The organism is Candidatus Annandia pinicola, from assembly GCF_020541245.1.
Lineage (GTDB): Bacteria > Pseudomonadota > Gammaproteobacteria > Enterobacterales > Enterobacteriaceae_A > Annandia > Annandia pinicola.
In genome coordinates this window covers 57,672-115,342 of the sequence record NZ_CP045876.1, presented here as the reverse complement: position 1 = coordinate 115,342, position 57,671 = coordinate 57,672, and the positions used below count along the sequence as shown (strand labels likewise).

The following is a 57,671-nucleotide window of genomic DNA, read 5'->3' as shown; positions in this document are numbered from 1 at the left end:
ATTTATTATTATATTAAAATTAAAAATATTAATTTATCTTTATCATCAATAAAATTTATTAATTATTTTTATAAAAATAATATTTCAATTTTAATAAAAATATTAGATTATATATATATATTATATAAAAAAAAATATATTAAAATTAAAGATATTAAAAATATTTTAGAAAACATGAACATATTTACTCACAAATGTTTTATTAAATCTTTAATTTTAAAAGATTTAAATATTTCTATAAATATTTTATATCAATTAAAAATAAAAAATTATAATATTATAGTTATAGTAAAAGAATTAGAATATTATATAATAATTTTAATTAAAATTTTTATAAAAAAAAATAATATTAATTTAGTATATGAAATTTTAAAAAAACATAATATTGAATATTTAGAAAGTTTATTATTAATTAAAATTATAAAAAATTTAAATATTAATAAATTTTACATAATAATAAAATTATTATATAAAATAGAATTTTATTTTTATAATGTTTTTTATAACAATATATGGAATATGATAGAGTATATTTTAACTATTTTATTAAAATAAAAAAATAATATTTTTTTTAATATATATATATATATATATATAAAAAAAAATAATTTTTACAAATAATAAAATAATATTTATAAAATTAATTATATGAACAATATTATTGTTAAAAATTTAGGTAGACGAAATTGGTATAGAGTTTATTGTGATATGAATAAATTTAATAAAAAAAGAAATATTAATACTTGTGATGAAATATGGTTAGTAGAACATTATCCAGTTTTTACCATGGGTAAAAACCATAAAAATAGTAATGAATATAAAAAAAAAATAATGAATATACCAATTATGTATAGTAATCGTGGAGGTAATATTACATATCATGGTTTAGGTCAACAAATTATATACTTTTTAATAGATTTAAACCGTATAAAAATTAAAATAAAAAAATTTATTTATATTATTGTCAATTCAGTTATTAATACTCTTTTATATTTTAATATTAAATCATATTATTTAAAAAAAAATCCTGGTATATATATTAATAAAAAAAAAATATGTTCTTTAGGTTTAAATTTTTATAATGGTTATGTATCTCATGGATTAGCATTAAATATTGATATGGACTTATCTCCATTTAAATATATAAATCCATGCGGATATAAAAATATTAAAATGACACAATTTAAAGAATTAAAAAATAATATTAAAACTAATAAAATAATAAAAATATTAATTAATTTTTTAATATACATGATTTATTTTTAATATAAAAAATTAATAAAAAAAAATGAGAAAAAAAAATTTTTATTCATTGAAAATAAAATTACCTTATGATTTTAAAAAAATAATAAATATAAAATCTATTTTAAGAAAGTATAATTTAAATTCAGTATGTGAAGAAGCCTCTTGTCCTAATTTAACTGAATGTTTTAATAATAATACAGCCACTTTTATGATTTTAGGATCTATATGTACTAGAAAATGTCCTTTTTGTAATATTAAATATGGTAAACCTTTTAAACCATCTTTAGATGAACCAAAAAATCTAGCTAAAGCAATAAAAAAAATTGGTTTAAAATATGTAGTAATAACATCAGTTGATAGAGATGACCTATATGATGGAGGGGCACAACAATTTGTAAATTGTATAAAAGCTATTAAAAAATATAATTATAAAATAAAAGTTGAAATTTTAGTTCCAGATTTTAGAGGAAAAATAAAAAATGCTTTAAAAATATTATCTTCATATACTCCTGATATTTTTAATCATAATATAGAAAGTGTACCTCGTTTATATAAAAAAATTAAACCAGGTTCTAATTATAAAAAATCATTATATTTATTAAAAAAATTTAAAGATATATGTCCTAATATTCCTACTAAATCAGGTATAATGGTAGGATTGGGAGAAACATTTAATGAAATTGTTAATGTTTTACATGATTTATATAAAAATAAAGTAACTATGTTAACTGTAGGACAATATTTACAACCTAGTAAAAATCATTTAAATATACATAAATTTTGGAGTATCGAAGAATTTAATAAAATTAAAAATATAGCTAATAATATTGGTTTTAAAAGTGTTTTTTGTGGTCCTTTAATAAGATCATCTTATCATGCAAATTTACAATCTTTGAAAATTATTTAAATGCACCCTACAGGATTCGAACCTGTGACCTACAGCTTAGAAGGCTATTGCTCTATCCTACTGAGCTAAGGGTGCAAATATATTTATATTAATAAATTAAATAAATATAATAACATTTATTATATTTAATTTAATTAATATTAATGTATATTTTTAAATAAATCAATATTTATTATAATATTTATATTAAAAAAAGTATTATAGGATAAAAATGTTAAAAATATTTAATTCTATTAAAAATAAAAAAGAAAAATTTATATCTATTAAAAAAAAAAATGTAAATATTTATGTATGTGGAGTTACTGTTTATGATTTATGTCATATTGGACATGGTAGAACTTTTGTTTTTTTTGATATAATGATTAGATATTTGATTTATTTTGGTTATAAAATAAATTATGTACGTAATATTACTGATTTTGATGATAAAATTATAAATAAATCTAATAAAAAAAAAATATCAATTAAAAATTTAACTAATAGTATGATATTAAAAATGAAAGAAGATTTTAATAATTTAAATTTACTTAAACCTAATAAAGAACCGCTTGTTACAGATAATATACAAAATATTATTGAATTAATTTTAAAATTATTAAAAAATAAAAATGCTTATATAAACTATAAAGGTGATATATTATTTTCTATTAAAACTTATAATAATTATGGTCATTTTTTTAAAAAAAACAAAATAAATATTTTAAAAAATAGTAATAAAATAGATTTTGTTTTATGGAAAAAATCAAAAATAAATGAACCAGGTTGGTTATCTCCTTGGGGTATAGGTAGACCAGGTTGGCATATTGAATGTTCAACCATATGTAATAAATATTTAGGAAATAAAATTGATATTCATGGAGGAGGACAAGATTTAATTTTTCCTCATCATGAAAACGAAATAGCTCAATCACAATGTATTTTTAAAAATAATAAAATTAACTATTGGGTTCATGTAGGAATGTTAATGATAGATAATGATAAAATGTCTAAATCAAAAAATAATGATTTAAAAATAAGAACTTTATTAAATAATTATAATAATGAAATTATAAGATATTTTTTATTATCCCGTCATTATAGAAAACCATTAATATATAAAATTAATAGTTTAAATAAATATACTAATATTTTAAAATTTATGTATAAATCATTACAAAACACAAATCCTAATATTAAAATTTTATTAGGAAATACATTTAAAAATCGTTTTTTTGAAGCAATAAATGATGATTTTAATATTCCTGAATCTTTTTCTGTATTATTAAGTTTATCTAAAGAAATAAATAATTTAAAAAATAAACAATCTTCTAAGGTTCATAATTTTGCAGCTAGATTACGTCAATTAGCTGGAATATTAGGTTTATTAAAAAATGATCCTAATGATTTTTTAAAAAAAATTAATGGATATTCTTCAAAAATAAACGATAAAAATTTTTTTTATTATAAATATATAGATAAAATAAATAAAATAAGAAATTATTATCGTATTAATAAAAAATGGAAGTTAGCAGACAAAATGAGAAAAAAATTAAATAAATTAAATATTAGAATTGAGGATAATATTAATAATACAAACTTATATAAAAAATAATATTTTATATAATAAATTTATTTTTTTTTTTATATGTAATTAAAGTATTATATATAAGTGCAGAAATAGTCATTGGACCAACACCACCAGGAACGGGGGTAATATATGATGATTTTATTGAAGTACTAAAAAAATTAACATCACCTTTAATATTACCATTAGAAGAATAGTTTATACCTACATCTATAATAATAACTCCATATTTAACTAATTTTCCTGAAATAAAATTTATTTTCCCAACAGATACTATTATTAAATCTGATTTTTTTATATAATAATTTAAGTTTCTAGTAAATCTATGAACAATTGTAATAGTACATCCTGATAATAAAAGTTCCATACTAATAGGTCTACCTACTATATTAGAAGCTCCTATAATTAAAGCATTTAATCCTATTATATTAATTTTATATTTTGATAACAATGTTATAATTCCAAGCGAAGTACAAGGTCTTAATAAAGGTATTCTTTGACAAAGTTTACCAATATTATATGGATTAAAACCATCTACATCTTTTTCTATTGATATTAATTCTAAAATTTTATTTGTATTTATATGTAATGGTAAAGGTAATTGTATAATAATACCATCTATATTATTGTTATTATTTAATTTATTTATTAAATTAAATAACAATTTGTTATTAACTGAATAAGATAAATTATAAGCATAAGAAATTAGTCCTGTTATTTTACATGCAATATGTTTTTTTTTTACATATAATAAGGATGATTTGTTATTACCAATTAATATTACAGCTAAAGATGGTAATCTATATCCAAATTTTTTATATTTTTGATTTTTTTTATAAATATTATAAAGTATATAATTTGATAATGTTTTACCGTCTAATATATTATTTATCATTTTAAAAACAATTTTATAATAATTTTATTAATTTAATAAAATATTTATTTTTTTTTTAATTATAATATTTATAATTTTTTTATAATTAATTATATAAATATTTTAACATGTTTTAATATTTTTGAAATTATTATTTTATTTTTTTTTTTTTTCATAAAATTAAATACATTTAATGATATTTTTTTTGATATTTTAGGAACTGAATTTATTTCTTTTATATCTGCATATATTATTTTACTTATATATTTAAAGTAATTAGCAATATTTAATGATATTATTTTACCCACATTTTCAATTCCTAAAGAATATATAAAATTTGATAGATGTATATTTTTAGATTTATTAATAGAAATTAAAATATTGTATAATAAAGATTTATTGATAGTATTTAATCTAGATAAAATTTTATAATTTAATTTAAATATATCTGATATATTTTTAATATATTTTTTTTTTATTAACTCAAAAACTATATTTCTTTTAATAACAGTTATATTAAATCCATTTTTAGAAATAAAATTTATTATTTTTTCTTGTAGTTGTATTCTACAATTTAAATTTGAATTACATTTATATAAATATTTATTTTTTATATATTTTAATTTAGAATTACAAATAGGACATAATGTTGGAAAAATAATTTTTTTTGCTTCTTTAGTTCTTTTAGATAATATTACTTTTATAATTTGAGGTATAACATCTCCTGAATATTTTACTATAACACTATCCCCTATATATAAATTTAACATTTCTATATTTTTTTTATTATGTAAAGTAATTTTACTAATTTTACTTCCTAAAATATTAATTGGTTTAATATATGCTATAGGTATTAAAATACCATATCTACTTATATTAAAAACTATATTAATTACTTTAGTAATTTTTTCTTGAGACTTAAATTTATAAGCAATAGCCCATTTTGGATATTTATTGTTACAACCAATTTTATTTTGTATTTTTTTAGAATCTATTTTTATTACTATACCATCATTATCGAATCCAAAATATTTTCTATTAATATTTGCATAAAAAAAAAATTTTTTAATTTCTTTTATTTTATATGTTTTTTTTATATAATTATGTATTGGAATACCCCACTTATTAACTTTTTTTAAACATTCAAAATGACTTTCATTAAATAATTTTTGTTTTGAAAAATTAACATTATAACACAAAAATGTTAAATTTCTATTTGATGTAATTTTAGAATTAATATTTTTTAATGTACCTGATACTATATTTCTAGAATTAGAAAAAAAACTATTATTTTTTTTTTTAATATTTTTAAGATTTTTATAGGTTATAAATATTTCACCACAAATATTTATTTTTTCTGGAATATTATTACCTTTTAAAATTAATGGAATATTTTTTATAGTTAATACGTTAGCTATTATATCATCTCCTAAATAACCATTACCTCTAGTAATTGCTTGTATTAAATTTCCTTTTTTATAAATTAAACTAATTGATATTCCATCTATTTTTAGTTCACAACATAAATAAAACTTTTTTTTTAAATTTTTAAATATTTTTTTATAAAAATTATATATTTCTTCAATGTTAAAAGTATTTTTTAATGATAACATTGGTAATAAATGAGTTTTTTTTTTAAAATTTAATATATTTGAATATTTAAATTTAATTTTATTAAATATATTATTTTTAATTATAGTACATTTTTTTTTTAAAATATTAAATTTATTTAATAATTTATCATATTCATAATCAGGTATTTCAGAATAACTTAAATTTCTATATAAATAATCATAATATATTATTTTTTTTTTTATTTTTAAGACACTGCTTTTAATATAATTCATTTTTTTTATAATTTAATATAATATTTAAATATAATAATATATTATAAGGTATATATAAAATTATGTTGAATATAATTTCTTTAACAAAAAAATTAATTAAATGTCCTTCATTAAGTCCATTAGATTCAGGTTGCCAAATAATTATAAATAATCGTTTAAAAAAAATTGGTTTTAATATTAAATATATAAATATAAATAATACTATTAATACTTGGGCTTATCATGGTATTGGTGGAAAAACTATATTATTTGCTGGACATACAGATGTAGTATCTTCTGGTGATATTAATAATTGGAAAACTTTACCTTTTATACCTTTTATTAAAAAAAAAAAAATGTTAGGTCGTGGTTCAGCAGATATGAAAGGATCTTTAGCAGCTATGATAATAGCTGTTGAAAATTTTATTAAAAAAAACCCTAAACATAAAGGTAGAATATCTTTTATTATAACTTCTGACGAAGAATCTGAAGCTATAAATGGTACTGTAAAAGTAATTGAAATATTAAAAAAAAAAAAAGAAAAAATAGAATATTGTATTATAGGAGAACCATCTAGTGAAAAATATGTTGGAGATACTATTAAAAATGGAAGAAGAGGATCTTTAAATATTAATTTAATAATTTATGGTATACAAGGTCATATAGCTTATCCTAATTTAGCTAAAAACCCTATACATATATCTAATAATTTTATTAAAGATTTAATACTAAAAAAATGGGATTGTGGTAATATCATTTTTGAACCAACTACATTACAAATATCTAATATATACTCTGATAATATTAATAATTTAAGTAACATAATACCTAGTAAAATAAATATAAATTTTAATTTAAGATTTAATAATATAATAAATGTAAAAAATATTATAAAAAAAATTAGAATTATGTTAATTAAAAATAAATTAAAATATTATATAAATTGGAAAATATCTGGAAAATCATTTTATACAAATGAAAATAAATTAATAAATATAGTTAAAAAATCTATATATTTATATAATAAAAAATTTCCTAAAATATCTACTAATGGAGGTACTTCTGATGGAAGATTTATTTATAATATATGTAAACAAATTGTAGAATTAGGTTTAAAAAATAATACAATTCATAAACCTAATGAATATATTAATACATTAGAATTAAAAAAATTAAGTATTATATATCAAAATATTATAGAAAATATTTTGATATAATAATTATTATAAATAATTATTAAAATATATTTTATATATATAAAAATTATATAATACCTGCTTTGCATATAGCTTTTTCAACTATTAATTCAAATTTTTTAGATAATTTTGTCAAAGGTAATCTTAATATATTATTATTAATTAAACCTAATTTAAATGCAGCCCATTTTACAGGAATAGGATTAGATTCTATAAATAAAGCTTTATGTAAATACATTAATTTTTTATTTATCTTACGAGCTTTTATAAAATTATTATTTAAAGCTAAAGAACAAATTTTAGACATTTTTTTTGCTGCGATATTAGCAGTAACTGAAATAACTCCATGACCTCCTAATTGTATAAAATCAAGAAATGTAATATCATCACCACTTAGTATAATAAATTTTTTATTATTTACTAAAGAAGAAATTTTATTTACTCTAGATAAATCTCCAGTGGCTTCTTTTATTCCTATTATATTTTTAAAATTTGATAAACGAGCAATTGTTTCTGGTAATAAATCACAACCAGTTCTTGAAGGTACATTATATAATATTTGTGGTAAATGTGTACTTTCAGAAATTGATTTAAAATGTTGATATAAACCTTCTTGGGTAGGTCTATTATAATATGGTGTAACAGTTAAACATCCCGAAATTCCAGAATTTTCAAGTTTTTTAGTTAAATTAATACTTTCTGAGGTATCATTAGAACCAGTTCCCGCTATTATAGGAATTCTTCCATCTGAAATTTCTAAAGTCATCATAATTAAATTACAATGTTCTTTTTTACTTAACATAGAAGATTCACCTGTGGTACCCACAGATACTATAGCTGAAGTTTTATTTTTAATATGATAATTAATTAGTTTTGTTAAATCTTTTTTACATATAGAACCATTTTTTTTTATGGGTGTTATTAATGCAACAATACTTCCTTTAAACATTATAACCTCTTTTAAATATTATTTATTAAATTAATAATATAAGATATAAAATTAAGTAAATATTTTTTTTTTATTTAAATTTACTTTTATAATTACTTTTTTTATCTTTAATATATGGGTTATTATTTTCTTTAAAAATTATTTTTATAGGTGTTCCAGAAATATTTAATTTATTTCTAAAATAATTAATTAAATATTTTTTATAAATAATATTAATACCGTTCACATTATTACCATGAATAACTATAGTGAAAGGATCATAATTACCAATATGAACATATTTTAGTTTTATTCTATATTTATTATATATAGGAGGTTGATGTTTTTTAATAGATTCATGAAGTATTTTATTTAAATATGAAGTATTAATGTTTTTTTTTTTTATATTAATTATTTTTTTTATTAAACTAAATAAAAAATTTATACCTTTTTTGTATAGAGCAGAAATAAAACAAATTGGTATAAAATTAATATATTTAAATTTATTAATTATATTATTTTTTATTTTTATTTTTTTATCTTCAGATATTTTGTCAGATTTATTAAATGCTATAATGATAGATTTACCATATTTTAATATTTTATATATTAAAGATAAATCTTTTTGTGAAATATTTATTTCTGCATCAATAATTATAATTACAATTTTTGAATTTTTTATTTCTTTAATTGATTTCATTATAGAAAATTTTTCTATAATATTATTAACATTGTTTTTTTTTTTAATACCAGCTGTATCAATAAATACATATAATTTATCATTATATTTAATTGGTATATATGTACTATCTCTAGTAGTACCAGGTTTATTATCAACAATCATTCTTTCAGATTTACACAAACAATTAATTAATGTAGATTTTCCAACATTAGGAGATCCTATAATAGCTATTTTTATAAAATTATCATAATTTATATTATCAACATTAATTTTTAATTTTATATTTTTATTTTTTAATTTTTTAATATAAGGCATTAATTTATTATTTAAAAAATTATTTATTCCATAATTATGAGCTGTAGATATAAAAGATATATTTTTAAATCCTAATTTATAAAATTCATAAGAATTATATTTTAAATTTTTATTATCAACTTTATTTATAATTAAAAATACATCCTTTTTATATAAATTTTTTAAATATTTTGCTAATATATAATCATCTTCAAGTAAACCAGTTATTGAATCAACCATAAAAAATACAGCGTCCGATTCTTTTATAGCAATAAATATTTGTTTTGATATCAAACATTTGATATTTTCTTTTATATTTTTAAATCCAGCAGTATCTATTATAATAAATTTATTATTATTATAATTTACTATTTCATATTTTCTATCTCTAGTAACATTATTAATATTATAAAAAATAGCTTTATTATTAGAATTAGTAATAATATTAAATAAAGTAGATTTACCAACATTAGATCTACCAACAATAGCAATTATAGGTAACATTTTATTTTCAAAGTTAAATAAATTTAAAAAAAAATTTATATATAATAATTAATTTTAATAATATTATATAAATATTTTAAATAAATTTATATTTTTATTTTTGATAAGATTTTAATTATTTGTTTTTTTGTTTTTATAAATTTATCACCATTATTTAAATTTATAATAATTAGTTTATTAGTTTTTATTTTATTTTTTTTTAAAATTATAACAAATGATGATTTCATTTGTTTAGCTTTAACAATTTTTTTTTTTATTTTTTTTTTATGATTAAAATCAAAAAAAACTTTAATTTTAGGTAATATATCTCTTATTATTTCAGCAAATTTAATTAAAATATATTGTTTATTTAAATTATATACAATTATATAAATATCAATATATTTAATAAAATTATTTTTTTTTTGACATTTTGAAAATAACATTAATAATCTTTCTAACCCCATAGCACATCCTATTGCTGGGGTATGATATCCACCTATTTGTTTTACTAAATTATCATATCTACCTCCGGCACAAATTGTAATATCTTTATTTTCAAAAAAATTAGTTTTCCATTCAAAAACCGTTCCATTATAATAATCTAATCCTCTAAATAAGTTATGATTAATTTTATAATTTATTTTAAAAAATTTTAAAAAATATAATAAATTATTAAAATAAGATAAAGATTTATTATTTAAATAATATTTTAAATTAGGAGCTTTTTTAAGAATTTTTAAAATTTTAAAATTTTTAGTATCTAAAATACGTAATGGATTTTTATAAAGTCTATTTCTGCAATCTAAATCTAACTCATTTTTATATTTTTCTAAAAATATTATTAAATCTTTTTTATATTTATATCTTTCTTCTGAAGAACCAATATAATTTATTTCTAATTTCATATATTTATTAATGTTTAATATTTTCCACCATCTTAATGTAATCATTAATAATTCTATTTCTATATTAGATTCTGGTAAACCAAATATTTCTATTCCTAATTGATGAAATTGACGATATCTTCCTTTTTGAGGTCTTTCATAACGAAACATAGGTCCTAAATACCATAAACGTTGTTCTTGATTATATAATATACCATTTTGAAGACTAGCTCTAACACAACTAACCGTTCCTTCTGGTCTTAATGTTAAATTATTACCACTCTTATCATTAAAACTATACATTTCTTTTTCTACTATATCAGTTATATTTCCTATAGATTTTTTAAATAATTTAGTATTTTCTATAATTGGAAATTTTATTTCATTATAACCATAACTACTTAATACCTTTTTAAGTTTATATTCAATTTTTTGCCAAATCAAATTAGTCTTAGGTAAATAATCGTACATTCCACGTATTGATCTTATATTTTTTAACAATTTATTCTCATTATTTATTAATTTTTATAATTTTTATTATTAATTTAAATTAAATATTATTTTTAATTTTATTTATAATATTTCCTGATAATTGCCCACATGCTGCATTTATATCATTTCCATGTAGTTTTCTTATAGTAGTAATTAATCCGTTTTTTTTTAATATTTGAGCAAATTTATATATTTTATTTTTAGGACTACTTTCATATTTTGTATTAGGTATTTTATTAAAAGGAATTAAGTTTATTTTACTTGGTATATTTTTTAATAATTTAATTAATTGATAAGCATTATAAATATTATCATTTATATTATTTAACATTATATATTCTATTGTAAATTTAATTTTATTAGATTTTGATAATTTAATATATTTATTTATTTCTGATAAACAAGATTCTATATTATATTTTATATTTATTGGCATTAAAGAATTTCTTAATTCATTATTAGAAGCATGTAAAGAAAAAGCTAATGGTATATTTATAATTTCATAAATTTTTTTAAAAGCAGGAATAATTCCAGAAGTTGATAAAGTAATTTTATTTTTTTTTATATTTAAACAATAGTTATTTAACATAATTTTTATTGAATTAATTACATTAACTACATTTAATAATGGTTCTCCCATACCCATAATTACTATGTTAGTAATTTTTTTTTTAGGATTTATATTATATAACATTTTAGATATACACCAAATTTGTCCTATAATTTCTGAAACTTTTAAATTTCTTTTAAACCCTTGTTTTCCTGTAGCACAAAATTTACAATTTAGAATACAACCAACTTGAGATGAAATACAAATTGTTTTTCTATTAATTTCAGGTATATAAATTGTTTCAATAATTTGTTTATTAAAATTTAATATATATTTTATAGTTCCATCTTTGGAATATAATATATTTTGTATTACAGGTAATTTAATTTCTAATTTTTTTTTTAATTTTTTTTTTAAATTTATACTTATATTACTCATATTATCAAAATTATCGCAAAAATTATGATATATCCATTTCATTATTTGTTTAAAACGAAATTTTTTTTCACCGATAGATTCAATAATTTCTTTTAATTTTTTTTCATCAAGATTTAAGATATTAATTTTTTTTAAATTTATATCCATTTATTTTTTTTATTTTATTAAATATATTTATAATTAATTTAATTAACATAATTAATATTATATTTTGGTATTTTAATTATTAAATCTTTGTCAGAAATTATAGCTTGACAAGATAATCTACTTTTAAAATTTAAATTCCATGCTTTATCTAACATATCACTTTCTAATTCATTTATTTTATTAAGAGAATTAAAACCTTTTTTAATTATACAATGACATGTTGTACAAGCACAAACTTTTTCACAAGCATGATTAATATTAATACCGTTTTTTAAAGCTATATTTAAAATACTATCTTTTGATCTATGATAAACTATTTTACCTTTAGGTAAAATAGTTTTATGTGGTAAAAAAAATATTTTTATCATAATAATATAATGTTTATTTAAAATTTATAAAATTATTTATATAAATCATAAATTTTTATTTCCTTTTTTATTCCAGTAGATTTTTCTTTTGCTTTTACAAATAATAATCCATTATGATTAATTTTAAAATTTATAAAAATACGAGCTATTCCAGATGGTAATGAAGGTATATCTGTTAAAATAAATTTAGCTAAATGTTTACAATTAGAAATTAAATCACTTTCACCTTGTACAATATTAATTTTCATAGTAGTTTGATTATCTTTAAAGGTTGTAAATTCTTTAGTACATGAAACAGGAATTTTAGTATTACGAGGTATTATTTTTTCTACTACCCCACCTATAGTTTCTATACCTAAAGATAAAGGTATTACATCTAGTAATAAATTTTTTTTATAGTTTTTATTTATAATTTCATTTGCATTAATAGCGGCACCTATAGAAACTACTTTATCTGGATTTATATTGTTTAATATATCACATTTAAAAAATTTTTGTATTTTATTTTTAATTAATGGTATTCTTGTTGAACCACCAACTAGTATTACTTTTTTTATATTTATTATTTTGACATTGATACTTTTTATTGTTTCATAACAAATTAATAAAGTATGTTTTATTAATGGATAAATAATTAATTCTAAATCATTTCTATTAATTTCAATATTTTTTTTATTATAATTTATAATTATTTTATTTTGATAAGTCAACTTTATTTTTATTTTTATAGCTAATATTTTTAGTTCATATTTTATTTTTTTTTTATTAATATTTTTTATATTTAATTTTTTTATTAACCAATATATTATTAATAAATCAATATCATCACCACCTAAATAATTATCTCCACCTGTAGCTAATACTTCAAAAAAACCATTATAATTAATTTTTAAAATAGAAATATCAAATGTTCCACCACCTAAATCATAAACAGCTATTAAACCATTTATTTTTGTATATACACCATATGCTATAGCAGCTGCTGTAGGTTCGTTTAATAATTTTAGTAATTTTAAATTTGAAATGTTTACAGCATTTTTAGTAATATTTCTTTGTTCATGGTTAAAATAAGCCGGTACTGTAACAACTATACCCTTTATATATTTTGTTTTAAAAATATATTTTGCTCTAATTTTTAATATTTTTAAAATATCAATATAAACATTTATAGGGTTTATTAAGCCTATATTAGTATTAATAAAATAATTTTTGTTTATTAATTTTAAAGAATATAAAAAATTATCATATTTTTTTTTTTTAAAATCTATACCAATTATTCTTTTTACAGATTTTAATATATTTTCTTGATATTGATAATATTTATTTAATAATTTCCAACCTACAATAGTTTTATTTTTATTATATAAAACTATTGATGGTAGAAGAAATCTTCCTTTTGTATCGGTTAATATTTTTATTTTATTATCAACAATAGAAGAAACTAAAGAATATGTAGTTCCTAGATCTATACCTAATGTTATATTTTTATTTTTAGATAAAAAAAAACTCATTTATAAAAAAAAATAAATAAATTGTTTAAATTATTTTTTTTTTTAATAAATCAATTTCATTAGCTTTATCTTCAATTCTTTTTAAAAAAATTAATTTATTAAATATTATTATTACATTAAACCATCTTTTTTCTTTAATATTAATATTAATTTTTTTTGAAAAATATAACTTTTGTGAAAATATATAATTATAAAGTGCTTTTAATGACATAATTTCGTCTTTTGTTATTTTTTTTTTTTTTTTTAAATAATCTAAATAATTAAAAATTTCAAATTTTCTCTCCAAATCCTTATATTTATCTAAAATTATAGTTTCATTTATATTAACTTTATTTAAAAATAATAGATAATTTATTCTAGTAAATTTATCGTAAATAATATTGTAAATTCTATTTAAAAAAGTAGTTTTTTTTAATGCTATTTTTTTTTTTTCTAAACTACTTATATTTAAATCAGGATGATTTTTTTTTTGTAATTTTTTAAAATTATGAGATAAAGTTTTTTTATTTATAAAAAATAAAGATTTTAAATTAAAAAATTTGAAATAATTCATATTTTTTCCTTATTAATTTATGTTTAAATTTTTGTTATTTTTTTTTTTTTATAATCTTTTATAGCGGCTTTAATTGCACTTTCTGCTAATATAGAACAATGTATTTTAACCGGAGGTAAATCTAATTCTTTTACAATATATATATTTTTTATATTTTCAGCTTCTTTTAAAGATTTTCCTTTTATTAATTCAGTTACAAAAGAACTTGAAGCAATTGCTGATCCACATCCATAAGTTTTAAATTTAGCATCTTTAATAATATTTTTATTATTAACTTTAATTTGTAATTTCATAACATCTCCACAAGATGGAGAACCAACTAGTCCACTTCCAACATTAGGATCATTATTATCTAATGAACCAACATTTCTAGGATTTTCGTAATGATCAATTACTTTTTTACTATATGACATAAAAATTCCTTTTTTTTTAAGAAACAAACCAATCAAATTTTTCGCTTCTAATTTTAAAATCTTCCCATAATGGAGACATACTTCTTAACTTATCAACCGATTTATTAAATAAATTAATTGTATAATCAATTTCTTCTTCGGTAGTAAATCTTCCTATTGAAAATCTAATTGAACTATGAGCTAATTCTTCCTCACGACCTATCTCTTTAAGAACATAAGATGGTTCTAAACTAGGAGAAGCACATGCTGATCCAGAAGAAACAGCTATATCTTTTAAAGACATAATTAAAGATTCTCCTTCTACAAAATTAACACTAATATTTAAAATATTAGGAATACCAGTTGTAGTATCACTATTTAAATATAATTCTTCTATATTTCTTACACCACTCCATAATTTATCTAATAAACTTCTAATTCTAATATTTTCTAATAACATTTCTTTACTTAATATTTCACAAGCTTTTCCCATTCCCATTATTTGATGAACTGGTAAAGTTCCTGAACGTAAACCATATTCTTGCCCACCACCATGCATTTGTGCTTTAATATGTATTTTAGGATTTTTTCTTATGTATAAAACCCCTATACCTTTAGGTCCATATATTTTATGTCCTGAAAATGATAATAAATCTATAGGTATAATATTTAAATCAATTATTATTTTTCCTATACTTTGAGTTGCATCAACATGAAATATTATATTTTTTTTTTTACATAATTCTGCAATTTCTTTTATATCTTGTATAACACCAATTTCATTATTAACATGCATAATAGATACTAAAATAGTTTTATTAGAAATTTCTTTTTTAATTTTTTCTAAACATATATATCCATACATATCAGGTTTAATATATGTTACCTTAAATCCTTCAGTTTCAAGTTGACGACATGTATCTAATACAGATTTATGTTCGATACTACTAGTTATAATATGATTACCTTTTGACTTATAAAAATTTGCTATACCTTTAATAGCTAAATTATTTGATTCAGTTGCTCCAGATGTAAATATAATTTCTCTATAATGAGCATTAATTAATTTAGCTATTATATTACGTGATTTATCAATAGATTTTTCAGCTTCCCATCCAAATGAATGTGATCTAGATGAAGGATTTCCAAAAGAACTATTTACGTCTAAATATTTTATCATTTCTTTTACAACTCTTTTATCTACTGGTGTAGTTGAAGCATAATCTAAATAAATAGGTAGTTTCATTATTTAATTCCTAATTTAATTTTATAATATAAAATTATTTTATAAAAATTATTTAATTATTAAATTTTGTTTTTTTTTATTATAATTATATACTGGAAATTTTTTACAAATATTAATTACTTTTTTTTTAATATTAATAATTTTATCAAAATTATTAATATTTTGTATTATATCATGAATCCATAATGTTAATATACTAATTTCTTTTTCTTTAAACCCTCTTTTAGTAATAGCAGGTGTTCCGATTCTAATTCCAGAAGTTATATGATGTTTTTTTTTTTCATTAGGGATAATATTTTTATTTACAATAATGTTTGCATATTCTAGTTTTATTTCTATTTTATTACCTGTAATATTATTTTTTCTTAAATCTAATAAAAATAAATGATTTTCAGTTACATTAGATATTATTTTATATCCTAAAGATATAAATATTTTTGACATTAATTTAGAATTTATTATAGTTTGTATTTGATATTCAATAAATTTTAAACTCATAGCTTCTTTAAAAGACATAGCTTTTGAAGCTATTATATGCATTAATGGTCCACCTTGAGTTCCTGGAAAAACAGACTTATTCAATTTTTTATAAAATGATAATTTATTTCCTTTAGATAATATTATACCACCTCTTGGACCTGATAAAGTTTTATGAGTAGTAGAAGTTATAACATGTGCATAATTTATAGGATTGGGGTACAATCCTGATACTATTAAACCTGCAATATGAGATATGTCTACAAATAAATAAGCATTAATATAATCAGCAATAATACGCATTTTTTTCCAATTACATAATCCTGAATATGAAGAAAAACCACTTATTATCATTTTAGGTTTATATTTTAAAGATAATTTTAGAATATTTATATAATCAATACTATTATTATTATTTAATTCATAATGAATAAAATTATATAATTTTCCTGAAAAATTTACTAATGATCCATGAGTTAAATGACCACCATGATCTAGTTTAATACTTAAAATGGTATCACCTGGATTTAATAAAGCATTATATACAGCAAAATTTGCTTGAGATCCTGAATGTGGTTGTACATTAACATAATCAGCTTTAAATATTTTTTTTGCACGATATATTGCTAATTCTTCTATTTTATCTATATATTTACATCCTGCATAATATCTTTTTCCTGGGATAGCCTTCTGCATATTTATTAGTTAACTGTGAACCTTGTATTTCCATAACATATTTTGTAATATAATTTTCAGAAGCTATTAATTCTATATTTTCTTCTTGTCTTTTAATTTCATTTTTTAATATTTTCCATATTTTTTTATCATATTTAAATATATTATTATAATTTATCATAAGTACCTTATAAATTGTATTATAATTATTATATTATAAATATTTTATCTTTTTGATAAAAAAAAATCATTTATTAATTTAGAACATTCTTTAGATAATATATCATCTACTATATTAATAGAATTTTTTATTTTTAATTTGTTTAGTAAATTTGTAAAATTCATATAATTTTTATTTTTAGCTCCAAAAACAACTTTATTAATTCTACTATTTAATATTACTCCAGTACACATAATACATGGTTCTAAAGTTCAATATAAAATAGAATTTTGTAATCTATAATTATTTAAATATTTACTACCTTTTCTAATAGCAATAATTTCAGCATGAGATGTAGGATCTTTAGATGATATTGTACAATTATAACCCTTACCAATTATAATATTGTTTTGTATTAATATTGCACCTATAGGAACTTCGTTTTTTTTTAAAGCCCTTTTTGCTAATAAAATTGCATATTTCATCCAATAATTATGTTTTTTTTTAATCATATCATAGATATCTTAATTTTATAGTTTTAGGATTCTAATATTACTACAGAACATACATAATCATTTTCATATGTTAAAGTAGTATGAATATTATTTATTTTTTTTTTTTTTTTTAAATAGTATGCATATTTTAAAAATTTTATTTTTGGTTTTCCAATTTTATTATTATATACTTCAAAATTATGAAAATTTAATCCATTCCTCATACCAATACCTAATGATTTAGAAGCAGCTTCTTTTATAGAAAAAACTTTAGATAAAAAACGATATGATTTATTATAATTATTTATGTAATTATAAAATTCATTTTTATTTAATATTTTTTTAGCTAATTTATTTCTTTTTTTAATACATATATTTTTTATGCGTAACATCCATACTATATCAATACCTAATCCTAAAATAGTCATTTTTTTAGTTTATTAAAAAAATAATTTATAAAAAAATTATTTTTTATTTATTAAATTTATTTTAATTAAAATTTTTAAAAATATTTTTTTATTAAATATTTTTTCAATAATGTTTCTTGAATTCATACTTATTTTTTTAATTTTAGAACCATTTTTACCTATTAAAATTTTTTTTTGATTTACGTTTTTTACAATTATAATAGATTCTATAAAATACATATTTATATTTTTATTATAATCAAAATTATTTATTTCAATTTTAATATTATAAGGAATTTCTTTATTTAAATTTTTAATAACATTTTCACGAATAGTTTCATTAATAATAGATCTTGGTGATTCACTTGTAAAATAATATGATGGAAAATAATGTGATGATTTTAATAAGTTTTTTAATATAATTTTATATAAATAATTTATATTAGTTCCATTTTTAGATGATATTGGAATAATAGATAAAAAATTTATCTTTTTTTTTAAATATTTTATATAATTAAAAATTAATGATTTTTTATTAATTTTATCTATTTTATTTATTAAAAAAATTACAGGAATATTAAATAATTTAATTTTATTTAAAATAATTTCATCAAATAAATTCCATTTTATACCGTCTAATACAAATAATATAATATTTATATTATATAATGATATTTCATTTTGATAATTTATTTTGTATTTATTTTTTTTTTTATTAAAAAAATATAATCCTGGTGTATCAATATAAACAGTTTGATAATTATTATCAGTAATTACTCCTAAAATATTTTTCTGAGTAGTATTTATTTTATGTGAAATAATAGATATTTTTTTTGATAATATTTTATTAAATAACGTTGATTTTCCTGAATTAGTTTTTCCTAAAATAGCTATAAAACCAAAATAAGTTTTTTTTAACATTATTTTTTTAAAGCTTTTATTATCTTTAAAGCCCCATAAGCAGAAATTTGTTCAGCATTTTTCTTATTATAACTTATTCCAGTAGTTATCATACTTTTACCCTTACCGAATTTACATTCAATATAAAATTCATATTTATCAGGAATAAAATAAGATATATATTTTGGTGGTTTTAAATAATGTTTTTGAAGATATTCTTGTAAACGACTTTTAGAGTCTTTATTTTTTTCTGAAGGTTTAATATTATAAAGATAATTTTTGTACCATAATAATATTATTCTTTCTACTGATTCAATATCGCTATCTAAATAAATACTACCAATTAATGCTTCTATTGAATTAGATAAAAAAGATTCACGTCTACCAAAAAAAAAAACTTCATTTCTTCCTAAATATAAAAATTTTTGTAAACCAATGTTTCTAGCAATACTAGATAAAGTACTTTTTTGTATTAAAACTGATTTCATCCTGCTTAAGTTTCCTTCGTTAGTAAAAGGGAATAAACTAAATAATGCATTAGATATTGATAATCCTAAAATAGAATCTCCCAAAAATTCAAGTTTTTCATTATTTATATTACTGTAACTTTTATGTATTAATGATAATTTTAAAAAACTTCTATTATTAAAACTATAACCTATTATATTTTGCAATCTTATCTCCAAAGATCTTATAGTATAAATAAAAAAATAAAATATTTTTAATAAAAATGTTATTCTTATATTACATTTTTTAAAGTAAAATAATATAAAAAAATTTATAACTATTTTTTTTAATAATTTAACGTTGTGTTTATAATAAATTAATTTATATTAATTTAATAAATTAATATAATTTTAGATAATATAATAATTATAAAAAAAATAAAATTTTTTATTTTTTTATATTTAGTAATGTTAAAAATATTTTTTTAGGTAAAAATACATTTCCTATTAACTTCATTTTTTTTTTTCCTATTTTTTGTTTTTCTAATAGTTTTTTTTTACGACTTATGTCTCCACCATAACATTTGGAAATAACATTTTTTCTTAATTTTTTTATATTATTACGTGCAATTATTTTATTATTAATTGATGCTTGAATAATAATATCAAATTGTTGTCTATGAATAATATTTTTTAATTTTTTTACTAAAATATTTCCATAATTTCTTGAAAATTTTTTATGAATTATAACTGATAAAGCATCTATTTTTTTATAATTTATTAATATTTCTAAACATACTAAATCAGATTTTTTAAAATATTTAAATTTATAATCTAAAGATGCATAACCTTTTGAAATAGATTTTAATTTATCAAAGAAATTTAAAATTACTTCCATCATAGGTATTTCATAAATTATTTCTATTTTTTCACCATGATATAAAATATTATTTTGTATTCCTCTTTTTTTTATACATAAATTTATTATAGGACCTAAATAAATTAAGGGTGAAAATATATGACATTCAACTATAGGTTCAAATATAGAATCTATATTTTTTATAGATAATAATTTATGTGAACTATCAATTTTAATTATTTTATTTTTTGTTTTTACTTTGTATATAACATTAGGAGTAGTCATAATAATATCTAAATTATATTCTCTTTCCAATCTTTCTTTTATAATATCCATATGTAATAAACCTAAAAAACCACATCTAAAACCAAAACCTAATACAGAAGAGTATTCTTTTTCATATAAAAAAGATGAATCATTTAAACTTAATTTTTTTAATGCTTGTTTAAAATTTATATAATTTTTATTATCTACAGGAAATAAACCTGCATATACTTGTGGTTTTGTTTTTTTAAAACCTGGTAATGATTTATTTATAGGTTTATCAAATTTAGTAATAGTATCTCCTACAGGAGCATCACCAATGATTTTAATACCACATATTATCCAACCAATATCACCACATTTTAGTTTATTTTTATTTATTATTTTTGGTGTAAATATACCTAAACTTTCTACATGATATATACTACAATTACTCATAAATTTAATTTTATCACCTTTATTAATATTACCATTTTTAATACATATTAATGAAACAACTCCTTTATATTGATCAAACCACGAATCAATAACCAATGCTGCTAAATTATTATTTGTTTTTCCTTTTGGTGAAGGTATTTTTTTTATAATATTTTCTAATAAAATATCTACTCCATATCCAGTTTTAGCAGAACATTTTATAATATTTTTTTTTTTTATGTTTAATATATTTTTTATATTTTCTAATATTTTTTCTGTTTCAATTAAAGGTAAATCAATTTTATTTAATACAGGTATAATAGTTAAATTCATATCAATAGCAGTATAATAATTTGCTAGAGTTTGAGCTTCTATTCCTTGACCAGCATCTATTAATAATATAGCTCCTTCACAAGCAGACAATGAACGAGATACTTCATATGAAAAATCAACATGTCCAGGTGTATCTATTAAATTTAATTTATAAATAATTTTAGATTTCGATAAATAATTTAAAGTAACATTTCTTGCTTTTATTGTTATACCTCTTTCTCTTTCTAAATCCATAGAATCTAACATTTGTGTAATTGGAGTATTTCTATTAGTTAATCCATTACAAATTTGAATAAATCTATCTGATAATGTGGATTTTCCATGATCAATATGTGCAATAATGGAAAAATTTCTAGTATTTTTCATATAATTATAAAAAAAATATTTTTATTATATATATATAGATATATAATAAATAATTATTAAATTAATTTAAAATTTAATAATTATATATTAATATAAACTAGGATTATTAAAAAAATGCAATGACAAAAAATTTTTAAAAAAGAAAAAAAAAAAAAATATTTTAATAAAATAATAAATTTTATATATAAAGAACGTTATAATGGAAAAATTATTTATCCTTTACAAAAAAATATATTTAATGCTTTTAAATTTACTAATTTTAATAAAATTAAAATAGTAATTTTAGGGCAAGATCCATATATAAAATATAACCAAGCAGATGGATTAGCTTTTTCTTTATCTAATAATATTAATATTACTCCTTCATTAAAAAATATATATATAGAAATTAAATCAAATTTTAAAGAATTTAATATTCCTAAAAATGGTTGTTTAATTAATTGGGCTAAACAAGGTGTATTATTATTAAATACTATTTTAACTGTAGAAAAAAACAAAAAATTTTCTCATAAAAATATAGGTTGGGAAATATTTACTGATAAAGTTATAAAATTAATAAATATATATAAAAAAAATGTAGTTTTTTTTTTATGGGGGGAGCATGCAAAGAAAAAAATAAATTTAATAAACTCAAAAAAACATTTAATATTAATTTCTTCACATCCTTCACCATTATCAGCTAATTATGGATTTTTTGGATGTAAACATTTTGTTAAATCAAATATTTTTTTAGTTAATAATAATATTAAACCTATTAAATGGTAATTTTTTTTATTTTTTATCAATAAATTTAGATACAATAACCATAGCTGGTCTTAATAATCTTTTATTAATAGAATATCCTTTTTGCATTACTTTAATAATTTTATCATTTTTAATTTCATTTGATTCTTGAATTGATATAGCTTGATGTAACTTAGGATCAAAATTATCATTTACATTACCTATGATATCAACACCAAATTTTGAAATAGTATCTAAAAAAGATTTTAAAGTAAGTTTTATTCCTTCAATAATTGCATCATTTATTTTATTATTTTTTGCTATTTCTACAGATTTTTCTAAGTTGTCTATAGTAGGTAATAATTCATACATAAAATCTTCTAAAGCAAATTTATGTATTTTTTCTATTTCTTTTTGATTTCTACGTCTCATATTTTCTACTTCTGCTTTAGCTCTTAAATTAATATCATTAGAAGTAGAAGTTAGTAATATTATTTTTTTTTTTAATTTTTTTATTTTTTTTTTTAAAAATAATTCTGTATTTTCTGTTTCTTGATTATTATTTTTATTTTTTAAACATTCATTTTCATTTTCTATTTTTTTTTTTTTTTTATCTTTTTTTTTATTATCTTTTTCGTTTTCTATTTTTTTTTTATTTTTTTCTTCAATATTGTTATTCATAAATATCCTTATTATGATTAATAATTATAATATTTTATTAATAAATATATTATTAATTTTAAAAAAAATATATATATTTAAAAAAAAATAGAGATTAAATGCAAAAATATTTTTATAATATTGGAATATTAGGAAATCCAGAAAATAATAATACTTTTAAAATATATAATTTAATAAATATTTGGTTAAAAAATAAGGGTTATAAAATATTTGTTGAAAATCGTATTGCTAAAAAACTTAAATTATTTTCTGAAAATATAAAAAATATAAAAGAAATTGGAAAATATTGCGATTTAGCTATTATAGTAGGGGGTGATGGAAATATTTTAGGTATTTCAAGAAATCTTTATTTATATGATATTAAAATAGTTGGTATTAATTTAGGTCATTTAGGTTTTTTAGCTGATATTAATACTAAAGAAATAAAAAAAAAACTAAAATTAATATTATCAGGTAATTATATAATAGAAAAAAAATTTTTATTGGAAGTATATAAATATAATAATTTAAAAAAAATAGGAACAGCTTTAAATGAAATTATATTGCATTCTAAAAATATAATTAAAATAATAGAATTTAAAGTATATATTGATGAAAAATTTGCATTTTATCAAAGATCTGATGGTTTAATTATTTCTACCCCAACTGGTTCAACAGCATATTCATTATCTATGGGTGGTCCTATTATTATGACTTCTTTAAATGTAATTGAAATAATATCTATTTTTCCACATACTTTATCTTCAAGACCATTAATTATATCTAATAAAAATAGAATAAGAATTAAATTTAATAAAAATTATAAAAATTTACAAATAATATTTGATAATCAAATTATAGTACCAATTAATTCAAATAAGGATATTTTAATAGAATGTAGAAATAATTTTTTAAATTTTATTCATCCTAATAGTTATGATTATTTTAAAATTTTAATATCTAAATTAGGTTGGACAAAAAAATTATTTTAAAGAAAATATTAATTATTATTTTTTTATAGATAATATATCAATTATTATGGATGTTAATTTATTTATTTTATATAATATATTTAATCTATTAATAATAACTTTATTATTATTATTAAAAATTTTAATATTTTTAAAAAATATATTAACAGGTATATAAAAATGCATTAAAGATAATAAAAAAAGATTATTATTGTTTTTATAAATAGAAAATTTAATTTGAATTTCTATTTTATTTATTAAATTTAATAAATAAAATTCTTCATTAAATAAAAATAAATTATTATTTATAAAATAATTTAATTTAAATTTAGATTTTTTTATTATATTATATATACGTTTATTAATAATAATTAAATTATAAAATATTTTAAATTTTTTAAAATAAGATATTGATCTAATTTTATCTTCTAAATTATAAAATTTCATATTACAATTTATTAAAATTGATTTAACAAAATCAATATTATATTTTTTTTTATATAAATAATAAATTCTTTTTATTATAAAACTATTAATGATATTTATTTTATTAATATTAATATTATATAATTTAAATGTTTTTTTAATTAACTGTTCTATATTAATTTTAATTTTATTTTTAACAATTATATTTATAATACCTAAAACTGAACGTCTTAAAGCAAAAGGGTCAGAGCTATTTTTAATATTTTTATTAAATATTAACATACCTATTATAGTATCTATTTTATCTGAAATGGATAATATACAAGAAATTAAGTTACATGGTATTTTATCTTTAAAAAATTTAGGTTGATATTGTTCTTTTATAGATAATGATATATTTTTATGTTCATTATCTTCTTTAGAATAATACATACCCATAATTCCTTGCATATTACTAAATTCTTTTACTATATTTGTTGTTAAATCACATTTTGATAAAAAACTAGATCTTTTAGAAAAATTTAATTTTGCATTAATAATTTTAGAAACCCATAAAGATATAAAACTAATTCTAATAGTTTTATCTTTTAAAGATCCTAAATTTTTATAAAATAAAATATTTTTTAATTTATAAAAGTTATTTATAATTTTTTTTTTTTTATCATATTTTAAAAAAAAATTAATGTTTTTAAAATTACAATTCATTATTTGTTCATATCTATTTATATTTATTTTATTATTTTTTATTTTTATATTTGATATAAAAATAAAATATGGTGTTAATTCATTTTTATTTTTATAAATTGGAAAGCATTTTTGTTTATATTTAATAATATATAATATTATTTCAATAGGTATATTTAAAAATTTTTCATTAAATTTAGCTAATGATATTATAGGTAACTCTACTAAAGAAGTAATTTCTTCTAGTATTTTTTTTTCTAAATGAACTATTCCATAAATTTTTTTAGATATTTTTTTTATTTTTAATATTATTTTATTTTTACGTAAATAATAATCTGCAATTACATTACCTTTTTTGTATAAAATTTTTGGATAATTACAAGCATTTTTAATATATAATATTTTACTCCCCATAAAACGATGACCATATATAATTCTATTTGATTTAATATTAAATATTTTAGTATTAATTAAATCATTTCCTAAAATAATAGTAATATTTTTTACAGGTCTTATAAAACTAAAATTTCCATCTCCCCAACTCATTTTATTAAATATTTTTATTTTTTCTATAGAAATTTTTATTATATCTATTAGTTTTTTTTTTATTTTTTCTTTTTTATATAATTTGTTTTTATTATTATTAATTATATCTTTAAATATTTTATTATTATTTATTTTCAGATTTTTATTTTTAATATTATTTTTTATTTGATATATATTAATATTAATAATTTTAACAGCTATTCTTCTAGAAGTAGCAAACCAAATAATTTTTTCATATTTTATAAAATATTTTAATAAATATATAGAAATATTTTTATAAAAAATTTTTGCTATTTTTTTTAATAAATATGCTGGTAATTCTTCAGTACCTATTTCAACTAAAAATATATTTTTCATTTTTTTTAATTTAATAAATTATTTTTTTTATATATATATTTTTTTGCTATAATTTTAGTTATATTATTGATTTTTAAAATATAATTTTGTCTTTCTATAATTGAAATTGCTTGTCTAGAATCTAAAATATTAAAAATATGTATCATTTTTAAAGCAATATCATAAGATGGTAATATTAATGGTTTTTTTATATTTAATATCCTTATAATTTCTTTTTCATACTGATTAAATATTTTTAAAAGAAATTTTACATTAGCTTTTTTAAAATTATAAACAGAATATTCAAATTCATGTTTATGAAATATATCTATATATTTTATTTTACCTTCTATTCCTATATTCCATATTATATCATATATGCTATTAACTTCCTGTAAATACATAGCTATACGTTCTAATCCATAAGTAATTTCACCTATTATAGGTTTACATTTTATACTTCCCATTTGTTGAAAATAAGTAAATTGTGTAATTTCCATACCATTTAACCATACTTCCCATCCCAAACCACATGCTCCTAATGTAGGATTTTCCCAATTATCTTCTATAAAAATAATATCATTAATTTTAAAATTTATACCTAAATATTTAAGAGAAGAAATATATAATTCCTTCATATTTAATAATGAAGGTTTCATAATTACTTGAAATTGATAATAATGATATAATCTATTAATATTTTTACCATATCTACCATCTAAAGGTCTTCTAGATGGTTGTATGTATGCTGCATATATATGATTTTTATTTAAAGAATTAAAATAAGTAATAGGATGTGAAGTTCCAGCACCAACTTCAATATCTATTGGTTGAAATATAGTAAATCCTTTATTAGACCAAAATCTTTGTAAATTAAATATTATATTTTGAAAATTAAAATTACTATTTTTTTTCATATAAAAATTATTCCAAAATATAAAATAATATAAAATTAAATAATTTTATAACAATATTATATTTTAAAATATATTTAATAAATTTTTATAAAAATAATATTTTTTTTATTATAAAATATTATATTTTAATATAAAAAACATTTAATTTTAAAAAAAATCATAATAATAATTTATTATATTTAAAATTATTAAAATTAATTAAAATTACAGGATATAATATGTTAATAATAGAAGCAAAAAAAAGAAATAAAACAGGTAAAAATTATAATAGAATATTACGTAATAATAATAAAATACCAGCTATTATTTATGGTAGTTTTTTACCAAATAATATACTTATAGAAATATATCATAATAAAATTATAAATTTACATAAAAAAAAAATATTTTATGAAAATATAATTATTTTAATTAAAAAAAAAAAATATTTAGTTAAATTAAAAGAAATTCAATACCATCATTTTAAAAATCAAATTATTCATATTGATTTTTTAATAATAAAAAATTAATATTTATAATTATAAAGATATTTTTTGTAAACTAACTACATTTTCTTTATTTAAAGTTTTAATTAATATAACACCTTGTGTATTTCTACCAATAACTTTAATTTCAATAACTTTAATTCTTAATAATATACCCATATTTGTAATTATCATAACTTGATCATTATTTAAAACTTCTGTTGAACTAACTACTAAACCATTTCTTTTATTAACTTTTATAGAAACAACACCTTTAGTTGCTCTGGATTTAATTGGATAATTAATAATATTAGTTCTTTTTCCATAACCTTTTTCTGTTATTGTAAGAATTGTACTATTTATTTTTTTATTATTGATAATAATTAAAGATACTATTTTATCATTATTATTTAACTTCATACCTATCATTCCTGTAGATACTCTACCAGTTACACGAACTTCTTTTTCAATAAATCTAACAACTTTACCATAAGAAGAAAATAACATTATATTATTATTATCTTTAACTAAAGAAACTCCTGCCAGTTTATCATTTTTATTTAGTTTTATAGCTCTAATACCATTACATCTAGGACGCATAAATGCTGTTAATAATGTTTTTTTTACAATACCCCAAGATGTTGCCATAAATATATATATTTTTTTTTTGAATATATTAGAATAAAAACTCATAGATAAAATAGCTGTTATTTTTTCATTATTTTTAAGATTTAAAAATTTTTTAATTGGTTTTCCTACAGAATATCTATCAGATTTTGGTAATTGATTAACTTTTAACCAATATATAATACCAAAGCTTGAAAAACATAAAATAGTATTATGAGTATTAGTTACTAATAATTTTTCAATAAAATCTTGGTTTTTAACTTTAACAGCTATTTTACCTCTACCCCCCCTATGTTGTGCAACATATAATGATAACAATTGATATTTAATATATCCTTTATTTGATAAAGTTATAACTACATCTTCTTTTTGAATTAAATCTTCTTGTTTTAAATTAAATTTAAAATTTTTTATTTTTGTTTTTCTTTTATCCCCAAAATCATTTTTTATTTTTAATAATTCTTCTTTTATAACAAACATTAATTTTTTTTTACATTTTATAATTTTTTTTAAATTTCTAGATTTTAATTTTAATTTATAATATTCTTTTAATAAATTTGAATATTCTAAATTAGTTAATTTATATAATTTTAAATCTAGAATAGATTTAACTTGTTCATAAGTTAAATAATATTTTTTATTTTTATTATTTATAATAAAACTATCATATATATTTTTATTTAATAACAATTTAATTTTATCATTATTTTTAATATACCATTTTTCTGATATTAATTTTTTTTTTACTGATTTAATTTCATTTGTATTTTTTATTAAATTTATTATTTTTTCTATGTTAAAAATAGCTATAATTAATCCTTTTAACTTATGAATGTTTTTTTTTATTTTCTTTAATTCAAAAATTGATCTATTTATTACTATTTCTTTACGGTGTTGTAAAAAACAATCTATAATTTCTTTTAAATTTAAAGTTTGTGGTTTGCCTTTATTTAAAGCAACCATATTTATTCCAAAATAAATTTGTAATTTAGTTAAACTATGTAAATTATTTAATACAATTTTACTAGATGTATGTTTTTTAAGATTAATTAATATACGCATACCATCTTTATCAGATTCATCTCTTAAATTAAATATTCCTTCTATATTTTTATTTTTTACTAAACTATTTATTTTTTCTATTAATTTTGCTTTATTAACTTGATAAGGTAATTCATTAATGATTATTGATTTTATATTAGTTTTTTTGTTTATTTCAATTATATGATTTGCTCTTATTAAAATTTTACCTTTACCAGTTCTATAAGCTTTTTTAATACCTATACAACTATTAACAATTGCAGCAGTAGGAAAATCAGGCCCTTTAATATATTTCATTAATTCTTTAATTTTAATATTTTTATTTTCAATACAAGCAATACAGCCATTAATTATTTCTTTAATATTATGAGGTGGAATATTAGTAGCCATTCCTACTGCGATACCAGTAGAACCATTAATAAGTAAATTGGGTATTCTAGTTGGTAAAACTTCTGGAATAAATTCAGTATTATCATAATTTTTAATAAAATTTACAGTATTTTTTTCTAAATCCTTTAATAGCTCATGAGATATTTTTGACATTCTTATTTCAGTATAACGCATTGCTGCTGCAGAATCACCATCAATAGATCCAAAGTTTCCTTGACCTTCAATTAAAGTATATCTTAATGAAAAAGATTGTGCCATACGTACTATAGTATCATAAACAGCTATATCTCCATGAGGATGATATTTTCCAATAACATCACCAACTATTCTTGCAGATTTTTTATAGTTTTTATTATAATCATTACCCATCATTTTCATAGCATAAATAATACGTCTATGAACAGGTTTAAGCCCATCTCTTATATCTGGTAATGCTCTGCCAATTATAACTGACATTGCATAATCTAAATATGATTGTTTTAATTCTTTTTCTATATTTATATTTATTATATTTTTTTTTTTTTTAATCATTTATTAAATTTACCTTTAAAATATTTTTAATTTATAATATTAAAAAAAAATATAATTCATATTAATTTTAAAAAAAATAAAATTTAATAAAATTATCATTTATAAACATATAAAAAAAATAAAATAATTTATATTATAATTTTAATTTAATTATAATGTTAATATTTAAATTTTAAAATAAAATAATATTAATTTATTATAAAATATAAATATAATAATATTATATTATTATTATAAAAATATATATTTGTTATTATAAATTATATTTTATATTTATTTTTTTTAGTTTTAATTAAAAAATAAAAAAAAATAAAATCATAACTTTAAAAATAATCAAAATATGATAATATTAAATCAAACAAATAATTTATCTCAAAATATATCATTTTTATCATTTATTATATTTTCATTATTAATTTGTATTTTTATGTTATTATGTGGATGGTTACTTGGTAATAAATGTATTACAAAAAATAGAAATTTACCATTTGAATCTGGTATTAATTCTTTAGGAAATACTAAAATTAAGTTATCAATAAAATTTTATATTTTAGCTATGATGTTTGTAATATTTGATACAGAATCTGTTTTTATATATGTATGGTCGATTTCTATAAAAGAAAATGGATGGATTGGTTTTTTTGAAATGTTATATTTTGTAATAATTTTAATTATAGGTTTAATATATTTATTAAATATGAATTTATTAAATTGGTCTAAAAAAAAATAAAAATAATATTAATCAATTATAAATAAAAATATAGGTATATTTATATATATGAAATATACAACTACAAGAATAAATAATAATATTAAATTAAGTAATAATATTTTTATAGGAAAACTATCTAAAGTAATTCATAAAATAATTAATTGGGGTAGAAAAAATTCACTTTGGCCATATAATTTTGGTTTATCATGTTGTTATGTAGAAATGGTTACTTCCTTCACTTCAGTTCATGATATATCTAGATTTGGTTCAGAAGTATTAAGATCTTCTCCAAGACAAGCTGATTTTATGGTAATATCAGGAACACCTTTTATAAAAATGGCACCAATTATAAAACGTTTATATGATCAAATGTTAGAACCTAAATGGGTTATATCTATGGGTTCATGTGCTAATTCCGGAGGAATGTATGATGTATATTCTGTAGTTCAAGGTATAGATAAAATTTTACCTGTAGATATATATATTCCTGGTTGTCCTCCAAGACCAGAAGCATACATGCAAGCTTTAATGTTATTGCAAAAATTAATAGGTAAAGAAAAAAGACCTCTTTCATGGTGTATAGGTGACCAAGGAATATATAGAGAAAAAATAATATCTGAAAAAAAAAGAAAAAGAAATTTTAGAATTTTAGAAAAAAACTTTCGTAATCCTAATATTATTTAAAATTATTATATTATAATTTTAAAATTTATTTAAGATAATAAATAATATAATAATAAATTTATAATGGTATTTTAAATGTATAATAAATATTTTAAATCATTTAAAAAAATTCCAAAAATTAAAAGTTATGATGTCATAAAAGAATTATATAATTCTTTTTCATTAAAAGATATATTTATACAAGTAACTAAAATTAATTTTCCTATAATTTGGATAAAAAAAAAAAAACTAATAAAATTAATTAAATTTTTAAAAAATTTACCTAAACCTTATATTATGTTATTTGATTTGCATGGAATTGATGAAAGGCTTAGATTAAATAAAAATGAAATTCCTAATACTGATTTTTCTGTTTTTTATCATTTAATATCTATTGAAAGAAAACAAAATATTATTATTAAAGTAGCATTAAATGAGAAAAAATTAGAAATACCTACATGTACAAATATTTTTTATAATGCTAATTGGTATGAACGTGAAACTTGGGAAATGTTTGGTATTGTTTTTATTGGTCATCCTAATTTAAGAAGACTTATTATGCCAGAAACTTGGTCAGGTTTTCCACTAAGAAAAGATTATCCTTCAAGAGCTACTGATCTTAAACCTTTTGTATTAGATGATAATAAAGAAAGTTTAGAAATGGATTGCTTAAAGTTTAAACCAGAATTATGGGGTATGAAAAGAAATACAAAAGAAGAAGACTTTATGTTTCTTAATTTTGGTCCTAATCATCCATCTGTTCATGGAGTTTTTCGTATTATTTTACAATTACAAGGTGAACATATTATAGATTGTGTTCCAGATATTGGTTATCATCATCGTGGAGCAGAAAAAATAAGTGAAAGACAATCATGGCATAGTTATATACCTTATACTGATAGAATTGAATATTTAGGTGGTTGTATAAATGAAATGCCTTATATACTTGCTGTTGAAAAATTAGCTAAAATAGAAGTACCAGATAAAGTAAAAGTAATTAGAATAATGTTATCTGAATTATTTAGAATTAATAGTCATTTATTATATATTTCAACTTTTATACAAGATGTTGGAGCTATGACTCCAGTATTTTGTGTTTTTACAGATCGTCAAAAAATTTATGATATTATAGAATCTATTACTGGTGCTAGAATGCATCCAGCCTGGTTTAGAATTGGTGGTGTTGCAAATGATTTACCAAAAGGGTGGAATGTTTTATTAGATTCATTTTTAAAATGGATTCCTAATAGATTAAAACAATACATTGATATTTCTTTAAAAAATAGTATTTTAATAGATAGATCTTCAGGTATTGCTAAATATAATAAATTAGATGCTATTTCTTGGGGTGTTACAGGATCAGGTTTAAGAGCTACAGGTATAGATTTTGATGTAAGAAAATGGTTTCCATATTCAGGTTATGAAAATTTTGATTTTGAAATACCTTTAGGTTCAGGCATTAGTGATTGTTATACTAGAGTTATGTTAAAATTAGAAGAAATACAACAAAGTTTAATTATTTTAAAACAATGTTTAAAAAATATGCCTAGCGGTCATTTTAAAGCAAATCATCCTCTTACAACACCTCCTTATAAATCAAAATCATTACGACATATTGAAACTTTAATAACACACTTTTTACAAGTTTCTTGGGGAACGGTTATTCCATATAATGAATCATTTCAAATGATTGAAGCTACTAAAGGTATTAATAGTTATTATATAATAAGTGATGGAGGATCAATGAGTTATAGAACTAGAATAAGAACACCTAGCTTTCCTCATTTACAACAAATACCTTCAGTTATTCGTGGTAGTATGATATCTGATTTAGTTGCATATTTAGGAAGCATTGATTTTGTTATGTCAGATGTGGATAGATAAATGAATAATAAAAAACAAATAATTTATTTAAATAAAGATTATTTATTAAGTGAATTAGAAATTAAAGAAATTGAAAATATTAAATTTAAATATAAAGACAATTATTCAATTTCTATTGAATCATTAAAAATAGTACAAAAATATCGTCATTGGATTTCAGATAAATCTTTAAAAGCTATATCTAAATATTTAAATATACATATAAATTATTTAGAAGAAATTTCAACATTTTATAGTAAAATATTTAGAAGGCCTGTAGGAAGACATATTATTAATTATTGTGATAGTTTTGTTTGTTATATAAAAAATTATGAGAGTATAAAAATTATATTAGAAGAAAAATTAAAAATAAAAACTGGAAATACTACTAAAGATAATAGATTTACTTTATTAACAACCTGTTGTTTAGGTAATTGTGATAAAAGCCCTGTTATAATGATAAACGAAGATACTTATACAAATGTTATTCCAAAATATATTGATAATATATTAAATAAATATAAATAAAAATATGATAAATTATGAAGAAACACATCCATTGACTTGGAGATTAAAAAATAAATTAAAACCAATATTTTTAAAAGAATACTTAAAATATAATGGATATAATGGAGCTAAAAAAGCAATTAAAGAATTAAGTTCTAATGAAGTTATAGAAATAATAAAAAAATCAAAATTAAAAGGTAGAGGTGGTGCTGGTTTTTCTACAGGAATTAAATGGAGTTTAATAAAAAAAAAAAAAATTAATAATTCATATTTAATATGTAATGCTGATGAAATGGAACCTGGAACTTATAAAGATCGTATTTTAATAGAAAAATTACCTCATCAATTAATTGAAGGCATTATTATTAGTGCTTATGCATTAAAATCAAAATGTGCTTATATATTTTTAAGAGGAGAATATACTGTTGCTGCAAAAAATTTAAATTATGCTATAAATGAACTATTGTATAAAAAAATGTTAGGAAAAAATATTTTTAACAGTAATTTTAGTTTAAATATTTATTTACATACAGGAGCTGGTAGATATATATGTGGAGAAGAAACTGCTTTAATTAACTCACTTGAAGGAAAAAGAGCAAATCCAAGATTTAAACCTCCTTTTCCTGCTATGTCTGGTTTATGGGGGGAACCTACATGTGTTAATAATGTAGAAACATTATCTAATATACCTTCCATTATTAATAATGGTTTTAAATGGTATAAAAGTATTTCTCTTAGTTTAGATTCTGGAACAAAAATGATAGGTTTTTCTGGTAAAGTTAATAACCCTGGATTATGGGAATTACCCTTAGGTATTACTGCTAGAGAAGTTCTTGAAGATTATGCTCATGGTATATGTAATGGTTATAAAATTAAAGCATGGTTACCAGGTGGGGCTGGAACTAATTTTTTATTAAATAAACATTTAGATTTACCAATGGATTTTAATAATATACAAAAAGCAGGAAGTCGTTTAGGAACTGCTTTAGCAGTAATTATAGATGATAAAATAAATATGATAGATTTAATGTTAAATATAGAAAAATTTTTTTCTAAAGAATCATGTGGTTGGTGTACTCCATGTAGGGATGGTTTACCATGGATAGTAGAAATTTTAAAATCTTTAAAAAACAATAAAGGTCAAAAAAATGATATATTTACATTAAAAAATATATGTAAAATGTTAGAACCAGGAAAAACATTTTGTGCTCATGCACCTGGAGCATCTGCTCCTTTAAAAAGTGCTATTAAATATTTTAGAAAAGAATTTGAAAAAGGAATAAAAAAAATATAAGTAATTTATAAAATTACTTAAATATTAATATTATTTAATTTTTTTTATTTAAATTATTTATAGGAATAATAATATTAATTATGGCAATAATTTTTATAGATGGTAATAAATATCAAGTAAATAATAAATATAATTTATTGCAAATATGTTTAAAATTAGGATTTGATATACCTTATTTTTGTTGGCATCCTTCTTTAGGTAGCGTAGGTGCTTGTAGACAATGTGCAGTTAAACAATATCAAAATATAAAAGATAAAAAAGGAAAAATAATAATATCTTGTATGACACCAGTTTCAAATAAAATGATAATAAATACTAATAATAATAGTGTTAATAAATTTAGAAAAAATATAATAGAATTTTTAATGACTAATCACCCACATGATTGTCCTATATGTGAAGAAGGTGGTAATTGTCATTTACAAGATATGACAGTACTTAATAAACATTATATTAGAAAATATAGATTTAAAAAAAAAAAATATAAAAATCAATATTTAGGGCCATTTATTAATCATCAAATGAATAGATGTATTACATGTTATAGATGTATTAGATTTTATAAAGATTATGCAGATGGAAAAGATTTTGGAGTCTATGGTGTTAGTAATAATATTTATTTTGGTAGAGCAAAATCTGGAATTTTAGAAAATTATTTTTCTGGTAATCTTGTAGAAATATGTCCTACCGGGGTATTTACAGATAAAATAAATTCTATAAATTATAGTAGAAAATGGGATATGAAATTTTCACCTAGCATATGTCAACAATGTTGTGTAGGATGTAATATTATTTTGGGAGAAAGATATGGTAAAATTAATAAAGTTGAAAATAGATATAATCATGATATTAATGGTTATTTTATTTGTGATTTAGGTAGATTTGGTTATGATTATATAAATTTAAAAAATAGACCTCAAAATCCTATAGAAAGATATAATAATAATATTTTTATTTTAAATAATGAACAAGCTCTAAAAAAAATAGTAAATATTATAAATAATTCTAAAAAAATTATTGGTATAGGATCTCCTAGATCTAGTATTGAAAATAATTTTGCTCTTAAAGAATTAGTTGGTTATAAAAATTTTTCTACTGGAATACCTAAAATTGAACAAAATAATATAAAATTAATATTAAAAATAATAAAAGAATATAATATTAAAATACCTAATTTAAATGAAATTGAAAAATATGATGCTATTTTAATATTGGGTGAAGATATTACACAAACTGCAGCTAGAATGTCATTATCTATACGTCAAGCTTCAAAAAATAATTTTTTTAAAATAGCAAATAATAATAAAATACCTTATTGGAATATAAATGCTATATTAAATATTTCTAAAAAAAAGAGATGCCCTATTTTTATTACAAATACAGATTATACTGAATTAAAAGATATTTCTTTTTGGAATTATAATGCTTCTGTTGAAAATCAATCTATTTTAGGTTATTATATTTCTGATATTATTGATAAAAATTTTTCTAAAATAAAAAATATTAAAATTAAGATAAAAAAAAAAGCTTATCTTATATCTAAATTTTTAATTAATGCTAAAAAACCTTTAATTATATCTGGTACACATTCAGGTAGCTCAGAAATTATAAAATCTGCAGCTAACATAGTTAATTCTTTAAAAAAAAAAAATAAAGATGTTGGTATGATATTTATTTTTTCTACATCTAATACAGTTGGAGTAAGTTTAATTAAAGGAATTTCTTTAGAAAATGTTTTCAAAAAAATAAAATATGATAATATAGATACTTTATTTATAATGGAAAATAATATTTATAGATATTTATCTGAAAAAAAAATAAATAATTATTTTAAAAAAATAAGAAATATAATTTATATAGATCATCAAAAAAATAAAATTTTTAAAAAAGCTAATTTATCATTACCATCTACAAATTTTTCTGAAAGTAATGGTACTATAATAAATTATGAAGGAAAAGCACAAAGATTTTTTAAAGTATTTAATCCTAATTTATATAATAAAAATTCTAATAAATTAGAAAGTTGGCGTTGGATTAATAATATAAGATTAAAATTAAATAAAAATTCTATAAATTGGTTAAAATATGATAATATAATTAATCATTGTATAAATAAAATACCTAAATTATTACCAATAAAATTAATATCTCCAAATTCTAATTTTAGAATTTATAAAAAAAAAATAACAAGATATCCTTTAAGATATAGTGGTATATCTTCTATGTATAGTAATATTAATATACATGAGTATTCTAGAAAAAAAGATAAAGATACAATGTTTAATTTTAATTTTGAAGGTATTAATAGACCAAATATTTATAATTACCATATTCCTTTTGTATGGTTTCCTAAATGGAATTCATTAAATTCTATTAATAAATTTAAACATAATATAATTAAAGATGAATTAAAAAAAAATAATTTAGGTATGTGTTTTTCAAAATCAAAAAAAAAAAAAAAAATAATTTTTTTTAATAAAAATATTAAATTTGTTAAAAAAAAATATTTTAGAATATTACCATTTTATTTATTATTTGGTAGTGAAGAATTAACTCAAAATTTATCAATATTTAAAAAAATAACATTAAAATCAATAAATATAATATTTAATACAAAAGATGCTAAAAAAAATAATATTAAAAATAATGATATAATTAAATTTAAATGTGAAAATCAAATATACACTTTACCAGTATTATGTTCTAATACATTTGCAAAAGGAAATGTTGGTTTACCATTAGGTATTTCTAAAATTCCATTTTGTTTATTAAATAAATATATTTCAAATATAAAAAAGGTAAATAAAATAAATTTATTATGTTATTAAATAATAATGATGTTTATTTTAGTATATTTAGAAGTTTGTTAATTTTGTTTATAGTTGTTATTTGTGGTGCTTATATGAGTTTTGTTGAAAGAAGATTATTAGCTTTATTTCAAAATAGATATGGTCCTAATAGAGTAGGATGGCAAGGTTCTTTACAAATAATAGCAGATATGATAAAAATAATGTTTAAAGAAGATTGGGTACCACCATTTTCTCATAAATTTGTTTTTATATTAGCCCCAACTATTGTTTTTTTATTATTTTTAAGTATTATGGCAACAATACCAATTACATCAACATTTTATGTAATAAATCTAAATATCGGTTTATTATTTTTTTTTATGATTGTAGGATTATCAATTTATTCAATTTTATTGGCTGGTTGGTCTAGTAATAATAAATATTCTTTAATTGGAGCAGTAAGATCAGCTGCTCAAATATTGAGTTATGAAATTTTTTTAGGATTATCAACTACTGGAGTAATAGCTAAAACTGGTTCTTTAAATTTTATAGATATTGTTTTAAATCAAAAATATTTATGGAATTTAATACCTCAATTTTTAAGTTTTATATCTTTTTTTATTGCAAGTTTATGTATATGTCATAGACATCCATTTGATCAACCTGAGTCTGAACAAGAATTAGCTGATGGTTATCATATAGAATATTCTGGTATGAAATTTGGATTATTTTTTATAAGTGAATATATATCAATTATTGTATTATCATCATTAATGACTATATTATTTATGGGGGGTTGGTTAGGACCTTTTTTACCACCTATAGTATGGTTTATATTAAAAACATGTTTTTTTATTTTTATGTTTATTTTAATAAGAGCGTCATTACCAAGACCTAGATATGATAAAGTTATGTCAATAAGTTGGAAATTATTTTTACCATTAAACTTAGTAAATTTATTTTTAACAGCTATTTTAATTTTAACTTTTAATTAATAAAATAAAATATAGGTATTTATGATATTTAAAAAAATTATTTTATTTTTTTTTACACAATTACGTAGTATATGGAAAGTTGGATTAAAATCTTTTGAAAAACGTGAAACAATATTATATCCAGAAAAAAAAGTTTATATTTATCCTAGATATAGAGGTCGTATAATTTTAACTAAAGATCCTGATGGTAATGAAAGATGTGTAGCTTGTAATTTATGTGCTGTATCATGTCCTGTTGGATGTATATCTTTAAAAAAAAAAGAAAAAAAAAAAAGATGGTATGCAGAATTTTTTAGAATTAACTTTTCAAGATGTATTTTTTGTGGTATGTGTGAAGAAGCTTGTCCAACTCAAGCTATACAATTGATTGATGATTTTGAATTAAGTGATTATAAAAGAAAAGATTTAATATATGAAAAAAAAGATTTATTAATTTCTGGTACTGGAAAATATCCAAATTATAATTTTTATAAATTATCAGGTATTTCTTTTAATAATAAAAATAATAAAAGAAAAAATAATAAAATAATAGATATAAAAAAATTAATGCCTTAAAGGTTAAAATATGGAAATGTATTTTTTTTATGCATTTAGTTTTATTTCAATAATTTCTACAATAAAAGTTATAATTAGTAAAAATCCAGTATACGCTTTAATGTATTTAATAATCACATTATCTTCAATATCTGGTATTTTTTTTTCTATTGGTGATTACTTAGCTGGTTCATTAGAAATAATTATATATACTGGTGCTATTATGGTTTTATTTATTTTTGTAATAATGATGTTAAATGAAGATTATACAAAAAAAAAAAATGAAATTAAATTTAGATACTTAATACCAACAATCATAACTTTATTTTTTTTATTTTTTATAATAAATTATTTTTGGAATGAATTAAAAGATAAAAAAATAAATATAGAAATATTGGACCCTAAAATTATTAGTTTAAATTTATTAAATCACAATATGCTTTCATTAGAATTATCTTCTATAGTATTGTTAGCTGGTTTAATTGTAACAATTAATATTATAAAAAAAAAATAAAAAAATATAAAAATTTGGAAATTTATGATTATTTTAAGACATGGTTTAATTGTTTCTGTAATAATTTTTTTATTAGGTATGTCATCTGTAATAACTCGCAAAAATTTGTTTTTTATATTAATGGGTATTGAGATTATGTTTAATGCAGCAGGATTACTTTTAATTTTAGCTGGACATTATATAAATAAAAATGAAGAACAAATAGTTTATATGATGTTAATGAGTATATCAGCTTCTGAATCTAGTATTTGTTTAGCTCTTTTAATTAAATTATATAATTTAAAAAGAACATTAAATATTGATATTTTAAATGAGATTAAATAATAATGGATACCTTATATTATTCTATAGTTTTTCCTATTATTAGTTTTATAATTTTAATTTTATATTATAAAAGTTTATCTAAAACTAAAATTAATTTTTTAATTATTATTACAATGATATTATCAAGTTTTAATATTATAAAAAGTATTATAAATTTTTTTGATAATAATGAAAAAGTATATAATCAAATATTATGGTATTGGGTAGATGTAAAAAATTTACAAATACCTATGAAAATTACATTAGATAAATTATCTATTACAATGGTTTCAATTATTATTAGTATAAGTTTTATTATTTACTTTTTTTCTATATGGTATATGAAGTATGAAAAATGTTATGCTAAATTTTTTGCCTATATGAATTTATTTATTGCAAATATGTTATTTTTAGTTTTATCTGATAATTTATTATCTATGTATTTTGGTTGGGAGGGTGTAGGTTTATGTTCTTATTTATTAATTAATTTTTATTATAAAAATAAAAATTATGGTAAAAATGCTATTAAAGCTTTTATAACTACTAAAATAAGTGATATTTTTTTATTAATTTCAATTTTTATATTTTTTAATCATTTAGGTACAATTTCAATTGAAGAAATACAAAATTTTAGTACAACCTATATGTATGGAAATAATTTTATATTACAAATAGCAAATATATTATTATTAATTGGAGCTATAGGTAAATCTGCTCAAATTCCAATACATATTTGGTTACCAGATGCTATGTCTGGGCCTACCCCAGCTTCAGCATTAATACATGCGGCAACTATGGTAACAGCAGGAGTATATTTAATAACTCGCATGCATAGTATATTTATATTAACACCAAAAGTTCTTTATATAACATGTATTATTGGTTTAATTACTTTAATTATATCAGGTTTATTTGCCTTAGTACAAAGAAATATAAAAAAAATATTAGCATATTCTACAATTAGTCAATTAGGGTATATGTTTGTTTCTTTAGGAATTTGTTCTTGGCAAGCAGCAATATTTCATTTAATAATGCATGCTTATTTTAAAGCACTTTTATTTATGTCCTCAGGATCTTTAATTAAAAACTGTAATGGAAATCAAAATATTTTTACTATGAATTGTTTATATAAAAATAATAAATTTATATATATGTGTTTTTTAATAGGTGGAAGTAGTTTATCATCATTACCTTTAATTACTTCAGGTTTTTATAGTAAAGAATATATTTTATTAAGGATATCTTCAAGTAATCATATTTATATTCTTTATACTTGTATTTTAGGTACTTTTATAACTTCTTTATACACCTTTAGAATGATATTTTATATTTTTCATAATAAACAAAAAAATTATTATATAATAGAAAGAAATATATTTCATAATTTGCCTCTTTTAATTTTATGTATATTATCTACTATTATAGGATTATTTATTCAATTTCCTTATTTAGATAACTTTATATGTCAAATGTCTCCTAATGAAAAATTTTTAATTTTAATATCATGTTTATCTTCTATTTTTGGAATTATTTTTGCTTATTTATTTTATAAAAATAATAAAGAAATATATGAAATCATTTTAGAAGAAAATTATATATATTCTTTATATAAATTTTTATATAATTCTTTGTTCTTAAATACAATATATGATTTTATTCTTGTTAAGCCTTATTTATTTATAACATTTATTATATCTAGAATAGATTTAATTGACAAATTAACATATATACCTATTTTTTTAATTATCTTATTTAATAATTTTTTTAATAGAATAGAAAATGGTTATTTAAGATGGTATATTTATAATATTATATTGGGTGTTTTAATAATGTTATCTTTAATAAATGTATTACATATACATTACTTTATTAAAAAAACATATTTATTTATATAATTAATTTTTTTTTATGAGAAATATATGATTTTAGTTTTATTACTTATAATTCCTTTTATCGGTGGAATAATTTGCTGGCAAATATCATATTTTAATGTAGTTTTATCTAGATTTATCTCATTATTATCTATGATATCTATTACTTATATTTCTTTACAATTATTTATTGATTTTAATAATAGAACATTTAATCCCGATGAATGGCAATTAGAATTTTCTATTCCATGGATTACAAAATTAGGAATTGATTTTCATTTAGCTACTGATGGTTTATCAATAATAATGATATTAACAACTAGTATATTAGGTATAATATCTATTTTATGTTCTTGGGAAATAATAAAAAAATATAAAGGATTATTTTTATTAAATTTATTATGGATTATAGGTTCTTCTTTGGGTATTTTTTTATCTGCAGATATGTTTTTATTTTTTGTTTTTTGGGAAATGATTTTATTTCCAATATATTTTATTATAATAAAATGGGGTAATTATTATTCTATAAAAGATACTATTTTTATTGCAAATAGATTTTTTATTTATGCACAATTTTCTAGTTTATTAATGTTTCTTTCTATTATAAAATTAGTAATGCTTCATTATAATCAAACTGGAGATTTGACTTTTAATTATGCTATATTATTAAAAACCGATATGAATTATATTCAAGAATGTTTAGTTATGTCAGGTTTTTTTTTAGCATGTGTAGTAAAAATGCCTATAGTACCTTTTCATGGATGGTTACCTAAAATTCATAATAATACACCTATTTATGCATCTGTAGATTTAGTTGGTATAATAATTAAAACATCTTCTTATGCATTAATTAAATTTTGTATACCATTTTGTCCTAATATATCTATTAAATTTGCATATATTATTAGATATATTGGAATTTTTACCATTATTTATGGGGCGTTAATGTCTTTTAGACAAAAAAATATTAAAAAATTTATAAGTTATGCATCAATTTCTCATATGGGGTTAATACTAATTGCTATATTTACAAGAAGTATGATAGTTTATCAGGGTTTAATAATACAATTAATATCTGTAAGTTTTTCTACATCTGCATTATTTATAATATTTGAACAAATTTATGATAGAATACATACTCATAATATCAATAAAATGTATGGATTATGGAACAGTATTAATTATATACCTGGATTTTGTTTATTTTTTTTAATGGCTAATTTAGGAATTCCTGGAACTGGTAATTTTATTGGTGAATTTTTAATTTTAATAGGAACTTTTCAATTTTATCCAATAATATCTTGTATATGTTCATTTAGTTTAATATTAACTACCATATATTCTTTATTTGTTATGCATAAGGTTTTTTATGGTTTAAATAAAAATAAAAGATTATTAAAAAATATGTCTATAAGAGAAGCTATTATATTAATTTTATTAGTTATTTTGTTATTATCACTGGGTATTTACCCACAATTTATATTAGATACTAATCATATTTCAGTATATAATTCACAATATTATATTTAATAATTAAAAAAAATTAGGTATTACAATTTCATGACAAATTATTCATTAGAGTTATTGACTTTAATTCCAGTATTAGTAATTGAATTAACTATTATAATATTAATTTTATTAATTATTTTTAAAAGAAACAATCTTATAAGTTTAATAATTACTGTTATAGGTTTAATTTTAGTACCACCATCTCTTTTATTAATTAAAAAAATGGATGCTTTTTATTTAGATTATTATTTGTATTTTGATAATTATTCTTTTTTTTATGTAATTTTATTAATTATTTCAAGTTTTTCAACATGCATATTTTCTTATTATTGGTTAGAAAAATATAAAGATTACAAAGAAGAATTTTATTTATTAATTTTAATTTCAACTTTAGGTGGGATTATTGTTGTTAGTACAATATATTTACATATTATTTTTGTTGGTTTAGAATTATTATCTTTACCTGTTTTTGGTTTAATAAATTTTTCTTATAATAAAAAAAAAGCCTTAAATGCTTCTTTAAAGTATACTATATTATCTTTAGTTTCATCTTCTTTAATTTTATTTGGTATAGGTTTATTATATATTAAATTAAAATCTTTAGATATTACTGCTTTTATGTTAGAGGGTTTTTATTCTTCTTTTTTAGCTTTAGGTTTTATTATATTATCAAGTGGATTATTTATTAAATTATCTTTAGTACCATTTCAATTATGGACCCCTGATATATATGAAAAATTATCTTTACCAGTTTTATCATTTATATCTGGTAATAATAAAATAGTTTTTTTTGCTATCATAACGAGACTAATATTATATTTACCAGATTATTATATGCATATTCGTTTGTTATTTATGATAGTTGCTTGTTCTTCTATGATATTTGGTAGTATTATGATAGTTACGCAAAATAATATAAATAAAATAATAGGATATTCATCAATTTCACAAATAGGTTATTTGATGGTTATTTTTTATATAATTAAAACTAAAATATCATCACAAACTATTTTTATTTCTGTAGTTAATTATATATTAAGTAATTTAGGAATATTTGGTGTTATTAATATTATATCTAATCAATTAAATATAAAAAAAAATATTAATAATACTAAAATTTATAGAGGTTTGTTTTGGCATCAGCCTTTAATGGCTTTAGTAATGACTGTAATGTTTATGTCTTTAGCTGGATTACCATTAACTTTAGGTTTTTTAAGTAAATTATATGTTATTATTGCAAGTTTAAATACTGATTTATGGTGGTTAGTTATTTCTATAGTATTAAGTAGCTCTATTAGTTTATATGCTTACTTAAAAATAATTATTAATTTATATATTAATAGTAATAATAAAAATAAAATTTTTAATAAATTAAATATTACTGATCAATTTTTTTCAAAATTTATTGTTTTATTATTTACTATTGTGATAATTTTTTTAGGAATATATCCTGAAAAAATAATTAATATATCTATAAATATAAGATATTAAATTATAAAAATTAAATATAGGTTATATTAATGTCAGATAAATTATCATTAGTATTAAATTGTGGAAGTTCTTCTTTAAAATTTGTTATTATAAATCCTTTATTAGAAAAAAGATATTTATATGGTAATGTAGAATATTTAGGACCAAATAAAATTAGTATTAATTGGTATGATTACTTGAATAATAAAAAAAAAATAAAACATATAATAAAAATTTCATATAAAAAAACAATAAATTTTATTTTTAATAATATTTTAAAAAAAAATATTTTATTTAATAAAATTAAAGTTATTGCACATAGAATTGTACATGGAGGTTATGAAGCAACTAAATCTTCTTTAATTGATAATAAAATTATTAAATCAATTAAATCAGCTATATTATTTGCTCCATTACATAATCCTTCTCATTTATTAGGTATTTATGAATCTATGAAAATTTGTCCTCATTTATCTAAAAAAAATGTGGCTGTATTTGATACATCTTTTCATAGAACTATGCCTAAAAAATCGTATTTATATGGGTTGCCTTACAAATTATATAAAAATTATGGAATTCGTAGATATGGAGCACATGGGATTAGTTATCAATATATTGTATATAAAACTTCAAAAATATTTAATAAAAAAATTAGTAAACTTAAAATTATAGCATGTCATTTAGGAAATGGTTCTTCTGTTGCAGCTATTAATAATGGTAAAATAATTGATACTTCTATGGGTTTAACACCATCAGAAGGATTATTAATGGGTACAAGAAGCGGGGATATTGATATTAATATAATTTTCTTTTTATATGAATGTTTAGGTATTTCTATAAAAAATATAAAAAATTTAATAAATAAACAATCTGGTATATTAGGTTTAACAGAAAATAATAATGATTTTCGTTATATTGAAAGTAAATATAATAAAAATAAAAAATCTAAAATAGCATTAGATATATTTTGTCATCGTTTATCTAAATATATTGGAGGTTATATAACATTAATTGATAAATACTTAGATGCTATAGTATTTACAGGAGGTATAGGTCAAAATTCAGCTTTAATGAGAAAATTAAGTATTAAAAATTTTTCATTGTTAAATATTGCTATAGATAATGATTTTAACAATAAAATTATTAATAATAAAATTGGTTTTATAAATAAAAAAAATACACTACCAATATTGGTGTTACCTACAGACGAAGAATTAATGATTGCTAAAGAAGGGATAAATTTAGTTTAATCAATTAATTTAATTTTAAAATTTAAATATAATATTTATAATTTTTTTTAAAATATAAATATTATATTTAAATAAATTTAAAAAAAAATGAAAAATTTAAATTCAATAAATATTTTTATAAAAAAAATTATATCATTATCTAATAAAAACAATAAAAACATATTATTACCGGAAGGTAATAATATTAAAATTATACTTGCAGCATCTATTTGTTCTAAATATAATATTGCAAATTGTACTTTAATAGGATCTAAAAATAAAATATATAATATTATTAAACATTATAAAATTGAATTTAATGAAAATAATTTTAAAATTATTAATCCAGAAAAAATTCGTAATAAATATATTGATAAATATATAGAATTAAGAAAACATAAGGGAATGACTAAAGAAATAGCAAAAAAAGATTTAAAAAAAAACATAATATTATCTACTTTAATGTTAAAATATAGTGAAGCAGATGGTTTAGTAGCTGGAATTGATAATACTACATCAGATACTATAAGACCAGCACTACAACTAATTAAAATAAAAAAAAAATATTCTTTAATATCTTCTTTATTTTTTATGTTATTTAAAAATAAAGTTTTTATGTATAGTGATTGTGCTATTAATATAAATCCTAATGCAAATCAATTAGCTGAAATTGCTATACAATCAGCTGAAACTGCAATTAAATTTAAAATTATTCCTAAAATTGCTATGCTTTCTTATTCTACTGGTAATTCTGGTTCAGGAATAGATATAGAAAAAGTTTTTAATGCAACTGAAATTGTTAAAAAAAAAAAACCAAATTTAATAATAGATGGTCCTTTACAATATGATGCTGCTGTATCATCAGAAGTATTAAGTAAAAAAAAACCAAATTCTGTTTTATTTGGTGGTGCTAATATATTTATATTTCCTGATTTAAATTCAGGTAATATTACTTACAAAGCAGTACAAAGGACTTCTGAAATAGTTTCTATAGGACCTATTTTACAAGGTATTAATAAACCAGTAAATGATTTATCTAGAGGAGCATCATTAGAAGAAATATTATATACAATTGCATTAACATCAATGCAATAAATATTATAAAAAAATATTAATAATAAATATTATTAATTTAAAATAAAAAATTATAAAAAAAATGTATTTTTAAATTTAGGTAAATTAAAATAATATGGATATTCTATTTCTGATAAATATAATCCTGTATTTTTAGCTGTTGCTGCTGCCATTTTTCTATCTTTAGATTTTAAAACGTAAGATAACCATTTTATAGGATGTTTTCCTTTTCCAATTTCTATAATACTTCCCATAATATTACGAACCATTTTATATAAAAAAGAATTTGCTTTTATATCAAATATTATATAAGGTGGTTTGTATTTTATAATATTAAAATGTATAATATTTCTCCAAGGTGTTTTAGATTGACATTTAGATGATCTAAATGAATTAAAATTATTTTCACCTAATAATAATTGACCTGCTTTATACATATTATCTACATTAAGACTATTTTTTATATGTGTTACATTTTTAAAAAAAATTGATGGTCTACAAATATTATTATAAATTACATAAAAATATCTTCTTGATAATGCACTAAATCTTGCATGAAAACTATTTTTTACTTTTTTCATCCATTTTATAGAAATATCATTAGGTAAATAATTATTTACCCCTATAGTCCAAGCATTGTTTTTTCTTTCTATATTTGTTTCAAAATGTATAACTTGACCAATACTATGTACTCCAGTATCAGTTCTTCCTGCACAAAAAATTTTAATTTTTTGATTAGCTATTTTTGATATAGCATATTGTACTTTATCTTGAATATTATTTTGTTTTTTTTGACTTTGCCAACCACAATATTTACTACCATTATATTCTATACAAAGTGCAATTTTCATATTTATATTAAATAAAAAAAATATTGTTATTTATATTATTTATTTTAATAATTAAATATTAAAATTTTGTTTTTTTTTAATATTTATTTTAAATAAATTTTTAATATTATTAATAATATTTAATATAAATTTTTATAAAATATCAAAACATTGTGCTCTATATCTTAAAATATGATCCATTAATGTAATAGCAACCATAGCTTCTGCAATAGGTACAGCTCTAATCCCTACACAAGGATCATGTCTTCCTTTAGTAATTATTTTAACTTCTTTTCCTTTATTGTTAATAGTATTACCACGTATTTTTATGCTTGAAGTAGGTTTAAATGCAACATTGATTTTTATATTTTGACCTGTACTAATTCCTCCTAATATTCCTCCTGAGTGATTAGTAATAAAACCTTTTTTATTCATTTCATCTCTATGTTGACTTCCTAATTTATTTATTACTTTAAATCCATCACCTATTTCTATACCTTTTGCTGCATTAATGCTCATTAATGAATGAGCTAAATCAGCGTCTAATCTATCAAAAACTGGCTCTCCTAAACCTATTGGTGTATTTTCTATAATAATAGTAATTTTAGCCCCAATAGAATTTCCTTGTTTTTTTAGTTGATTTATTAATTTTTTTATATTTTTAATTTGTAATAAATTAGGACAAAAAAATGGATTTTTATCTACAATATTCCAATTATCAAAATTACATTTAATATTTGCAATTTGAGATAAATAACCACGTATTTTAATTTTATATTTTAAAAATAAATATTTTTTTGCTATAGCTCCTGCAGCAACTCTCATAGCAGTTTCTCTAGCTGAAGATCTACCACCTCCTTTATAATCACGAATACCATATTTTTTTTCATAAGTATAATCTGCATGTCCAGGACGAAAAATACTTTTTATGTTTTTATAATCTTGAGATCTACAATCATTATTATTAATTAACATTCCTATACTAGTACCAGTAGTAAAATTATTAAATACACCAGACATAATAATTATACTATCTTCTTCTCTTCTTTGTGTAGTATATCTTGATGTTCCTGGTTTTCTTCTATTTAAATCATGTTGTAAATCTTTTTTTTTTAATTTTAAACCAGGTGGTACACCATCAACTATACAACCTAATGATTTTCCATGTGATTCACCAAAAGTTGTAACACGAAATATTTTTCCAATAGTATTTCCAGCCATAATTTCCTTTATTTATTTTTTTAAATTTTAATTTTTTTATTTAAAAAAACATATCTGGTATCATAAGTTGTTTTTTTGTTAAAACAAAAACATTACAATGAGGATTTTTAAATTCTACCCATTGAAATGGTAAATCTGGAAAATATTCTAATATTTTTTTTTTATTATTACCTATTTCACATATCAAAATACCATCATCTGTTAAATATTTATAAGAATAGTAAATTATTTTATTTATAAATTCTAATCCATTTTCATTAGCTACTAACCCTAATGGTGGTTCATAATAATATTCATTTGGTAATCTTTTAAATTCTGACTTATCTACATAAGGAGGATTAGTTATAATAATATTATATCTTTTTAATGATAAATTATTAAATAAGTTAGAATTAATTAATTTTATATTAATTTTTTTATGTTTTAATATATTAATTTTAGCTATTTTTAAAGCTTTTTTAGAAATATCTGATGCTTCAATAACAGAATTTGGAAAAAGATAAGAACATATAATTGCTAAACAACCACTTCCAGTACAAAGATCTAATATATAATTGGGTTTTTTATTTATATATTTATTAAATTTATTAATTATAGTTTCTGCAATAGAAGATCTTGGAATTAAAACATTTTGATCAACATAAAATTCATAACCATAAAATAAAGATTTACCAATAATATAAGGCATAGGTACTCTTTGTTTTATTCTTTTATTAATTCCTTTTAATATTTGATAACATTCATTTTTTGTTATTTTAGTTTTTTGCATTTCTTTACTAAATTCAAATGGTAAATTAACAACAGATAAAACTAATTGTAATGATTCTTCCCATGCATTATCAATTCCATGACCAAAAAAAACATTTGATGATGATAGTTTACTAAAAACCCATCTTAAAATATCTTGAACAGTAGATAATCTTTGTATAACTTCTTTTAAATTAATATTTTTCATAAAATTATTTCCTTTATATATATATTTTTTTTATTTATGATTATATTTTTTTTACAATTTAAAAAAAAATTATGTTTTTTTTAATATTTGATTTAAATAAAAACCAGCCCCCAATAATCCTGGTTGATTATAAGTAATCATATAAACTGGTATATCTTTAACATAATTTTTAAATCTTCCTTTATCTTCAAAAGCTAATCTAAAATTAGAAGATTTAAAAAAACTTAAAAATTTTGGAACTATACCTCCAGCAATATATACTCCTCCAAATGTACCTAAGGTAAGAGCTAAATTTCCACCAAAACGACCCATAATAATACAAAATAATGTTAATGCTTTTTTACAATATATACATTCATTAGACATTGCTTTTTTAGAAATATCTTCAGGTTTTAGCTTTTTTACTTTTTTATTATTCATTTTTGTTATTGCACGATATAAATTTACTAATCCTTTTCCTGATAATATTCTTTCCATAGAAACATGACCAATTTCAGATCTTAATATATCTAATATTATTAATTCCTCTTTACTGTTAGGAGCAAAATCTACATGACCTCCTTCTCCAGGTAAACTTATCCATTTATTATTTACATTTATAAGATGAGCTACACCTAAACCTGTTCCTGCTCCATATACTACTATTGGTTTGTTTTTAACAGATTTTTTACCTCCAAATTGTATTAAGTTTTTTTCATTTAAAATAGGTATTGACATAGAAATAGCTATAAAATCATTAATTATTTTTAAAGTTTTAAAATTAAGTTTTTTTTTTAACTTAAATACTGAAAAAGCCCAATTATTATTTGTCATTTCAATCCAATCATTAATTATAGGACAGGCAATTGCAATACATCCATGTTTTATATTTTTATTATTATTTAAATAAATACTTATAACTTTTTCTAAATTTTTAAAATTAGAAGTTAAAAAAAATTTAATATTATAAATTTTTCCATTGTTGTTATTATATAAAGCAAGTCTTATATTTGTACCACCTACATCTCCAACTAAAAAATTTGTTGACATCATATGCCTCAATTTAATTTATTTTTTTTGTAATAAAAAAAATTTATAAATTATAAAAAAAATACATTTTTATTAAATTGATTATTAATTTTTTTTTATTTATTTTATAAAAAAAATGGGTCGTGCAGGATTCGAACCTGCGACCAATTGATTAAAAGTCAACTGCTCTACCAACTGAGCTAACGACCCTCATAATATTTTTAAATTATAATTGGGTAATGACGGACTCGAACCGCCAACCCTCTCCGTGTAAAGGAGACGCTCTACCAATTGAGCTAATTACCCTAAAAATAAATTAATAGCTTATGATAAATAATATAAACAAATTTTATTGTAAAGTCAATTTCTTTTATTTTTTTGTAAAATAAAATTTATTTTTTAAAATAAATTTTATTCCATTTTTTATTCTTAATAAAAAAATTTTTTTTTTAATATAATATATTATTTTAACTATACTAAAACATTCTTTTAATCCCATAATAAAAATTCTTAGTAATATAAATATATATTTTATTTTTAATTTTTTTTTAAAAGATATATTTTTTATTGAATAATTAATATTTTTATAGTTCCATTTTTTAATATTATTAATAACATTATATAATATTATTAAAGTTTTATATAATTTATAATTGATAAATTTTTTAAATAATTTATAATTATATTTAAAATTATTTTTATAAAAATAATAAAAATATAATGACATTTCTTTAATATTGTTAAAATGTTTTATAAAATTATTTATAATTATATTTAAATTAGTTTTATTTTTCATTTTTATTTTATTTTTTTTAAGAAAATATCTTAAATATTTACTAATATATGATAAAGGTAAATTATTCATATAATATTTATTAAGTGATAAAATTTTTTTTATATTTAAAGTGCTAGGAGATTTATTAATTTTTTTAATATTAAATAAATTAATCATATCATTAATATTAAATATTTCTTTATTTCCATATGACCAACCAAGTCTTAATAAAAAATTTAATATTGCTTCTGGTAAAAAACCATTTTTTTTATATTTTAAAATTTTATTATCATCATTACGTTTAGATAATTTTTTACCATCAATATTCAAAATTAAAGGTAAATGTATATATAAAGGTATTATTGCATTTAATGATTTAATTATATTAATTTGTTTTGGTGTATTATTAATATGATCATCACCTCTTACAACATGAGTTATTTTCATTTCTATATCATCTATAACTACGCAAAAATTATACGTTGGTATTCCATTATTTCTTACTATAACAAAATCATCTAATTCAGAATTTTTTATTTTAATATTACCATAAACTTGATCATTAAAAGTAGTATATCCATATTTTGGATTATTAAAACGTATAACATAATATTTATTTGAATATTTAATTTTTTTTTTTAAACAATAATTATCGTATTTAGGTTTAATACCATTTTTAATTTGATATTTTTTTAATTTTAATAATCTTTTTTTAGAACAATAACATTTATATGCAATATTATTATTAATCATATAATTTAAATATTTTTTATATAATCTAAATCTATTTGTTTGAAAAAATGGTCCTTCGTCCCAGTTTAATTTTAACCATTTCATATCTTTTTTAATATAATCTATATATTTTTTTGATGATCTTTTAATATCAGTATCTTCTATTCTTAAAATAAATTTTCCATTATAATGTTTAGCTATTAACCAAGAATATAAAGCTGTTCTCATATTACCAAAATGAAGATAACCAGTCGGACTTGGAGCAAATCTAGTTATTATTTTCATTTAATTTCCTTTAAAATAATTTATATTTTTAAATTATTTTATAATATATAATTTTAAAATTAATATTAAAATTTTAAGGATATTTATGCAATTTACATTAAATCATGATATTTTGGATAAAGAAACTAGTACATGTGCATTAATATCTATATTTGAAAATAAAAAATTATCTTTTATTGGTAATAAATTAAATATAACGAGTAATAATTATATTTTATCTGCAATTAATTATAATGAAATATATGGAAAAATTAATGAATTTTTATTATTATATAACGTTCCAAATATTAAATATAAATATTTATTAATAATAGGATGCGGTAAAAAAAAATATTTTAATGTTAATAATTATTTAAATATTGTTAACAATAGTATTGAAATAATAAAAAATACAAATATAAAAAAAATAAATTTTTTTTTTACAGAATTAAATGTTTATAATTTAAATATTTATTGGAAAATAAGAAAAGCAATAGAAATAATAGAAGATAAATTGTATATTTTTAATAAATTAAAAAATAATAAAAATTTTTTTAATATAAATAAAATTATTTTTTATATAGATAAAAAATATGATATTAACTTAGTAAATATAGCAATAAAACAAGCAATGGCAATTTCTAGTGGTATTAAAATAGTTAAAGATATTGGTAATTTACCTTCTAATATATGTAATTCTGCTTATTTATCTATGAGATCTTATAGACTTCAAGATATTTTTCCAAAAAAAATTAAAGTTTTTGATATTAATGAAAAGGATATGAAAAAATTAGGTATGAATGCTTATTTAGCCGTAGGTAGAGAATCAGAAAATGAATCTTTAATGTCTATAATAAAGTATAATAATCATAAAAATTATGATGAAAAGCCAATAATATTTATAGGTAAAGGTTTAACTTTTGATTCAGGTGGAATATCTATTAAAGGTTCTAACAAGATGGATAAAATGAAATATGATATGTGTGGAGCATCAGTTGTTTATGGATTGATGATTATAATAGCAAAATTAAATTTACCATTAAATGTAATTGGGGTATTAGCTTGTTGTGAAAATATGACAGGAGGAAATTCTTATCGTCCTGGTGATATAATAGAAAGTATGTCTGGTATAAATGTAGAAATTATTAATACCGATGCTGAAGGAAGAATAGTTTTATGTGATGTATTTACTTATATTAAAAGATTTAATCCTGAAATAGTAATTGATATAGCAACTTTAACAGGAGCCTGTGTTGTTGCATTAGGTGATGAAATTAATGGATTAATGTCTAATAATAGTATTTTAATAAAAGAATTATTAAATGCTGCAAAAATTTCTGGAGACCACACTTGGTTATTACCAATTAAAAATGAATATAAAAAAAGATTAAATTCAAATTTTGCTGATATAGTTAATGTAGCTAATGATAATTCAGGAGGAGCAATTTATGCTGCTTGTTTTTTATCATATTTTACAAAAAAATATATATGGGCTCATTTAGATATTGCTGGAACATCTTATAGTTATAAAAGTATGGGTGCTACTGGAAGACCTTTATATTTATTAATACAATTTTTATTAAAAAAATCTAAAATGAATATATCATTAAAATAAAAAATTATTTTAATATATTTTTTTTAAAATAATATATGAAAAAAATTAAAATAAAAAAATAAATTATGGATAAAATATATCAACCTAAAAATATAGAAAAATATATTTATAAAAATTGGGAATCTAATGGTTATTTTAAAACTGATATGAATTGTAATAAAAATAATTTTTGTATTATGATGCCACCTCCAAATATTACTGGTAATTTACATATGGGACACGCATTTCAACAAACTATAATGGATATTATTATAAGATATAAAAGAATGAAAGGTAAAAATGTTTTATGGAAAGCTGGATTAGATCATGCAGGTATAGCTACTCAATTATTAGTAGAAAATAAAATTAAAAAAGAAAAAGGATATAATAAAAATGATTATAATAAAAAATATTTAATTAAAAAAATATTAGAATGGAAAATTTATTCAAGTAAAAATATTATTAGACAAATAAAAAGATTAGGTAATTCTATAGATTGGGAAAATTATAGATTTACTATGGATGATGATTTTTCATTATCTGTAAAAAAAGCCTTTATTGATTTATATAATAATAATTTAATATATAGAGGAAAACGTTTAGTAAATTGGGATATTAAATTAAATACTGCAATATCTGATTTAGAAATAGAGAATAAGGAAATTTATGGTTTTATATGGTATATTAAATATTTTTTAAATGATAATATAAAAACTAAAAATAATAAAAAATATTTAATTGTTGCTACAACAAGACCAGAAACTTTGTTAGGAGATGTTGCTGTTGCTGTTAATCCAAAAGATAATAGATATAAAAATTTAATTGGAAGTAAAGTAATATTACCAATAATAAATAGAACTATTCCTATAATTAGTGATAATTCTATAAATATTAATAAACATACTGGATGTGTAAAAATAACACCAGCACATGATTTTAATGATTATGAAATAGGTATAAAAAATAAATTACCAATAGTTAGTGTATTAAATAAAAAAGGTATTATTAGAAATAAAGTAATTATTTATAATAATTATAATAATAAAATTAATTTAAAAAATTTTGTAATACCAAAAAAATTTCAAAATATTGATAGATTTGTTGCAAGAAAAAAAATTATTAATGAAATTAAAAATTTAAAATTATTAAAAAAAACTGTTGAAAAAAAAATTTTTATACCTTTTGGAGATAGAAGTAATACAATCATAGAACCAATGATAACAAATCAATGGTATATTAAAACATCTCTTTTATCTAAAAAAGCTATTAAAATAGTAGAAAATAATGAAATAAAATTTATTCCAAATAAATATAAAAATATGTATTATTCTTGGATGTATAATATAAAAGATTGGTGTATTTCAAGACAATTATTATGGGGACATCGTATTCCTGCATGGTATAATTTAAATAATAAAATATATGTTGGAAATAATGAAAAAGAAATAAGAATTAAATATAATATATCAAATAATATTAAATTATTTCAAGATAAAGATGTATTAGATACTTGGTTTTCATCTGGTTTATGGACATTTGCTTCTTTAGGGTGGCCTAATAAAAATAATTATTTAAAAAAATTTCATCCTACTGATATTTTAGTAACTGGTTTTGATATTATATTTTTTTGGGTAGCTAGAATGATAATGTTAACAATGTATTTTATTAAAAATAATGATGGTAAATCACAAATCCCTTTTAAAAAAATATATATTACTGGATTAGTTAAAGATGAAAATGGAAATAAAATGTCTAAATTTAAAGGTAACATTATTGACCCAATAGACATTATAGATGGTATTAATTTAGAAAAACTTATAAAAAAAAGAACAGAAAATATAATAAAAACTGATTTAATTAAAAAAATTATTCATAAAACTAAAAAAGAATTTCCAAATGGTATAAAATCTTCAGGAGCTGATGCATTAAGATTTACTTTATCTTCTATATCATCAACAAGTAGAAATATAAATTTAAATACAAATCGTATATTAGGTTATAGAAATTTTTGTAATAAATTATGGAACGCTAGTCGTTTTGTTATAATTAATACAAAAAATAAAAATTATAATTATAATAATAAAAATATAAAATTATTTTATCAATTTAATGATTGGATATTAATTGAATTAAATAATTTAATAAAAAATTATAGTAATAGTTTAAATATTTATCGTTTTGATTTAGCATCTAATTATTTATATAATTTTATTTGGAATGAATTTTGTGATTGGTATTTAGAATTTATAAAACCAATATTAAAATATG

At 18.5% G+C, this 57,671-nt stretch carries 49 protein-coding genes, 3 tRNA genes and 2 pseudogenes (1 of these 54 only partly in view); 25 read left to right on the top strand and 29 right to left on the bottom strand.

Annotated features, from left to right (window positions below; all coding sequences use genetic code 11):
• Positions 1–174: 174 nt before the first annotated feature.
• The 3 genes from GFK87_RS00550 (at position 175) to lipA (ending at position 2,152) form a co-directional block, all read left to right on the top strand.
• Entirely contained in the window at positions 175–555 is a 381-nt protein-coding gene (locus GFK87_RS00550; protein WP_226799227.1) for a hypothetical protein, read from the top strand.
• Positions 556–648: 93 nt separating this feature from the next.
• On the top strand, positions 649–1,266 hold the full coding sequence (gene lipB / locus GFK87_RS00545; RefSeq protein ID WP_226799225.1) for a lipoyl(octanoyl) transferase LipB: 618 nt from the start codon (positions 649–651) through the stop codon (positions 1,264–1,266).
• 22 nt (positions 1,267–1,288) lie between these two features.
• On the top strand, positions 1,289–2,152 hold the full coding sequence (gene lipA, locus GFK87_RS00540) for a lipoyl synthase (protein ID WP_226799224.1): 864 nt from the start codon (positions 1,289–1,291) through the stop codon (positions 2,150–2,152).
• A 1-nt stretch (position 2,153) separates the two neighbouring features.
• Here the strand turns inward: lipA and GFK87_RS00535 are convergent.
• Positions 2,154–2,227, bottom strand: a tRNA-Arg gene (locus GFK87_RS00535).
• A gap of 136 nt (positions 2,228–2,363) precedes the next feature.
• On the opposite strand from GFK87_RS00535, the gene cysS reads away from it, so the two are divergent.
• Positions 2,364–3,743, top strand: coding sequence for a cysteine--tRNA ligase (gene cysS, locus GFK87_RS00530; protein ID WP_226799223.1), 1,380 nt, complete (start codon positions 2,364–2,366; stop codon positions 3,741–3,743).
• 4 nt (positions 3,744–3,747) lie between these two features.
• Here cysS and folD read toward each other — a convergent pair whose 3' ends face one another.
• Both folD and ligA read right to left on the bottom strand, forming a co-directional pair.
• Positions 3,748–4,611 carry a bifunctional methylenetetrahydrofolate dehydrogenase/methenyltetrahydrofolate cyclohydrolase FolD gene (folD, locus tag GFK87_RS00525; RefSeq protein WP_226799222.1) on the bottom strand — a complete coding sequence of 288 codons (864 nt, stop codon included), beginning with the start codon at positions 4,609–4,611 and terminating at the stop codon, positions 3,748–3,750.
• Between the two features lie 89 nt (positions 4,612–4,700).
• Positions 4,701–6,437, bottom strand: a complete 1,737-nt coding sequence (gene ligA / locus GFK87_RS00520; RefSeq protein WP_226799220.1) for an NAD-dependent DNA ligase LigA — start codon at positions 6,435–6,437, stop codon at positions 4,701–4,703.
• Positions 6,438–6,499: 62 nt separating this feature from the next.
• Here ligA and dapE point away from each other — a divergent pair, with 62 nt between their 5' ends.
• Positions 6,500–7,633, top strand: a complete 1,134-nt coding sequence (dapE, locus tag GFK87_RS00515) for a succinyl-diaminopimelate desuccinylase (protein WP_320411429.1) — start codon at positions 6,500–6,502, stop codon at positions 7,631–7,633.
• Positions 7,634–7,679: 46 nt separating this feature from the next.
• Here the strand turns inward: dapE and dapA are convergent, their stop codons facing one another.
• From dapA to lepA, 15 genes and pseudogenes are all read right to left on the bottom strand, one after another.
• On the bottom strand, positions 7,680–8,561 hold the full coding sequence (gene dapA, locus GFK87_RS00510) for a 4-hydroxy-tetrahydrodipicolinate synthase (RefSeq protein ID WP_226799219.1): 882 nt from the start codon (positions 8,559–8,561) through the stop codon (positions 7,680–7,682).
• A gap of 70 nt (positions 8,562–8,631) precedes the next feature.
• A complete protein-coding gene (der, locus tag GFK87_RS00505) occupies positions 8,632–10,020 on the bottom strand; it encodes a ribosome biogenesis GTPase Der (protein WP_226799218.1) in 1,389 nt (462 codons plus the stop codon).
• Between the two features lie 86 nt (positions 10,021–10,106).
• Positions 10,107–11,387 (bottom strand): histidine--tRNA ligase, encoded by a 1,281-nt coding sequence (gene hisS / locus GFK87_RS00500; RefSeq protein ID WP_226799217.1) that lies wholly within the window; start codon positions 11,385–11,387, stop codon positions 10,107–10,109.
• Between the two features lie 49 nt (positions 11,388–11,436).
• A complete protein-coding gene (gene rlmN / locus GFK87_RS00495) occupies positions 11,437–12,513 on the bottom strand; it encodes a 23S rRNA (adenine(2503)-C(2))-methyltransferase RlmN (RefSeq protein ID WP_226799216.1) in 1,077 nt (358 codons plus the stop codon).
• A gap of 38 nt (positions 12,514–12,551) precedes the next feature.
• Positions 12,552–12,881, bottom strand: coding sequence for an ISC system 2Fe-2S type ferredoxin (fdx, locus tag GFK87_RS00490; protein WP_226799215.1), 330 nt, complete (start codon positions 12,879–12,881; stop codon positions 12,552–12,554).
• A gap of 32 nt (positions 12,882–12,913) precedes the next feature.
• Positions 12,914–14,392: an Hsp70 family protein gene (locus GFK87_RS00485; RefSeq protein WP_226799214.1), complete on the bottom strand. Its 1,479-nt coding sequence runs from the start codon at positions 14,390–14,392 to the stop codon at positions 12,914–12,916.
• Between the two features lie 25 nt (positions 14,393–14,417).
• Positions 14,418–14,945 (bottom strand): co-chaperone HscB, encoded by a 528-nt coding sequence (locus GFK87_RS00480; protein ID WP_226799213.1) that lies wholly within the window; start codon positions 14,943–14,945, stop codon positions 14,418–14,420.
• 23 nt (positions 14,946–14,968) lie between these two features.
• Entirely contained in the window at positions 14,969–15,358 is a 390-nt protein-coding gene (gene iscU / locus GFK87_RS00475) for a Fe-S cluster assembly scaffold IscU (RefSeq protein ID WP_226799212.1), read from the bottom strand.
• 16 nt (positions 15,359–15,374) lie between these two features.
• Positions 15,375–16,583 carry an IscS subfamily cysteine desulfurase gene (locus GFK87_RS00470; RefSeq protein WP_226799211.1) on the bottom strand — a complete coding sequence of 403 codons (1,209 nt, stop codon included), beginning with the start codon at positions 16,581–16,583 and terminating at the stop codon, positions 15,375–15,377.
• Positions 16,584–16,631: 48 nt separating this feature from the next.
• Positions 16,632–17,916 (bottom strand): annotated as a pseudogene (gene glyA / locus GFK87_RS00465) (serine hydroxymethyltransferase).
• A 44-nt stretch (positions 17,917–17,960) separates the two neighbouring features.
• Positions 17,961–18,380: pseudogene (gene tadA, locus GFK87_RS00460) on the bottom strand (tRNA adenosine(34) deaminase TadA).
• A gap of 53 nt (positions 18,381–18,433) precedes the next feature.
• Positions 18,434–18,817: a holo-ACP synthase gene (gene acpS, locus GFK87_RS00455; RefSeq protein ID WP_226799210.1), complete on the bottom strand. Its 384-nt coding sequence runs from the start codon at positions 18,815–18,817 to the stop codon at positions 18,434–18,436.
• A gap of 36 nt (positions 18,818–18,853) precedes the next feature.
• Positions 18,854–19,717 (bottom strand): GTPase Era, encoded by an 864-nt coding sequence (era, locus tag GFK87_RS00450; protein ID WP_226799209.1) that lies wholly within the window; start codon positions 19,715–19,717, stop codon positions 18,854–18,856.
• Positions 19,717–20,370, bottom strand: coding sequence for a ribonuclease III (gene rnc / locus GFK87_RS00445; protein ID WP_226799208.1), 654 nt, complete (start codon positions 20,368–20,370; stop codon positions 19,717–19,719). Before rnc ends, era begins: the two co-directional genes overlap by 1 nt.
• Positions 20,371–20,590: 220 nt before the next feature.
• Complete coding sequence (gene lepA / locus GFK87_RS00440) at positions 20,591–22,381, bottom strand: translation elongation factor 4 (protein WP_226799207.1); 1,791 nt, start codon at positions 22,379–22,381, stop codon at positions 20,591–20,593.
• A gap of 129 nt (positions 22,382–22,510) precedes the next feature.
• Here lepA and ung point away from each other — a divergent pair, with 129 nt between their 5' ends.
• Positions 22,511–23,146, top strand: coding sequence for a uracil-DNA glycosylase (gene ung, locus GFK87_RS00435; RefSeq protein WP_226799324.1), 636 nt, complete (start codon positions 22,511–22,513; stop codon positions 23,144–23,146).
• A gap of 6 nt (positions 23,147–23,152) precedes the next feature.
• Here ung and grpE read toward each other — a convergent pair whose 3' ends face one another.
• Complete coding sequence (gene grpE / locus GFK87_RS00430; RefSeq protein ID WP_226799206.1) at positions 23,153–23,785, bottom strand: nucleotide exchange factor GrpE; 633 nt, start codon at positions 23,783–23,785, stop codon at positions 23,153–23,155.
• A gap of 98 nt (positions 23,786–23,883) precedes the next feature.
• On the opposite strand from grpE, the gene GFK87_RS00425 reads away from it, so the two are divergent.
• The gene (locus GFK87_RS00425) at positions 23,884–24,756 is read left to right on the top strand and encodes an NAD(+)/NADH kinase (RefSeq protein WP_226799205.1); all 873 of its coding nucleotides are present in this window, start codon (positions 23,884–23,886) and stop codon (positions 24,754–24,756) included.
• A gap of 15 nt (positions 24,757–24,771) precedes the next feature.
• On the opposite strand, the gene glyS is transcribed toward GFK87_RS00425, so the two are convergent.
• Together glyS and glyQ are read right to left on the bottom strand one after the other, a co-directional pair.
• Positions 24,772–26,748 (bottom strand): glycine--tRNA ligase subunit beta, encoded by a 1,977-nt coding sequence (gene glyS, locus GFK87_RS00420; protein ID WP_226799204.1) that lies wholly within the window; start codon positions 26,746–26,748, stop codon positions 24,772–24,774.
• A gap of 5 nt (positions 26,749–26,753) precedes the next feature.
• The gene (gene glyQ / locus GFK87_RS00415; protein WP_226799203.1) at positions 26,754–27,644 is read right to left on the bottom strand and encodes a glycine--tRNA ligase subunit alpha; all 891 of its coding nucleotides are present in this window, start codon (positions 27,642–27,644) and stop codon (positions 26,754–26,756) included.
• A gap of 218 nt (positions 27,645–27,862) precedes the next feature.
• Here glyQ and rplY point away from each other — a divergent pair, with 218 nt between their 5' ends.
• Positions 27,863–28,153, top strand: a complete 291-nt coding sequence (rplY, locus tag GFK87_RS00410) for a 50S ribosomal protein L25 (protein WP_226799202.1) — start codon at positions 27,863–27,865, stop codon at positions 28,151–28,153.
• A 9-nt stretch (positions 28,154–28,162) separates the two neighbouring features.
• Here the strand turns inward: rplY and gyrA are convergent, their stop codons facing one another.
• Complete coding sequence (gyrA, locus tag GFK87_RS00405; protein ID WP_226799201.1) at positions 28,163–30,697, bottom strand: DNA topoisomerase (ATP-hydrolyzing) subunit A; 2,535 nt, start codon at positions 30,695–30,697, stop codon at positions 28,163–28,165.
• 346 nt (positions 30,698–31,043) lie between these two features.
• On the opposite strand from gyrA, the gene ndhC reads away from it, so the two are divergent.
• The 15 genes from ndhC (at position 31,044) to pta (ending at position 48,045) form a co-directional block, all read left to right on the top strand.
• Complete coding sequence (gene ndhC / locus GFK87_RS00400; protein ID WP_408610804.1) at positions 31,044–31,427, top strand: NADH-quinone oxidoreductase subunit A; 384 nt, start codon at positions 31,044–31,046, stop codon at positions 31,425–31,427.
• A gap of 48 nt (positions 31,428–31,475) precedes the next feature.
• On the top strand, positions 31,476–32,093 hold the full coding sequence (locus tag GFK87_RS00395) for an NADH-quinone oxidoreductase subunit B (RefSeq protein WP_226799199.1): 618 nt from the start codon (positions 31,476–31,478) through the stop codon (positions 32,091–32,093).
• Between the two features lie 75 nt (positions 32,094–32,168).
• Positions 32,169–33,956: an NADH-quinone oxidoreductase subunit C/D gene (gene nuoC, locus GFK87_RS00390; protein ID WP_408610803.1), complete on the top strand. Its 1,788-nt coding sequence runs from the start codon at positions 32,169–32,171 to the stop codon at positions 33,954–33,956.
• On the top strand, positions 33,957–34,463 hold the full coding sequence (nuoE, locus tag GFK87_RS00385) for an NADH-quinone oxidoreductase subunit NuoE (RefSeq protein WP_408610802.1): 507 nt from the start codon (positions 33,957–33,959) through the stop codon (positions 34,461–34,463). It begins immediately after the preceding gene.
• A gap of 4 nt (positions 34,464–34,467) precedes the next feature.
• Positions 34,468–35,736, top strand: coding sequence for an NADH-quinone oxidoreductase subunit NuoF (nuoF, locus tag GFK87_RS00380; RefSeq protein WP_226799198.1), 1,269 nt, complete (start codon positions 34,468–34,470; stop codon positions 35,734–35,736).
• Between the two features lie 80 nt (positions 35,737–35,816).
• Positions 35,817–38,564: an NADH-quinone oxidoreductase subunit NuoG gene (gene nuoG, locus GFK87_RS00375; protein ID WP_226799197.1), complete on the top strand. Its 2,748-nt coding sequence runs from the start codon at positions 35,817–35,819 to the stop codon at positions 38,562–38,564.
• Positions 38,555–39,520 carry an NADH-quinone oxidoreductase subunit NuoH gene (gene nuoH, locus GFK87_RS00370; RefSeq protein WP_226799196.1) on the top strand — a complete coding sequence of 322 codons (966 nt, stop codon included), beginning with the start codon at positions 38,555–38,557 and terminating at the stop codon, positions 39,518–39,520. Before nuoG ends, nuoH begins: the two co-directional genes overlap by 10 nt.
• 21 nt (positions 39,521–39,541) lie before the next feature.
• The gene (nuoI, locus tag GFK87_RS00365; RefSeq protein ID WP_226799195.1) at positions 39,542–40,075 is read left to right on the top strand and encodes an NADH-quinone oxidoreductase subunit NuoI; all 534 of its coding nucleotides are present in this window, start codon (positions 39,542–39,544) and stop codon (positions 40,073–40,075) included.
• A gap of 10 nt (positions 40,076–40,085) precedes the next feature.
• Positions 40,086–40,568: an NADH-quinone oxidoreductase subunit J family protein gene (locus GFK87_RS00360; RefSeq protein WP_226799194.1), complete on the top strand. Its 483-nt coding sequence runs from the start codon at positions 40,086–40,088 to the stop codon at positions 40,566–40,568.
• Positions 40,569–40,592: 24 nt separating this feature from the next.
• Entirely contained in the window at positions 40,593–40,892 is a 300-nt protein-coding gene (nuoK, locus tag GFK87_RS00355) for an NADH-quinone oxidoreductase subunit NuoK (protein ID WP_226799193.1), read from the top strand.
• Positions 40,893–40,894: 2 nt separating this feature from the next.
• Entirely contained in the window at positions 40,895–42,766 is a 1,872-nt protein-coding gene (gene nuoL / locus GFK87_RS00350) for an NADH-quinone oxidoreductase subunit L (protein ID WP_226799192.1), read from the top strand.
• A 24-nt stretch (positions 42,767–42,790) separates the two neighbouring features.
• The gene (locus GFK87_RS00345; RefSeq protein WP_226799191.1) at positions 42,791–44,272 is read left to right on the top strand and encodes an NADH-quinone oxidoreductase subunit M; all 1,482 of its coding nucleotides are present in this window, start codon (positions 42,791–42,793) and stop codon (positions 44,270–44,272) included.
• Positions 44,273–44,302: 30 nt separating this feature from the next.
• Positions 44,303–45,742, top strand: a complete 1,440-nt coding sequence (locus tag GFK87_RS00340; protein ID WP_226799190.1) for an NADH-quinone oxidoreductase subunit N — start codon at positions 44,303–44,305, stop codon at positions 45,740–45,742.
• A 29-nt stretch (positions 45,743–45,771) separates the two neighbouring features.
• Positions 45,772–46,971 carry an acetate/propionate family kinase gene (locus GFK87_RS00335; RefSeq protein WP_226799189.1) on the top strand — a complete coding sequence of 400 codons (1,200 nt, stop codon included), beginning with the start codon at positions 45,772–45,774 and terminating at the stop codon, positions 46,969–46,971.
• A gap of 87 nt (positions 46,972–47,058) precedes the next feature.
• The gene (gene pta, locus GFK87_RS00330; protein WP_226799188.1) at positions 47,059–48,045 is read left to right on the top strand and encodes a phosphate acetyltransferase; all 987 of its coding nucleotides are present in this window, start codon (positions 47,059–47,061) and stop codon (positions 48,043–48,045) included.
• A gap of 50 nt (positions 48,046–48,095) precedes the next feature.
• Here the strand turns inward: pta and truA are convergent, their stop codons facing one another.
• From truA to gltX, 7 genes are all read right to left on the bottom strand, one after another.
• Positions 48,096–48,875, bottom strand: coding sequence for a tRNA pseudouridine(38-40) synthase TruA (gene truA, locus GFK87_RS00325; protein ID WP_226799187.1), 780 nt, complete (start codon positions 48,873–48,875; stop codon positions 48,096–48,098).
• A gap of 132 nt (positions 48,876–49,007) precedes the next feature.
• Positions 49,008–50,075: a chorismate synthase gene (gene aroC / locus GFK87_RS00320; protein ID WP_226799186.1), complete on the bottom strand. Its 1,068-nt coding sequence runs from the start codon at positions 50,073–50,075 to the stop codon at positions 49,008–49,010.
• 40 nt (positions 50,076–50,115) lie between these two features.
• Entirely contained in the window at positions 50,116–51,030 is a 915-nt protein-coding gene (gene prmB, locus GFK87_RS00315) for a 50S ribosomal protein L3 N(5)-glutamine methyltransferase (RefSeq protein ID WP_226799185.1), read from the bottom strand.
• 69 nt (positions 51,031–51,099) lie between these two features.
• Positions 51,100–52,059, bottom strand: a complete 960-nt coding sequence (gene glk, locus GFK87_RS00310; protein WP_226799320.1) for a glucokinase — start codon at positions 52,057–52,059, stop codon at positions 51,100–51,102.
• A gap of 116 nt (positions 52,060–52,175) precedes the next feature.
• Positions 52,176–52,248: transfer RNA gene (locus GFK87_RS00305), tRNA-Lys, on the bottom strand.
• A 23-nt stretch (positions 52,249–52,271) separates the two neighbouring features.
• Positions 52,272–52,344, bottom strand: a tRNA-Val gene (locus GFK87_RS00300).
• 64 nt (positions 52,345–52,408) lie between these two features.
• Entirely contained in the window at positions 52,409–53,830 is a 1,422-nt protein-coding gene (gene gltX / locus GFK87_RS00295; protein ID WP_226799184.1) for a glutamate--tRNA ligase, read from the bottom strand.
• 85 nt (positions 53,831–53,915) lie between these two features.
• On the opposite strand from gltX, the gene GFK87_RS00290 reads away from it, so the two are divergent.
• Together GFK87_RS00290 and GFK87_RS00285 are read left to right on the top strand one after the other, a co-directional pair.
• Positions 53,916–55,424: a leucyl aminopeptidase gene (locus tag GFK87_RS00290; RefSeq protein WP_226799183.1), complete on the top strand. Its 1,509-nt coding sequence runs from the start codon at positions 53,916–53,918 to the stop codon at positions 55,422–55,424.
• A gap of 65 nt (positions 55,425–55,489) precedes the next feature.
• Positions 55,490–57,671, top strand: partial view of a valine--tRNA ligase gene (locus GFK87_RS00285; protein ID WP_226799182.1) — the 5' portion only. 653 nt of this gene lie beyond the right edge of the window; only the first 2,182 of its 2,835 coding nucleotides appear in the window; its start codon is at positions 55,490–55,492; its stop codon lies off the right edge, out of view.

Excerpts from the sequence above, each read along its gene's own strand:
- GFK87_RS00550 (WP_226799227.1), top strand. The coding sequence starts at position 175 with ATGAACATATTTACTCACAAATGTTTTATTAAATCTTTAATTTTAAAA.
- lipB (WP_226799225.1), top strand. The coding sequence starts at position 649 with ATGAACAATATTATTGTTAAAAATTTAGGTAGACGAAATTGGTATAGA.
- lipA (WP_226799224.1), top strand. The coding sequence starts at position 1,289 with ATGAGAAAAAAAAATTTTTATTCATTGAAAATAAAATTACCTTATGAT.
- cysS (WP_226799223.1), top strand. The coding sequence starts at position 2,364 with ATGTTAAAAATATTTAATTCTATTAAAAATAAAAAAGAAAAATTTATA.
- folD (WP_226799222.1), bottom strand. The coding sequence starts at position 4,611 with ATGATAAATAATATATTAGACGGTAAAACATTATCAAATTATATACTT.
- ligA (WP_226799220.1), bottom strand. The coding sequence starts at position 6,437 with ATGAATTATATTAAAAGCAGTGTCTTAAAAATAAAAAAAAAAATAATA.
- dapE (WP_320411429.1), top strand. The coding sequence starts at position 6,500 with ATGTTGAATATAATTTCTTTAACAAAAAAATTAATTAAATGTCCTTCA.
- dapA (WP_226799219.1), bottom strand. The coding sequence starts at position 8,561 with ATGTTTAAAGGAAGTATTGTTGCATTAATAACACCCATAAAAAAAAAT.
- der (WP_226799218.1), bottom strand. The coding sequence starts at position 10,020 with ATGTTACCTATAATTGCTATTGTTGGTAGATCTAATGTTGGTAAATCT.
- rlmN (WP_226799216.1), bottom strand. The coding sequence starts at position 12,513 with ATGGATATAAATTTAAAAAAAATTAATATCTTAAATCTTGATGAAAAA.
- fdx (WP_226799215.1), bottom strand. The coding sequence starts at position 12,881 with ATGATAAAAATATTTTTTTTACCACATAAAACTATTTTACCTAAAGGT.
- GFK87_RS00485 (WP_226799214.1), bottom strand. The coding sequence starts at position 14,392 with ATGAGTTTTTTTTTATCTAAAAATAAAAATATAACATTAGGTATAGAT.
- GFK87_RS00480 (WP_226799213.1), bottom strand. The coding sequence starts at position 14,945 with ATGAATTATTTCAAATTTTTTAATTTAAAATCTTTATTTTTTATAAAT.
- iscU (WP_226799212.1), bottom strand. The coding sequence starts at position 15,358 with ATGTCATATAGTAAAAAAGTAATTGATCATTACGAAAATCCTAGAAAT.
- GFK87_RS00470 (WP_226799211.1), bottom strand. The coding sequence starts at position 16,583 with ATGAAACTACCTATTTATTTAGATTATGCTTCAACTACACCAGTAGAT.
- acpS (WP_226799210.1), bottom strand. The coding sequence starts at position 18,817 with ATGACTATTTTAGGATTAGGTATTGATATAGTATGGATGTTACGCATA.
- era (WP_226799209.1), bottom strand. The coding sequence starts at position 19,717 with ATGTTAAAAAAAACTTATTTTGGTTTTATAGCTATTTTAGGAAAAACT.
- lepA (WP_226799207.1), bottom strand. The coding sequence starts at position 22,381 with ATGAAAAATACTAGAAATTTTTCCATTATTGCACATATTGATCATGGA.
- grpE (WP_226799206.1), bottom strand. The coding sequence starts at position 23,785 with ATGAATAACAATATTGAAGAAAAAAATAAAAAAAAAATAGAAAACGAA.
- GFK87_RS00425 (WP_226799205.1), top strand. The coding sequence starts at position 23,884 with ATGCAAAAATATTTTTATAATATTGGAATATTAGGAAATCCAGAAAAT.
- glyS (WP_226799204.1), bottom strand. The coding sequence starts at position 26,748 with ATGAAAAATATATTTTTAGTTGAAATAGGTACTGAAGAATTACCAGCA.
- glyQ (WP_226799203.1), bottom strand. The coding sequence starts at position 27,644 with ATGAAAAAAAATAGTAATTTTAATTTTCAAAATATAATATTTAATTTA.
- rplY (WP_226799202.1), top strand. The coding sequence starts at position 27,863 with ATGTTAATAATAGAAGCAAAAAAAAGAAATAAAACAGGTAAAAATTAT.
- gyrA (WP_226799201.1), bottom strand. The coding sequence starts at position 30,697 with ATGATTAAAAAAAAAAAAAATATAATAAATATAAATATAGAAAAAGAA.
- GFK87_RS00395 (WP_226799199.1), top strand. The coding sequence starts at position 31,476 with ATGAAATATACAACTACAAGAATAAATAATAATATTAAATTAAGTAAT.
- nuoC (WP_408610803.1), top strand. The coding sequence starts at position 32,169 with ATGTATAATAAATATTTTAAATCATTTAAAAAAATTCCAAAAATTAAA.
- nuoE (WP_408610802.1), top strand. The coding sequence starts at position 33,957 with ATGAATAATAAAAAACAAATAATTTATTTAAATAAAGATTATTTATTA.
- nuoF (WP_226799198.1), top strand. The coding sequence starts at position 34,468 with ATGATAAATTATGAAGAAACACATCCATTGACTTGGAGATTAAAAAAT.
- nuoG (WP_226799197.1), top strand. The coding sequence starts at position 35,817 with ATGGCAATAATTTTTATAGATGGTAATAAATATCAAGTAAATAATAAA.
- nuoH (WP_226799196.1), top strand. The coding sequence starts at position 38,555 with ATGTTATTAAATAATAATGATGTTTATTTTAGTATATTTAGAAGTTTG.
- nuoI (WP_226799195.1), top strand. The coding sequence starts at position 39,542 with ATGATATTTAAAAAAATTATTTTATTTTTTTTTACACAATTACGTAGT.
- GFK87_RS00360 (WP_226799194.1), top strand. The coding sequence starts at position 40,086 with ATGGAAATGTATTTTTTTTATGCATTTAGTTTTATTTCAATAATTTCT.
- nuoK (WP_226799193.1), top strand. The coding sequence starts at position 40,593 with ATGATTATTTTAAGACATGGTTTAATTGTTTCTGTAATAATTTTTTTA.
- nuoL (WP_226799192.1), top strand. The coding sequence starts at position 40,895 with ATGGATACCTTATATTATTCTATAGTTTTTCCTATTATTAGTTTTATA.
- GFK87_RS00345 (WP_226799191.1), top strand. The coding sequence starts at position 42,791 with ATGATTTTAGTTTTATTACTTATAATTCCTTTTATCGGTGGAATAATT.
- GFK87_RS00340 (WP_226799190.1), top strand. The coding sequence starts at position 44,303 with ATGACAAATTATTCATTAGAGTTATTGACTTTAATTCCAGTATTAGTA.
- GFK87_RS00335 (WP_226799189.1), top strand. The coding sequence starts at position 45,772 with ATGTCAGATAAATTATCATTAGTATTAAATTGTGGAAGTTCTTCTTTA.
- pta (WP_226799188.1), top strand. The coding sequence starts at position 47,059 with ATGAAAAATTTAAATTCAATAAATATTTTTATAAAAAAAATTATATCA.
- truA (WP_226799187.1), bottom strand. The coding sequence starts at position 48,875 with ATGAAAATTGCACTTTGTATAGAATATAATGGTAGTAAATATTGTGGT.
- aroC (WP_226799186.1), bottom strand. The coding sequence starts at position 50,075 with ATGGCTGGAAATACTATTGGAAAAATATTTCGTGTTACAACTTTTGGT.
- prmB (WP_226799185.1), bottom strand. The coding sequence starts at position 51,030 with ATGAAAAATATTAATTTAAAAGAAGTTATACAAAGATTATCTACTGTT.
- glk (WP_226799320.1), bottom strand. The coding sequence starts at position 52,059 with ATGTCAACAAATTTTTTAGTTGGAGATGTAGGTGGTACAAATATAAGA.
- gltX (WP_226799184.1), bottom strand. The coding sequence starts at position 53,830 with ATGAAAATAATAACTAGATTTGCTCCAAGTCCGACTGGTTATCTTCAT.
- GFK87_RS00290 (WP_226799183.1), top strand. The coding sequence starts at position 53,916 with ATGCAATTTACATTAAATCATGATATTTTGGATAAAGAAACTAGTACA.